The 40850-nt window shown below is 36.5% G+C and carries 46 protein-coding genes; 42 read left to right on the forward strand and 4 right to left on the reverse strand.

Annotated elements, in window-relative coordinates:
* A partial coding sequence (locus CJ305_RS17230; protein WP_143469402.1) for a hypothetical protein occupies positions 1 to 220 on the reverse strand: 220 nt, incomplete at its 3' end.
* A gap of 103 nt (positions 221 to 323) precedes the next feature.
* Positions 324 to 740: an HYC_CC_PP family protein gene (locus CJ305_RS17235; RefSeq protein WP_099647548.1), complete on the reverse strand. Its 417-nt coding sequence runs from the start codon at positions 738 to 740 to the stop codon at positions 324 to 326.
* Between the two features lie 289 nt (positions 741 to 1029).
* On the opposite strand from CJ305_RS17235, the gene CJ305_RS17240 reads away from it, so the two are divergent.
* From CJ305_RS17240 to CJ305_RS17430, 40 genes are all read left to right on the forward strand, one after another.
* A complete protein-coding gene (locus tag CJ305_RS17240) occupies positions 1030 to 1452 on the forward strand; it encodes an HYC_CC_PP family protein (RefSeq protein WP_099647587.1) in 423 nt (140 codons plus the stop codon).
* A 176-nt stretch (positions 1453 to 1628) separates the two neighbouring features.
* Complete coding sequence (locus CJ305_RS17245) at positions 1629 to 2210, forward strand: helix-turn-helix domain-containing protein (protein ID WP_099647549.1); 582 nt, start codon at positions 1629 to 1631, stop codon at positions 2208 to 2210.
* A 69-nt stretch (positions 2211 to 2279) separates the two neighbouring features.
* On the forward strand, positions 2280 to 2885 hold the full coding sequence (locus CJ305_RS17250) for a WG repeat-containing protein (RefSeq protein WP_099647550.1): 606 nt from the start codon (positions 2280 to 2282) through the stop codon (positions 2883 to 2885).
* A 216-nt stretch (positions 2886 to 3101) separates the two neighbouring features.
* Positions 3102 to 3485, forward strand: a complete 384-nt coding sequence (locus CJ305_RS17255; RefSeq protein ID WP_317044012.1) for a hypothetical protein — start codon at positions 3102 to 3104, stop codon at positions 3483 to 3485.
* Between the two features lie 26 nt (positions 3486 to 3511).
* Positions 3512 to 3781 (forward strand): hypothetical protein, encoded by a 270-nt coding sequence (locus CJ305_RS17260; RefSeq protein WP_099647552.1) that lies wholly within the window; start codon positions 3512 to 3514, stop codon positions 3779 to 3781.
* A gap of 12 nt (positions 3782 to 3793) precedes the next feature.
* On the forward strand, positions 3794 to 4009 hold the full coding sequence (locus CJ305_RS17265) for a heavy-metal-associated domain-containing protein (RefSeq protein WP_099647553.1): 216 nt from the start codon (positions 3794 to 3796) through the stop codon (positions 4007 to 4009).
* 85 nt (positions 4010 to 4094) lie between these two features.
* On the forward strand, positions 4095 to 4247 hold the full coding sequence (locus CJ305_RS17270; protein ID WP_449543898.1) for an SHOCT domain-containing protein: 153 nt from the start codon (positions 4095 to 4097) through the stop codon (positions 4245 to 4247).
* A gap of 17 nt (positions 4248 to 4264) precedes the next feature.
* Positions 4265 to 4540 (forward strand): DUF5676 family membrane protein, encoded by a 276-nt coding sequence (locus tag CJ305_RS17275; RefSeq protein ID WP_099647554.1) that lies wholly within the window; start codon positions 4265 to 4267, stop codon positions 4538 to 4540.
* Positions 4541 to 4546: 6 nt separating this feature from the next.
* Entirely contained in the window at positions 4547 to 5254 is a 708-nt protein-coding gene (locus CJ305_RS17280; RefSeq protein ID WP_099647555.1) for a lycopene cyclase domain-containing protein, read from the forward strand.
* 16 nt (positions 5255 to 5270) lie between these two features.
* Complete coding sequence (locus CJ305_RS17285; protein WP_099647556.1) at positions 5271 to 5729, forward strand: universal stress protein; 459 nt, start codon at positions 5271 to 5273, stop codon at positions 5727 to 5729.
* Positions 5730 to 5780: 51 nt separating this feature from the next.
* Entirely contained in the window at positions 5781 to 7136 is a 1356-nt protein-coding gene (locus CJ305_RS17290; protein ID WP_099647557.1) for an NAD(P)/FAD-dependent oxidoreductase, read from the forward strand.
* On the forward strand, positions 7120 to 8166 hold the full coding sequence (locus CJ305_RS17295) for a type II glyceraldehyde-3-phosphate dehydrogenase (RefSeq protein WP_223248913.1): 1047 nt from the start codon (positions 7120 to 7122) through the stop codon (positions 8164 to 8166). The genes CJ305_RS17290 and CJ305_RS17295 overlap by 17 nt, the downstream gene beginning before the upstream one ends.
* A gap of 11 nt (positions 8167 to 8177) precedes the next feature.
* The gene (locus CJ305_RS17300; RefSeq protein WP_099647558.1) at positions 8178 to 9239 is read left to right on the forward strand and encodes a class I fructose-bisphosphate aldolase; all 1062 of its coding nucleotides are present in this window, start codon (positions 8178 to 8180) and stop codon (positions 9237 to 9239) included.
* An 11-nt stretch (positions 9240 to 9250) separates the two neighbouring features.
* Positions 9251 to 10609, forward strand: coding sequence for a dicarboxylate/amino acid:cation symporter (locus CJ305_RS17305; RefSeq protein WP_099647559.1), 1359 nt, complete (start codon positions 9251 to 9253; stop codon positions 10607 to 10609).
* Positions 10606 to 11526, forward strand: coding sequence for an alpha/beta fold hydrolase (locus CJ305_RS17310; protein WP_099647560.1), 921 nt, complete (start codon positions 10606 to 10608; stop codon positions 11524 to 11526). The genes CJ305_RS17305 and CJ305_RS17310 overlap by 4 nt, the downstream gene beginning before the upstream one ends.
* A complete protein-coding gene (locus tag CJ305_RS17315) occupies positions 11513 to 12487 on the forward strand; it encodes an ATP-dependent 6-phosphofructokinase (protein ID WP_099647561.1) in 975 nt (324 codons plus the stop codon). Before CJ305_RS17310 ends, CJ305_RS17315 begins: the two co-directional genes overlap by 14 nt.
* Positions 12488 to 12498: 11 nt before the next feature.
* Positions 12499 to 13488 carry a 2-hydroxyacid dehydrogenase gene (locus CJ305_RS17320; RefSeq protein ID WP_099647562.1) on the forward strand — a complete coding sequence of 330 codons (990 nt, stop codon included), beginning with the start codon at positions 12499 to 12501 and terminating at the stop codon, positions 13486 to 13488.
* A gap of 42 nt (positions 13489 to 13530) precedes the next feature.
* Positions 13531 to 14304 (forward strand): SDR family oxidoreductase, encoded by a 774-nt coding sequence (locus CJ305_RS17325; protein ID WP_099647563.1) that lies wholly within the window; start codon positions 13531 to 13533, stop codon positions 14302 to 14304.
* A 25-nt stretch (positions 14305 to 14329) separates the two neighbouring features.
* Complete coding sequence (locus tag CJ305_RS17330) at positions 14330 to 15166, forward strand: universal stress protein (RefSeq protein WP_099647564.1); 837 nt, start codon at positions 14330 to 14332, stop codon at positions 15164 to 15166.
* Positions 15163 to 16005 carry an ATP cone domain-containing protein gene (locus CJ305_RS17335; protein ID WP_099647565.1) on the forward strand — a complete coding sequence of 281 codons (843 nt, stop codon included), beginning with the start codon at positions 15163 to 15165 and terminating at the stop codon, positions 16003 to 16005. The genes CJ305_RS17330 and CJ305_RS17335 overlap by 4 nt, the downstream gene beginning before the upstream one ends.
* Positions 16006 to 16016: 11 nt before the next feature.
* Entirely contained in the window at positions 16017 to 16271 is a 255-nt protein-coding gene (locus CJ305_RS17340) for a hypothetical protein (RefSeq protein WP_099647566.1), read from the forward strand.
* Positions 16272 to 16286: 15 nt separating this feature from the next.
* On the forward strand, positions 16287 to 17663 hold the full coding sequence (locus CJ305_RS17345) for an MBL fold metallo-hydrolase RNA specificity domain-containing protein (protein ID WP_099647567.1): 1377 nt from the start codon (positions 16287 to 16289) through the stop codon (positions 17661 to 17663).
* Between the two features lie 3 nt (positions 17664 to 17666).
* A complete protein-coding gene (locus CJ305_RS17350; protein WP_099647568.1) occupies positions 17667 to 19169 on the forward strand; it encodes a thymidine phosphorylase family protein in 1503 nt (500 codons plus the stop codon).
* Between the two features lie 8 nt (positions 19170 to 19177).
* Entirely contained in the window at positions 19178 to 20071 is an 894-nt protein-coding gene (locus tag CJ305_RS17355; protein ID WP_099647569.1) for a ribose-phosphate pyrophosphokinase, read from the forward strand.
* A 44-nt stretch (positions 20072 to 20115) separates the two neighbouring features.
* A complete protein-coding gene (locus CJ305_RS17360) occupies positions 20116 to 20712 on the forward strand; it encodes a hypothetical protein (protein ID WP_223248914.1) in 597 nt (198 codons plus the stop codon).
* Positions 20713 to 20718: 6 nt separating this feature from the next.
* A complete protein-coding gene (locus CJ305_RS17365) occupies positions 20719 to 21012 on the forward strand; it encodes a phosphoribosylpyrophosphate synthetase (RefSeq protein ID WP_099647571.1) in 294 nt (97 codons plus the stop codon).
* A 19-nt stretch (positions 21013 to 21031) separates the two neighbouring features.
* Positions 21032 to 23134: a copper-translocating P-type ATPase gene (locus CJ305_RS17370; RefSeq protein ID WP_099647572.1), complete on the forward strand. Its 2103-nt coding sequence runs from the start codon at positions 21032 to 21034 to the stop codon at positions 23132 to 23134.
* A complete protein-coding gene (locus CJ305_RS17375; RefSeq protein WP_223248915.1) occupies positions 23135 to 24028 on the forward strand; it encodes an MFS transporter in 894 nt (297 codons plus the stop codon). It abuts the gene before it with no gap.
* Positions 24029 to 24054: 26 nt separating this feature from the next.
* Positions 24055 to 24360, forward strand: a complete 306-nt coding sequence (locus CJ305_RS19660) for an MFS transporter (protein WP_262490592.1) — start codon at positions 24055 to 24057, stop codon at positions 24358 to 24360.
* A 54-nt stretch (positions 24361 to 24414) separates the two neighbouring features.
* Positions 24415 to 25266: an RteC domain-containing protein gene (locus tag CJ305_RS17380; protein ID WP_099647573.1), complete on the forward strand. Its 852-nt coding sequence runs from the start codon at positions 24415 to 24417 to the stop codon at positions 25264 to 25266.
* 292 nt (positions 25267 to 25558) lie between these two features.
* Positions 25559 to 25843 carry a helix-turn-helix domain-containing protein gene (locus CJ305_RS17385; protein WP_099647574.1) on the forward strand — a complete coding sequence of 95 codons (285 nt, stop codon included), beginning with the start codon at positions 25559 to 25561 and terminating at the stop codon, positions 25841 to 25843.
* Positions 25844 to 25846: 3 nt separating this feature from the next.
* Positions 25847 to 26599, forward strand: a complete 753-nt coding sequence (locus CJ305_RS17390) for a hypothetical protein (RefSeq protein WP_099647575.1) — start codon at positions 25847 to 25849, stop codon at positions 26597 to 26599.
* Positions 26583 to 27245: a P-loop NTPase family protein gene (locus CJ305_RS17395; RefSeq protein WP_099647576.1), complete on the forward strand. Its 663-nt coding sequence runs from the start codon at positions 26583 to 26585 to the stop codon at positions 27243 to 27245. Before CJ305_RS17390 ends, CJ305_RS17395 begins: the two co-directional genes overlap by 17 nt.
* Positions 27246 to 27365: 120 nt before the next feature.
* Positions 27366 to 29864 (forward strand): hypothetical protein, encoded by a 2499-nt coding sequence (locus CJ305_RS17400; protein WP_223248916.1) that lies wholly within the window; start codon positions 27366 to 27368, stop codon positions 29862 to 29864.
* A gap of 135 nt (positions 29865 to 29999) precedes the next feature.
* The gene (locus tag CJ305_RS17405; protein WP_099647577.1) at positions 30000 to 30320 is read left to right on the forward strand and encodes a helix-turn-helix domain-containing protein; all 321 of its coding nucleotides are present in this window, start codon (positions 30000 to 30002) and stop codon (positions 30318 to 30320) included.
* A complete protein-coding gene (locus CJ305_RS17410; RefSeq protein WP_099647578.1) occupies positions 30313 to 31176 on the forward strand; it encodes a DUF4007 family protein in 864 nt (287 codons plus the stop codon). The genes CJ305_RS17405 and CJ305_RS17410 overlap by 8 nt, the downstream gene beginning before the upstream one ends.
* Positions 31169 to 34393 carry an ATP-binding protein gene (locus tag CJ305_RS17415; protein WP_099647579.1) on the forward strand — a complete coding sequence of 1075 codons (3225 nt, stop codon included), beginning with the start codon at positions 31169 to 31171 and terminating at the stop codon, positions 34391 to 34393. Before CJ305_RS17410 ends, CJ305_RS17415 begins: the two co-directional genes overlap by 8 nt.
* Positions 34383 to 35513 (forward strand): phosphoadenosine phosphosulfate reductase family protein, encoded by a 1131-nt coding sequence (locus tag CJ305_RS17420; protein ID WP_099647580.1) that lies wholly within the window; start codon positions 34383 to 34385, stop codon positions 35511 to 35513. The genes CJ305_RS17415 and CJ305_RS17420 overlap by 11 nt, the downstream gene beginning before the upstream one ends.
* Before the next feature lie 11 nt (positions 35514 to 35524).
* On the forward strand, positions 35525 to 37291 hold the full coding sequence (locus CJ305_RS17425; RefSeq protein ID WP_099647581.1) for an ATP-binding protein: 1767 nt from the start codon (positions 35525 to 35527) through the stop codon (positions 37289 to 37291).
* Positions 37284 to 37736 (forward strand): hypothetical protein, encoded by a 453-nt coding sequence (locus CJ305_RS17430; protein WP_099647582.1) that lies wholly within the window; start codon positions 37284 to 37286, stop codon positions 37734 to 37736. Before CJ305_RS17425 ends, CJ305_RS17430 begins: the two co-directional genes overlap by 8 nt.
* On the opposite strand, the gene CJ305_RS17435 is transcribed toward CJ305_RS17430, so the two are convergent.
* Both CJ305_RS17435 and CJ305_RS17440 read right to left on the reverse strand, forming a co-directional pair.
* Positions 37717 to 38847, reverse strand: a complete 1131-nt coding sequence (locus CJ305_RS17435; protein WP_099647583.1) for a cysteine desulfurase family protein — start codon at positions 38845 to 38847, stop codon at positions 37717 to 37719. The genes CJ305_RS17430 and CJ305_RS17435 overlap by 20 nt on opposite strands.
* A 183-nt stretch (positions 38848 to 39030) precedes the next feature.
* Positions 39031 to 39675, reverse strand: a complete 645-nt coding sequence (locus tag CJ305_RS17440; protein WP_099647584.1) for an N-acetylmuramoyl-L-alanine amidase family protein — start codon at positions 39673 to 39675, stop codon at positions 39031 to 39033.
* 189 nt (positions 39676 to 39864) lie between these two features.
* Between CJ305_RS17440 and CJ305_RS17445 the strand changes: the two genes are divergently transcribed.
* Both CJ305_RS17445 and CJ305_RS17455 read left to right on the forward strand, forming a co-directional pair.
* On the forward strand, positions 39865 to 40152 hold the full coding sequence (locus CJ305_RS17445; RefSeq protein ID WP_099647585.1) for a hypothetical protein: 288 nt from the start codon (positions 39865 to 39867) through the stop codon (positions 40150 to 40152).
* A 271-nt stretch (positions 40153 to 40423) separates the two neighbouring features.
* On the forward strand, positions 40424 to 40850 hold a 427-nt coding region (locus tag CJ305_RS17455), incomplete at its 3' end, for a DUF3875 domain-containing protein (RefSeq protein ID WP_143469412.1).

The raw sequence follows: 40850 nt of genomic DNA on the forward strand, positions 1-40850 counted from the left end.
CTTCGATATCCTGCGGTGAACGCCCTTGCCATTTTGTGAAAACGATTTGTTGGTTTTCGCCGATGTCCGGAATGGCATCAACAGCTACAGGATCAGTTGGTAAAATACCTGTTTCCCAATTGAAGGGTGCGTTAACGATTCCCCAACCCACGAATAAGGCGAGCAATATAACGGCGACAAGTTTGTTTTCTATAAGAAATTTGATGCTTTTATTCAGCATAAAAATAATTATTAAGTAATTAGACTACTTGTTGAAAAAACAAGATACAGGCAGTTTAGCCCAAACAAATTAATGTTGGACTTAAGAAGCAATTACTTAAAAATCAAATAAGGAAAGTTTGGTCTAAAACTTGAACGTCCCTGACCAAGGGGGGCGGTGTATATTCTTTATGGGAATTGAAATCTGCTTGAGGTTCAACAAACAGAAGCATATTGGCGTGGACAAAAGCAGCAACAAATAACTGTTGGTCTCTTTCTAACTTGTCAAAAATTGTTTTTAGGGCGTCCTGGCCTTGTATGGTCACTTGCTCATCAATACAGCAATCTTTTTTTGAGATATTGCACTCTGATGATAACGTATTTTGTTGAACTTCCATCCCACAGGTTTCAACGAGTCCAAACAAGGAAGAATCCACTAAAATATCCCCACAATAATGACTATCAACGGTAAAAGAAACTGTTGACAATAACACGATAAGTGCCAAGCAAACGGATGCTATTTTATGAAAGACTTTTTTCATTAATGTCGCAAAGTTATAAAAAACTTATATCATTTTGTTTATTTAACAATTCTTTTAGATTTCATCAAGATACAATTTGCCCGTTAAGCTATCTAAACATCAAGCGCAAATAAATTTTTTTTCAATTTTACAATGTATGATAAAAGTCATATTTCTGTTGAATCTTTAAAATTATATTCGCATAAATTTATTTGCGATTACTTCATAAGAATTTGATAATAAGATTATTAATCCGTATTCAATCTATGAAAAACTACCAATCGTAGACAGAATTTATTAATTGTTTACTATGAAATCTTTTTTTACCAAAATAGTATCTTTCTTTTTAGCCGCTACTATATTCTTTAGTACGGCATCGTTTGCAGTAGATATGCACTTTTGCTGTAATAAATTAGTGGATATGACTTATTTTGGCAAGGCAGAATCTTGCTCTGATATTGCTCAAAAAGAAGATAATAATTCTAGGCAATGTACTTCCATACAAGAAAAAGACTGTTGTAGTAATAAAACGATTGTTAAAACAGCGGATGAATCTATAAAAAAAGCTCAAACTCATAATGAGTTTGAAAACATTGTTTTTTTAAATACTTTCTTTTATACATACCTCAATCTATTTGAAGGATTAGAAACAAACGTTATTCCTTTCGAGCAATACAGGCCGCCCTTGTTGTACAGGGATATTCTAGTACTTCACGAGACCTTCCTAATTTGATTTTTCCACATCGCAGATAACACTAAGTAATCTGCATTACCTCTATAGCCATAGTTTCACTTTTGGCTAGCATTTGTTGTACCCAATTCTCAACAGCATCATACACCATTAACAATGTTAGGTCTTGACCTTTCAAACCCTTGAGTTAAAGACTCGATGACAACACACTAAATACAATGAGCAAATCAAAAGAATTTTGGATCAAAAATATGGTCTGTAACCGCTGCTTAAAAGTTATTAAGCAAGAACTACAGGAATTGGGAGTAACTGTGCTTTCATTAGAGTTGGGTAGACTATTGGTGGAAGCACCAAAAAAAACCAAGAATGAAATTATCGATGCGGTAACAACCGTACTTCACGCCAATGATTTTGAAATCGTACACAGTGAAGAAGAAATGCTCGTAGAGAGAATGAAGATTATTCTAATCGAGCAATTGCAAGAGCTCCCATTACATATTAAAGTAAAAACATCTGAACTATTGGCGTCAAGTCTTCATAAGGACTACAAGACATTGAGCAAATTATTTTCAGCCAATGAACAGACCACCCTTGAAAAGTACTTTATCAAATTAAAGATAGAAAAGGCCAAAGAACTTATACAACTTAAACAACATACCTTTTCTGACATTGGCTATCTGCTGGATTATAGCAGCGTTAACCACTTGTCCAGGCAGTTTAAAGAAGTTGTGGGAATGAGTATGACCGACTATAAGAACACAGGAAATTGGAAACGGAATTTCTATGATGAAATTATATAGAAAACAGCGAAAGTTATGCAGATGAACCCATATGGCAGTCTTTAATTTTATCCAAACAAATCAAACAAAATGAGTAAACTATTCATCACATTCGTATTAATTCCTTTTTTGGGAATGGCACAAACAATTGAGAACATAGACTATATCTCACCTTTCCATAACGAGGTTGCGGCTATCAAAAAAGGTAGCCAATGGGCATTTATCAATAATGAAGGTAAAATCGTCGTAGATTTTAGAAGCGACCTGGTGCCGACCAAGACAAACAATGATAGCTATCCCATATTCAGCAATGATAAATGTCTAATTGCCCATCAAAAAAATGACATATTGTATTATGGATATATTGATAAATCCGGAAAAACAGTCATTACACCACAGTTCCTAAATGCCACCAATTTTAAAGAAGGAAAAGCATTAGCGCTAAAGGTGCACAGAGAAACTATAGGTTATAACGACATTTTCAAGAAAGACGTAGTAAGCTACCATTATTTTGAAGTGGCAATAGATAGTAATGGAACTACATTAGAACATCTAACCCAACTAGCCTTGCACGTTTCGCCCCAAAACAGAAATGACAACAGCCCACCGCAAATAACATCAAAACTAATCTCTAAAAATTTGATTGCGGTAAAAGGTGATGACGCTAAATGGCGTATTAAAAAAATTGAACAATAAAGTCAAAACTATGATATCAAAAAAGATTAAAGCTCAGCCCTGTTAATAGCTGATAACCCATTCCCTCTCTATAACCCAATTAGCTATTGGGAATGGGTTTACAAACAATGTCTAACTAAAATAATTTTAAAAATGAAAACACTATTTATCGGTTTAATGGCAATTGGCTTTTTAAGCCTATACAGTTGCCAACAAGAAAAAGACCCTAAGGCTCTAATGGAAAACCCTGAGAAGCGTACAGCGATTTATAATGCCATTGTTGAAAACGATGATTATACCAACGAATTTATGGAAAGTATGCACGGCAATAAGCATACAATGGAAATGATGCGAGGCAATGAAAAAATGATGGGTGCTATGATGAATGGGCAAGGAATGCAAATGATGATGAAGGACAGTATGATGATGCATTCTATGATGGACGGGATGATGAAAGACGGGAAAATGATGGGAAAAATGATGAAAATGATGCACGAAAAAGGGATGATGAGCAAGGATTGTATGGAATCCTGTAAAAATACGATGGGCGAAAAAGGAATGGATATGCAAGGAATGAATATGGATAGCTCAATTAAAGAAGACCATACCGACCATCATTAATGTTTAACCTTTAAAAACATAAAACAATGAAAAAAAATCACTGGATATGGATGGTCATAGGCTGTGGATTACCGCTTCTGTTCATTTTTTTAGCCCCTTCTTTTGGCATAGGTGGAGGCTCGTCCCTTTTCATCTTTATACTATTTATGTTCGCCATTCACCTATTTATGCCCCACGGATCTCACGGCCACAGAGGGCACAATCATACTAATAGAAGTAATAATGGTCAAGACCATAATAAAAAAAACCTTGATGGTGATTCAGCAGAAAAACGAAATGAACATCAACATCATTAAAAATCAAACACAATGAAACAAAAATTTCAAATCAACGGAATCAGTTGTGGCGGATGTGTAGCAAGAGTAAAGAAGACTCTGGAGGAACACCCCAACATCGAAAAAGCAGAGATTTTTCTGGCACCAAAAGGGGCTGCAATTATCACTATGAACGAGATGCTTGCTGTTTCAGAAATACAAGAACAACTGAGCAAACTCAACGGATATACAATTACAGAGATAAACTAACAATTAAAAATTTACAACTATGCATTTATACGACGGACACTTTGGAGGAATGCACCTAATATGGTGGATAATATAGATTATTTTCTTGGCTTGGATATTTTTCATTCCAACAGATATCCCATATCAAAAAAACAAGCAAGAAAACCCTCTGGATATTCTAAAACAACGCTTTGCAAAAGGTGAAATATCCAAGGAAGAATTTGAAGAATCTAAAAAGATTTTAAAGTCAGATAACTAACCTTAAATCATAAAATTATGTATCGATTAAACGTAAAAAAACTTGGTTTCGCTTTCGGTCTTACCGGTGCGTTAATCTATTTGGGCTGTATGATTGTGATGTCAACCGCAGGTAGGGAAGCCACAATCGACTTTTTTAACAGCCTGCTGCACGGTTTGGACACCACAAGCATTATAAGGATGGATGTTCCCCTATGGGAAGCAGGTTTGGGTATAGTACAAACCTTTATACTTGGGTGGCTTATTGGCGCCTGTATTGCTGCTTTTTATAACGCACAAATTAAAAAACAGTAAGCATCTATGCAATACGTCTGGTTTATATGGTCACTAATTATTTTGGCACTTTGGGCAGTATTCTATCTCTTCAAAAAAGATTCGAGAAAAGAAATGCTCAAAATGAGCCTGATTACAATGCCTTTTGGTCTTACAGAACCCTTGTTTGTACCTGACTATTGGCTGCCGCCATCATTATTCAATTTAGCTGAAAAAACTGGTTTTGATATTGAAAGTTTGATTTTCTCATTTGCTATAGGTGGAATTGGCACGGTGCTCTATAACCTTATTTTTAAAAGAGGATTTGCCGAAATATCTCATAGTGAACGAAAGCATAGCAAGCATCGGTTGCATATTTACATACTTTTTATACCAGTATTCGTCTTCATCATTCTGGCACTTTTCACCTCGATAAATCATATTTATTGTGGCATTATCGCTTTGTTCATCGGTGGATTGGCGACACTGTACTGTCGACCAGATTTAAAAGGGAAAATATGGGTCGGGGGAATCTTGTTTACGATATTGTACTTCATTTATTTCGGAAGCATCCTTCCGTTCTATCCCCAATACGTGGAGCTATACTGGAATCTTGACAACCTGACTCATATTCTAATCCTAGGAATCCCTATTGAAGAATTGCTTTTTGCCTTCACATTTGGGATGTACTGGTCTGGGTTATACGAACACCTGTATTGGAGAAAGCTTATACACTTAAATAAAGCCTATAATTAATAAAACCACTTAGATTATGAAAATAATATTAGCGATAGATAGCTCTGATTTTAGCAAAGTAGCTATTAAGGAACTTACAAAAATGCCTTTACCAAATGGTAGTGAAGTCTGCATCATAAACGTTTATGAGCATCCCGCAATGGCAACCCCAGAGCTAATGGCAACCGCAGGTACTCTTGACAACTATTTTCACGAGTTTGTTGCCAATGCCGAAAAATCAGGAAAAAGGATTGTTTCCGCTGCAGCTGAAGAATTAAAGAAAAGTAATAGCACTATAACAATTACAACCAGTGTTGTTAGCGGTCTGCCCAAAAAAGAAATTTTGGAAAAGGCAGAATCTTTTGAGGCTGATTTAATTGTAGTGGGTTCACAAGGACAGGGCGCATTTTCACGCTTTTTATTGGGCTCAGTTTCTCAATACTTAGCAACCCACGCCAAATGCTCGGTCCTAATCGCTAAAGAAAAAGATAGCTAATAAAGCATAAGTGAACCTTGTGCTTTCAAACAAAAAATCAATACTGTGAATATGACGGCTAACCACACAAAAAACCATAAAAATGAAACGGCTTGTAAAGTAACGGATGAAATCTGTCTTCCAGATACTAATTTACCCCGTGTGGTTATTATAGGTGGCGGGTTTGCAGGTTTGGCATTGGTTGAAAAACTCAAACACAAAGAGGTACAGGTGGTATTGTTCGACAAAAACAACTTCCACCAGTTTCAGCCATTATTTTATCAGGTGGCAACGAGTGCTTTGGAGCCTGACAGTATTGTATTTCCATTCAGAAAACAAATCAATGGATATAAAAATGTACTGTTTCGTTTGGCTGAAGTGGAAGAAATCCAACCTTCTACAAACACCATTATAACCAATAAGGGAAGCGTTCACTACGACTATCTCGTGCTGGCAACGGGAACAACTACCAATTTTTTTGGTATGGACAATGTCGAGTCCCATAGCCTTGGGATGAAAGACATTCGCGATTCCCTAAATATTCGCCATATGATGCTGCAAAATTTGGAACAAGCTGCAATCACTTGTGATGATAAAGAACAGGATGCGCTGACCAATTTCGTCATCGTAGGTGGTGGACCCGCTGGCGTAGAAATGGCAGGGGCCTTGGCAGAATTTTGTAAATACATCCTACCGAAAGATTACCCGGAATATCCTTCTTCCATAATGAATATTTATTTGATAGAAGCCCTTGATGAGTTGCTGAACACAATGTCAGACAAGGCATCTTCAAAAACCCTGAAATATTTAGAAGATTTAAATGTAAAGATACTTTTGAATGAGGCAGTAAGTAATTACGATGGTTTACAGGTCACTACAAAAAGAGGTAGGACCATTTTAGCCAAAAACTTAATCTGGACGGCAGGTGTTAAAGGACAGTTCCCAAAAGGTATTGATAATAAACACGTGGTAAAGGGCAACCGCTTAAAAACAGACTCATATTTAATGGTAGAAGGTTACAAAAACATTTTTGCCATAGGTGATATAGCGGCTATAATAACAGAAGAAACGCCAAAAGGACATCCACAGGTTGCGCAAACAGCGATTCAGCAAGGCAAATGGTTGGGCAACTCACTATTAAAAATCATTAAGAACGAGGCACCTAAACCTTTTGAATATAAAGACAAAGGCTCTTTGGCCACCGTAGGAAAACGCAAGGCAGTAGCAGATTTGGGCAACTTCAAATTTGCAGGTTATTTCGCTTGGTTTCTATGGTCAGTTGTGCACTTATTATCCATAAGCGGATTTAAAAATAGATTGATGGTTGGTTTTAATTGGGCGATAAGCTATTTCACTTACGAAAAGAGCAACCGCCTGATTATTAGAAATTTTAAACCGAAATCATTAGTAAATGAAACAGAAGAATAATTTAAAAACAATTCAAATGAAAAAAATAGCAGTAATAGGATACGGAGTCATTGGAAAAAGAGTGGCCGATGCCATTAATCTACAAAATGATATGCTTCTTTCTGGAGTCTGTGATATCATAAGCGATTGGCGCATTCAAAATGCAGTAAGAAAGGAGTACGGTATCTATGCGGCAACTCAAGAAGCAGAGGACAAAATGAAATCCGAAGGCATTTCAGTAAAAGGAAATATGCAGGAACTTTTAAAGAAATCAGACCTCGTTGTGGACTGTACACCTAAAAAAGTTGCTGCTCAAAATGTAGCGATTTATAGAGAACAAAATATAAAATTCATTTTGCACGGAGGTGAAAAACACGAAACCACAGGGCATTCCTTTAGTGCGGAAAATAATTATGAATCGGCGTTAAATAAGGATGCGACCAGAGTAGTCTCTTGCAATACAACCTCTATACTAAGAACGTTAACCGCATTAAAAAGAGCTGACTTATTGGATTACGCCAGGGGGACACTTTTAAGAAGAGCTACTGACCCTTGGGAAAGCCATTTAGGTGGTATTATGAATACTATGGTGCCGGAAAAAGACATCCCAAGTCACCAAGGTCCGGATGCCAAAAGCGTTGACCCAGATTTGGATGTCATCACTGCCGCAGTAAAGGTACCCCAAACCTTAAGCCATATGCACTACTGGAACGTGAAGTTAAAAAAACAAGCCTCTAAAAAAGAAGTGCTAAATGCATTTAAAACGTCAAGCCGTATTAAATTGATTCGATATGACCAAGGGTTGGTGTCCAACAACACTATTAAGGAAATGTTTTTGGATATGGGAAGACCTTGGGGCGATATGTATGAGGTTGCTCTTTGGGAAGATATGTTAAAGGTACAAGGTGATGAACTCTTTTATGCCTACGTGGTCGATAACCAAGCTATTGTTATCCCTGAAACAATTGATGCCATTAGAGCATTAACTGGAATTGAAACAGACGGAGCAAAATCCATCGCCAAAACAAATGAAAGTTTAGGAATTTATTAATCATTAATAAAATGAAAACAGACATAAATATTACCGAACTATTGGGGGAAAAAGCAGACTTCTACTTAGAACACGTCTGTGAAAAAATAACCAAGGATGAACTGCAAACCCCAAGTAGAACAAGCCTAGATAAGGTTTTTGCTCAAAGTAACAGAAATCCGCAGGTTCTGCGAAGTCTTTCACAGTTATACGGTCACGGAAATCTGTCAGGAACTGGATATTTAAGCATCCTGCCTGTTGACCAAGGCATTGAGCATAGTGCCGCTTTTTCATTCTATAAAAACCCAGACTATTTTGACCCAGAGAATATCATAAAATTGGCGTTGGAAGCAGGTTGCAATGGAGTAGCTTCCACCTTTGGTGTTTTGGGATTGAATGCTCGTAAATATGCCCATAAAATTCCCTTTATCGTTAAGATTAACCACAATGAACTGCTTACCTATCCCAATAAATATGACCAAACTCTCTTTGGCAAGGTTAAAGCGGCTTGGGATATGGGAGCTGTTGCCGTTGGCGCTACCATCTATTTTGGTTCAGCGGAAAGTAACAGACAGCTTAAAGAAATAGCAGAGGCTTTTGAAGAAGCACGTAATTTGGGGATGGCAACCATCTTGTGGTGCTATACTCGAAACGAATCTTTTAAAACCGAAAAAGACGATTATCACGCCGCTGCCGATGTAACCGGGCAGGCAAATCATTTGGGTGTTACCATTCAGGCAGATATTATTAAGCAAAAACTTCCAACCAACAATTTTGGTTTTAAGAATATCAATTTCGGTAAATATGATGATGAAATGTATGAAACGCTCGCTACAGAACACCCTATTGATTTATGCAGATTACAAGTAGCAAATTGCTATATGGGAAAAATAGGGTTGATTAATTCCGGTGGTGGTTCTAAAGGGGAATCAGATTTAGTGGAAGCAATAACTACAGCTGTAATCAATAAAAGAGCTGGTGGTTCTGGGTTGATTCTGGGAAGAAAGGCATTTCAAAAGCCCTTCGGCGAAGGAGTGAAGGTTCTACAATCCGTTCAGAAAATTTATTTGAATTCTAAAATTAGCATAGCATAACAATAAAAAGAATGTTCGACACAGAGATAAAATCACTTAAATCATTTAATCACTACCTCTCAAAATTGGTAGAAAGTCGTCTATGGCTAAAGGTTATCATCGCCTTGTTTCTAGGGGTTGGGTTCGGTTTGCTTTTAAGTCCTCAAAATGGGTGGATTACTAAAGAAACAGCTGATATCGCAGGAAATTGGCTGGCATTGCCTGGTGTTTTATTTCTAAAGTTGGTGCAGATGATTATGATTCCTTTGATTGTGGCTTCCATTATTACCGGAATCGCAAGTAATGATAAGGACAGCCTAAAAAAATTAGGTGGTGGCGTTCTCTTATATTTTCTAGGTACGACCATAGTTTCGGTAAGTTTGGGTGTTATACTTTCTCAACTTTTTAGACCTGGGCGTTTTTTACATCAGCAGGCTCTAGATGAACATAACGAAATTACAGCTGTCCCAACGGAGAGTCCAGAGCTTTCCTTTGGTCTTGAAACCATCCCAGATGCCATATCAAACTTGCTTCCAGAAAACCCTTTGGCATCTATGGTTAGTGGTGAAATGTTAAGTATCGTGATTTTCACAATCATTATTGGTGTAGCTGTGCTATCGCTTGAGGATTCTTTACTGCGCCCAGTAAAGCTTCTTTTAAGTGCCATTCAGGAAGTCTGTATGACGGTGGTAAAATGGTCAATGCTTCTAGTGCCTATCGCCGTTTTTGGTCTTATGGCGCAGCTTACCTCTAGTGTTGGATTAAGTTCCTTATCTGGTCTAACATACTATGTTGGAGTGGTGCTTCTGGGCCTTCTGTTATTGGTAATTTTCTACTTGGGACTCATCGTACTTCTCGGAAAGACAAACCCATTGCACTTTCTTAAAAAAATAAGGGATGTTCAATTATTGGCTTTTTCCACCACAAGTTCTGCGGCAGTAATGCCCTTATCATTAAAAACCGCCGAAGAGGAATTGAAAGTGGACAAAACTATTAGCAATTTTATAATTCCTATTGGTGCAACCGTCAATATGGACGGAACGGCACTTTATCAGACTATTACAACACTTTTTATAGCTCAAGCTTACGGTCTGGAAATGAGCTTGCTCAATATTGTAGTGGTCATTGTAACCATTGTCGCTGCTTCCATTGGCACGCCTGCCATACCAGGAGGTGGCGTTGTTATACTCGCTTCTGTTTTGGGAAGTGTTGGCATACCGGCCGAAGGCATCATCATTATAATTGGGGTAGAAAGACTTTTGGGAATGTTCAGGACTGCTGTAAACGTAACTGGTGATTTGACTGCCTGTATGGTATTCAATAGGCTCTATGGTAAAATACCAATTTTGGTTACTGAGAAAACGATTAATACACCAACTTTAAAACAATGACCTTATTACTCATATTCATAGTGTTCATTTTACCTGTAGTAGCTATTGCAGGCTATCAGCATTACAAGATTGGTACGCAACCAGCTTATGATGCCAACGAAACGCTCTTGAATTATGAAATAATAGGTTCTGGAAAAAACAAACTCGTTTTGCTGCACGGTTTAACAGGCTCGTTGAATTATTGGAAACGTGAATTAGAAAGCATAACAAAAACACATTCATTGCTTTTGATAGACCTTCTCGGCTTTGGTGATTCGCCAAAACCAAAAAGTGATTATTCCTTATCGGTGCAACTGCAAGCGTTAGAATTGATTTTAAAAAAAGAAGGGTTCAACGATGGAAAAACAACTATCGCGGGACATTCAATGGGAGCTATAATTTCATTAGCCCTTTTAGAGAAATATGCTCATTGGTTCAAGGCAGGAATTTTTATCGGTATACCTGTTTATAAGGATGCAGATGAATTTAAGAAAGTAATGTCCACACATTCCTTTGTAGATAGGATTTCAACAAGCAAATTCTCAAAATACATCTGTATGATTCATCCCATATTTATGTCACGTGCATTCAAACCCGATAACCTAACGGATGAAGTTTATGAAGATGCAAAAAAACATCATTGGATGAGTTATTATTATTCGCTCACTAAAGTCATCTTGAAAACAGATTTATATGCGATGGCAAGGAAAATTAAAGATAAAGACGTGCTTTTTATCCACGGAGAAAAAGACACCACGGCACCTTTAGAAAATGCCTTAAAATTATCAAGGGAATTTAAAAATGCACACCTGATTACTTCATCGGAAGGAGACCATCAATTCTTTCTGAAAGAAGCAGAATTTGTTTGGAACACAATCCAAGGTTTTACTATTTCAGAAAAAAAGTTACAAAAAACCATATCTAATGAACACTATTAAAATTAAACATATAGGCGTATTTACCTCTGGAGGCGATAGCCCTGGAATGAACGCAGCATTGTACGCCATTTCAAAAACAGCGGAAGTAAATGGTATAAAAGTAAGTGGATTTCGAAAAGGATATGAAGGACTAATAGATGGTGATTTAGTTCCATTAAAATCTCACGAGTTACAAAAGTTAGTACACAAAGGAGGCACCATCCTAAAAACCGCACGAAGCAAACGCTTTATGGAATTGGAAGGTCGTCAAAAAGCCTTACAAACCTTAAAAGAAAATAAAATTGATGCCCTAATTGCAATCGGTGGTGATGGCACATTTAAAGGATTATTGGCCTTTTCAGAAATATGTGACATCCCTTTTATTGGTATTCCCGGAACAATCGATAACGATATTTCCGGTACAGATTACACCCTCGGTTTTGATTCCGCAGTGAACACGGCTATTGAAAATATTGATAAAATACGAGATACCGCTGAATCCCACAACCGTGTGTTCATTGTAGAAGTAATGGGAAGGGATTCAGGCTATATCGCTATTCATTCGGGTTTGATGGTCGGTGCAGATGCCATCCTAATTCCAGAAAGCGGGAAAGACTTTATATACCTATTGGACAAGGTTAAAAACTACGATAGCGAAGATGCCTTCCTTGTCGTGGTTTCTGAAGGTGATGAAATAGGCGCTGAACTGGTTTCCTCAAAAATAAAGGAGGTTAATCCCAATGTCGATTTACGAATCACCAAACTTGGCCACGTACAGCGAGGCGGAAATCCTTCTGCTTTAGATAGAATGTTGGGAATTAGACTTGGAGTGGCAAGTATAAACGTTCTTTCAGAAGGTAAAAAGAACGCGATGATTGGAATTTTGAATAATAAATTGCACCTAACCCCTTTTAAAGAGGTAGTCAAACAACATCAGGTAAATACTGAATTATATGAACTTTTAGAACTATTTGGAAAGTAAAATCAATAGAAATGGAAACAACCATATATAGCACACATAAATTCGATAAACCTTCCATTGTAAACGCCAATAAAGGAAAGCATCAACTGAATTTTTTAGAATTTCGACTAACAAAGGAAACCGCCTTATTGGCAGAAGGTTCAAAGGCCATAGCACTTTTTTCCAGTGATGACGCCTCTTCGGAAGTGTTGAAGATTTTACACAAGCAGGGCATAAAATTCATCGCTTTACGCTCGGCAGGTTTCAATCACGTCGATTTAAAAAAAGCATCAGAACTGGGTATAAAAGTGGCTCGTGTTCCTGCCTATTCGCCCTATGCCATTGCCGAACATACAATGGCGCTGATACTTGCATTAAACCGAAAATTAATTAAAGCGCACAATAGGGTTCGCGAACAAAACTTTTCATTGAACGGCCTGACTGGTTTCGACCTCAATGGAAAAACCGTAGGTGTTATTGGGACAGGAAAAATAGGAGCAGTACTCGTAAAAATACTGCACGGTTTGGGATGTAAGATACTAGCCCATGATGTTTCTGAAGATAAGAACCTGATAGATTTATATGATGTCATATACACCAACTGTACCACCATTTGCAAACAGGCAGATATAATTAGTCTGCACGTTCCATTGACACCATCAACCAGGCACTTAATAGACACAGAACACATAACACTAATGAAAGAAGGTGTTATGCTCATTAACACAAGTCGCGGAGGTCTAGTTGACACCAAAGCCGTTATTGAAGGATTAAAATCTGGCAAGATTGGGTATTTCGGAATAGATGTATACGAAGAGGAAGAAGGCCTGTTTTTTGAAGACCACTCTGATACCATTTTGCAAGACGATGTCATTGCCAGATTAATGACTTTTAATAATGTTCTCATTACTAGTCATCAAGCTTTTTTAACCGAAACAGCTTTGACCAATATTGCTGAAACCACAATTTATAATATAGACTGTTTTGAAAATGGCAAAGTCTCAGGAAACGAAGTTTCTTGATTAAGAAACAAAAATTAGTGATAACACTTAAATCTTAAAATTATGGATAGAGTAAAAAATAAAGTAGCCATTGTCACGGGAGGTGCTTCTGGCCTAGGAAAATCAAGTGCAATCTTATTGGCTCGTGAAGGTGCTAAAATTGTGATAACTGATGTAGATGATGAAAACGGAACTAAAGTAGTTCAAGACATTAACAATGATGGCGGTGAGGCAATTTTCATTAAACAAGATGTCTCTAAAGAAGAAGAATGGAAAATGGTTATTGAGACTACGATCAAAACATATGGAAAGCTTCATATAGTAGCTAATTCTGCCGGAATAGGAATAGGCGGAACGGTTGAAGATGTAACTTTAGATGACTGGAAAAATCTTATAGACGTAAACCTTCACGGTACTTTTTTAGGCACCCAATATGGCATAAAGGGAATGAAGGAAACTGGAGAAGGTGGTTCCATTATTAACTTTTCTTCAATTGAAGGACTTATTGGAGACCCTAATCTACCCGCCTATAATGCAAGTAAGGGAGGTGTAACCATATTTACCAAATCGGCAGCACTACATTGTGCGAAGCAGGGTTACAAAATACGGGTTAATTCCATTCATCCAGCATATATATGGACCCCAATGGTAGAAAATTTCCTAAAAGCCCAAGGCGATGTGGAAGAGGGCAAAAAGCAGTTAGAAAGTCTACATCCAGTTGGACACTTGGGAGAGCCTGATGACATAGGTTACGGTGTCGTTTACTTAGCTTCGGACGAATCAAAATTTATGACCGGTTCTGAGTTGGTCATTGATGGTGGTTATACTGCACAATAATGGATAACCTAAAAATTAAAAATTTATGAAAAACATACTCGTACCCACCGATTTCTCTGAAAACTGCACTAAAGCTGCACATCTCGGGATTAAAATGGCCAAACTGTATAAGGCCGAAATACACTTTTTACACCTATTGAAAACCCCTGTAGATTGGGTGAAATTGGATAAACTCAAAGAAAAACGCTATCCCGAAACCGTGAAGCAAATTGGTATTGCTAAAGCCAAATTACGTGAACTGGAAAGAATAGCAGAACACGAAGGCTTGATATGCCGTACATTTCTTCAATATGATGCTGGACAGGGAGATATTCTGGAACATTCAGGCCATTTTCACCACGACTTTATCATTACCGGAAGCAGTGGCACTAAAGGTGTCATTAGGGAAATTACAGGCAGTAATGTTGAGAAGATTGTACGAAAAGCCAATGCACCAATTATCGTGGTCAAAGAGCAGGAAGTAACGTTTCCATTTAAAGATATTCTATTCGTCTCTTCTTTTGAAGAAGATGTTAGTCATCCATTTCAAGCTGTGCTTTCCATAGCTGAAAAATGTGATGCTAAAATTCATTTGTTACGTATCAACACAGAAACAGACTTTAATAATATTAATGCTGGATTAAACCCTGTCAAGCAATTCCTTGAAAAGTTTCCCGCCTTAAAAAACTTTTCTATGAACGTTCACAACGAATCGTCAGTAGAAGAAGGTATCAATACATTTTTAAAATATCAGCCCGCAGATTTGATTGCAATGAGTACACACGGTAAGACAGGATTTTTGAGCTTATTTTCAAAAAGCATTGCCGAGGGTGTAACTAATCATTCAGAACTTCCTGTGATGACCATACATATCAAAAAATGAAACAATCAATCAACATAATAAAGTATTCTGGCGACGTCGTAGCTTTTGATGTGGATAAACTCATCAATTCCTTAAGACGTGTACAAGCGAGTGAAGCATTGATTCAGCAAATTGTAGAGCAAGTTGAAAGTCAATTATACGATGGAATTACAACCAAACAAATCTATAAAATGGCATTTAAAATGCTTAAAGGTAAATCACGTGTAAGTGCTTCAAAATACAAACTCAAAAAAGCATTGATGGAATTGGGCCCTTCTGGCTTTCCGTTTGAAAAGTTAGTGGGAAAACTATTGGCACACGAAGGATTTGAAACGAAGGTTGGCGTGATTGTACAAGGCAACTGCGTACAGCACGAAGTAGATGTAATAGCCCAAAAGGATAATTACCATTATATGATTGAGTGCAAATACCATAGTGACCAAGGTAGGTTTTGTAATGTCAAGATTCCCTTGTACATCCATTCACGATTTTTGGATGTTGAAAAACAATGGGAACATCAAAAAGGTCACGAAGCTAAACTACATAAAGGAGGTGTATATACCAATACACGATTTACTATGGATGCAATACAGTACGGCAAATGTGTTGGATTGTTATTGACAAGCTGGGATTATCCAATGGGAAACGGTTTAAAAGACAGAATAGACAAGTCTGGATTTCATCCCTTAACAGCATTAACAACAATGACCAAATCTGAAAAGACAAAATTATTGGATAAAGGTATTGTACTATGTAAAGAGCTTCACGAAAAACCTACTTTATTAAATCAAATCGGAATTGATAAAACAAGACATAAAAATATTTTGGAAGATTCTGAAGCGTTGTGTAAAAACAATTAAAAAATAATTATATGAAAACTGAAGAGTTAAAAAAACAGAACAACATAGATTTTGAGCCTTTTTACGAAGCATTGGAAGACGACCCAAAACTGCTTGAAGAGGCCTTGGAAATACTATTGGATATGGTAGACTTTGAACCTAAATCCATAAAAAAGGTAGCACTCTATATCAAAGAGGATTCACGAAACCTATATAAAGAAATAGTAGAATTGAGTAAATCTAACCAAGATAAAGGGAATACACCTTCTTGCTGTGGTGAACTTTAAATAAATAGTACAAAGATGAATAACACTAAAATAAACATTCACTTTCTGGGCGCAGCTGGTACAGTAACCGGCTCAAAATATTTAGTGGATACGGGAGAAAGAAAGATATTGATAGACTGCGGACTATTTCAAGGGTTGAAGGAATTGCGCCTTAAAAACTGGGAATATCCACCCGTTGAAGTTTCAGAAATTGATATGGTCTTGCTTACCCACGGCCATATGGACCACACAGGGTATTTACCTAGATTGGTAAAACAAGGGTTTAGAGGCCCGATTTACGGCACTAATCCCACTTTGGACATTGCAAAAATCATTTTGAACGATAGTGCAAAAATCCAAGAGCAGGAAGCCGAACGCGCCAACAAAGAAGGCTATTCCAAACATAGCCCGGCAGAACCGCTTTACGATTTAAACGATGTTGAAAAAACCCTTCCACATTTCAAGGGAGTACCACCTGCGCAATGGATGCCATTGATGAAAAATATAAAGGCCAGATTTCAATACAATGGTCATATTCTCGGTGCCACTTACATCGAGTTGGATATACACGGAAAACGTTTTGTCTTTTCGGGAGATATTGGAAGAACCAATGATTTATTGCTCTACCCACCACTAAAACCAAAAAAAGCAGATATGCTTTTCATTGAATCCACTTATGGCGGAAGATTTCATCCAGATGAAGTAGAAGCACTGCCACAGATTGAAAAATTGGTCAACGATACCATCAATAGAGGTGGCAGCCTGTTTATACCAAGTTTTTCGGTAGAACGTGCCCAATTGATGATGCTCATTTTTTGGAGATTGCTAAAAAAGAACAAAATACCGAAAGTACAAATGATAATGGACAGTCCAATGGGAGCGAATGTACTCGAACTCTTCCACCGTACAAGGGATTGGCACAGATTAGAGGACAATGAATGTGATGAAATGTGCTCACATTTCACGGTCGTTAGTAGTTATCGGGAAACTATGGAATTAAGAATAGATAACAAGCCAAAAATCGTGATTGCGGGAAGTGGAATGCTTACGGGTGGCAGAATGCTCAACTATCTTGAAACACAGGCACAAAACCCAAAAAACACTTTGCTTTTTGTGGGTTATCAAGCTGAAGGCACTCGTGGAAGAAAGCTATTGGAAGGTGATAAGGAATTAAAAGTGTACGGAAAATGGGTGCCATTTCATATGGAAGTTGCAGAAATCGAAGGACTTTCGGCACACGCTGACCACACAGAACTTATGGATTGGATGAGTAAAATAAAAAATAAGCCCGAGCGGATTTTCATAGTGCACGGTGAAAAAGAAAGTGCAGAAGCATTACAAAAAGGTATCAAGGAAACCTATGATTGGAATGCTGAAATCCCACAATTATATAGCATTGAAGAAATAAAATAAACTATGGAACAACATTCAAATATATTAAAATACAAACATCTTGGAATCTACACCCAAAACGAAAATGTGGTGTATATGCGTGAAGACTGCCACGTGTGTATTTCAGAAGGTTTTGAAGCATTAACACGAATAAGGATATCCAATGCAAGCACCTCAATCGTTGCAAGTCTAAATGTTTTAAATTCTGATATCCTGCTGCCCAACGAAATAGGACTATCGGATGCTGCTGCAAAAAAGTTGAATGTATCCGACAATGACACCCTGTATGTTTCCCATTTAGAACCTATAGAGTCGTTAAGCCACGTCAGGGCAAAAATCTATAACCAAAAACTGGATTACAACGCCTACAACCAAATCATAACCGACATCGTTGAAGGCGACTATTCCAATATACACCTTTCAGCATTCATTACTGCCTGTGCAGGAGACCGAATGGATATTGATGAAATATCCGACCTAACAAAAGCTATGATTGCCTCTGGAAAACAATTGAATTGGAATAAAGAAATCGTTGTCGATAAACATTGCATAGGCGGATTACCAGGCAATAGAACAACACCCTTGGTAGTTGCCATTGTCGCTGCATATGGACTTACAATGCCAAAAACGTCCTCGCGAGCCATTACTTCGCCCGCAGGTACAGCAGATACTATGGAAGTTCTGACCAATGTTACGCTCTCTTCCGAAGAAATAACTGCTGTGGTAGAAAAAGAAGGAGGTTGTTTTGTTTGGGGTGGTACAGCGCAATTAAGCCCTGCCGATGATGTTCTGATTAAGATTGAGAAAGCCTTGGATATTGATAGTGAAGGGCAGCTAATAGCCTCGGTCCTTTCAAAAAAATCTGCGGCAGGTTCCACTCACGTTGTTATAGATATTCCCGTGGGAGAAACTGCAAAAGTTAGAAGTTCAGAAATGGCTGAAAAACTCAAGAACCATATGGAAACGGTAGGCAATTCTGTCGGATTGAATGTGAAAGTGGTCATTACTGATGGTACGCAACCTGTAGGAAGAGGGATTGGTCCAACTTTGGAAGCCATCGATATATTGAAGGTTTTACAAAATGAGGCAGATGCCCCAATCGACCTAATGGAAAGAGCGTTGCTTTTGGCTGGAGAACTTATAGAGCTTTCGGGCAAAGTCGAAAAAGGAAAAGGAACGGAAACCGCCAAAGAAGTGCTTACATCTGGTCAGGCTTATGAAAAATTCCTTGCCATTTGTAAGGCCCAAGGCCGCTTTTCAAAACCTGTTTTAGCACCTTATAAAATTGAAATCAGAGCAGAAAAATCGGGCAGTCTAAAGCGGATAGATAATCGAAAGATTGCAAAACTCGCCAAGCTTTCTGGCGCACCGCAGTCTAAATCGGCTGGGATTCTTTTGAATGTCCATTTAGATGAAAAAATTGAAAAAGATGACTTACTATTCACGCTTTTTGCAGAATCGCAGGGTGAATTAAATTACGCCTTAGAGTACAAGAACAGTCATAACGACATTATAACTATTAAATAAAAAATAAAATGAAAACTATACTATTTAGCCTTCCGGGAAACGAGGAATTAACAGAGCTAATGGCAACAAAAATGAATGCTGAAGTGGGAAAGACCACCTTACGAAAGTTCCCTGACGGCGAATCCTACACGCGCATATTATCTGACGTAAAAGATAAATGTGTGGTCTTGGTCTGCACCCTACACGACCCTGATGAGAAATTATTACCATTATATTTTTTAAGCCATACAGCAAAATCATTAGGTGCTATGTGTACTTGTTTGGTAGCACCTTATTTGGCATATATGCGACAAGACAAAATATTTAATGAGGGTGAAGGCGTTACCTCTACCTATTTCGGGAAGTTAATTTCCGGTTTTGCTGATAGCATTACAACTGTCGACCCTCACCTACACAGGATACACTCATTGGGTGAAGTCTATCAAATTCCAAACAAAGTCATTCACGCTGCAGATGACATTTCAAAATGGATAAAAGAAAATATAAAAAACCCAGTATTAATAGGTCCGGATTCCGAAAGCGAACAATGGGTTTCTGAAGTAGCAAAAAATGCAGGAGCACCATTTACAGTATTGCAAAAAGTGCGTCACGGTGACCGCGATGTAGAAGTCTCGGTTCCTGATGTGGAAAAATATAAAAACGCCACACCAATTTTGGTAGATGATATTATTTCTACAGCTAGAACAATGATTGAAACCGTACAACATTTGAAAAAAGCAGGAATGAAACCACCAATATGTGTTGGTATTCACGCCGTTTTTTCAGGTAATGCTTATCGGGATTTGTTGGATTCCGGAGTAGAAAAAATAGTGACCTGTAATACTATTCCACATCCTTCAAATGGGATTGATTTAAGTGATATACTGGCAAAAGAAGTAAAGAAATTAATGCACCATATATGAAAAAACGAGTCTTCATAGTATTACTTACTTTATTCAGCATTACAATGACTGGACAAACTGAAATGCTTATTGGGCAGATTTCGGGCAGGGTTGTAGTTCGAGAAAATTTTGATGAAGATGGCGATTTTTTAAACCAACAAACTTTTGAGGCTAGTGAAACAATAAAGAAAAATGAATATTATGAAATTAAGGTGGTTACAGAATTGTTTGACCAGGACAAAAAATCTACCGACAAATACACAACCACATATCGCTGTAAACCTGATGAAGCCAGTATAATGGTAATGGCATTTCCGTTTTCAAAACCAAAATCAAAGGAAACCGAAATCAATACCACATCTGCAAATTTTAAAGAGCTATATGATTTGGAAAACTTGGCAAATATAGAATTGGAAATGAGCTTTGATTCAGGATTGTTGAATTTCTTCGGTTCAAAAAGTACCATAAAGATTTACAACCGAAAATTAGACAGTAACAAAAACAATATTAAATCAAAAATCAATATTAAGGCCTATGCGTTGGGTATTCGTATCAAGCAATTAAATTATAATGTAATAGAAAAATTAAATGAGAACGGCCTATTGACCTTTCAAAAATTTACCGAAGAAGACAACAGTTATTTCACAATGACCTATAAATAAAAGAAAATGAACAACTACGACACCCTTTCAGAAGCAATCAATGACCTTCAACAAAGAGGATATGCCTATGATTTCAACTTGAAACCAGAATGTTTGCAATGTGCCTCACTGAAAATAGAAATTCAGCCCGAAGATTTTGATGTGGATGAAACCCATCGTTTTGAAGGTATGAGCAGTACGGACGATAACAGTGTTCTTTATGCCATTTCATCAAAAGATGGTATAAAGGGACTTTTGGTAGATGCCTATGGTGTCTATGCCGAAAATATTTCAGAAGCGATGAGAAAAAAATTACGATAACACTTAAACAAAACCAATAATGGAAAATCACGAACATCACAATCACGAGGAAATGGACCATTCGAAAATGGACCATTCGAAACTGAACCACAAAAAAGAAGACCATTCTAAAATGAACCACGGAAAAGGCGACCATTCTGGCCATAATCCGGGACACGGTCAAATGGGTCACGACCATCATAAAATGATGATTGCCGATTTTCGAAAACGGTTTTGGGTAACCCTAGTACTTACCATTCCAATTCTATTCTTATCCCCAATGATTCAAGAATTTTTTGGATATGAATTTCTCTTACCTGGAAACCCATATATCTTATTTGCACTTTCAACCGTGGTGTATTTCTACGGTGGCTGGCCTTTTCTAAAAGGATTTTGGTCTGAAGTAAAAAAGGGTTCACCAGGAATGATGACCCTAATTTCTATGGCTATTAGCGTCGCCTATTTTTACAGTACTGCTACAGTTTTCGGTTTACGTGGTGAAGATTTTTTCTGGGAACTTTCAACACTAATTGCAATTATGCTTTTAGGCCATTGGATAGAAATGAAAAGTGTACTAGGTGCATCAAAAGCCCTACAGCTATTAGTAAGTATGATGCCCGCCGAAGCCCACAGGGTAAAGGGTGATACTATAGAAGATATTCCCTTGGAAGATTTGTTAAAAGACGATGTGATTTTAGTAAAGCCTGGTGAAAAAGTCCCAGCTGATGGGATTATAGTAGATGGTTCGAGTTACTTAAATGAATCAATGCTTACAGGGGAATCCAAACCTGTAAAAAAAGATGAAAATGATAAAGTAATTGGTGGCTCGGTAAACGGCAATAGCACCTTAAAGGTTAAGGTAGAACATACAGGTAAGGATAGCTATCTCAATAAGGTCATCAAAATGGTTGAGGAAGCACAAAAGACCAAATCTAAAATGCAGAACCTTTCTGATAGGGCTGCAAAATGGTTGACCTACATTGCTTTGGCTATTGGTTTTGGAACATTGGCCGTTTGGCTCATTTTAGGTTTTCCTTTTGTATATGCCTTAGAGAGAATGGTGACGGTTATGGTTATTGCTTGCCCACACGCATTAGGACTTGCCATTCCGTTAGTTGTCGCTATATCTACCGCAGTATCTGCCCAAAATGGCTTATTGATAAGGAATCGAACAGCTTTTGAAGAATCCCGAAAAATATCAGCTTTATTGTTTGATAAAACTGGAACGTTGACAAAAGGTGATTTTGGTGTCACAAGAGTTGAATCCACAAACCAAGATTATTCAACAGAAGAAATCTTAAGGCTTTCAAGTGCTTTGGAACAGAGCTCGGAACATCCTATTGCAGTTGGAATTATAAAAAAGGTCAAAGAAGATAATATAACAATTCCTAAGCCTGAAAACTTTAATGCTATTACTGGTAAAGGTGTAGAGGCCAATGTGGAAGGGAAGCAAGTAAAAGTAGTAAGTCCGGGTTATTTAAGGGACGAAAAAATCAATATACCTGAAGATGCTTATAGTGACGCTGCTGAAACTGTTGTGTTTGTATTAATCGATGGACAGTTAGCAGGATACATCGCTCTTGCCGATGAAATAAGACCAGAATCTGCGGATGCGATTAAAGTGTTCAAAAAGAACAACATCAAGGTATTGATGGCTACTGGCGATAACGAAAAGACAGCTAAAGCCGTAAGTGAAAAATTAGGATTGGACGGTTACTATGCAGAGGTGTTACCACATCAAAAAGTCGAAATTGTAGAAAAGCTTCAAGCAGAAGGTGAGTTTGTAGCAATGACAGGTGATGGTGTAAACGATGCGCCTGCCCTTGCAAAAGCTGATGTTGGAATCGCTGTTGGCTCTGGTACTGATGTAGCTGCTGAAACTGCCGATATTATATTGGTCAATAGCAATCCACAAGATATCGCAAACCTTATTCTGTTCGGAAAAGCTACCTATAATAAAATGATTCAGAACTTAATATGGGCAACTGGTTATAATGTTGTTGCCATTCCGCTGGCAGCGGGTGTGCTATATTCTTCAGGCTTTGTTTTAGGGCCGGCAGTAGGGGCTGTATTTATGAGTTTGAGCACAATTATAGTGGCTATTAATGCGCAATTATTAAAGCGAAAAATCGGTAAAAAATAAATGGAAAGAAAAGAAAAACTCAACAGGATATTTTTAATCCTATTGAGTTTATTTGTAGTGATGTTGGGCTATGGCATATTATTGCCAACCCTTCCTTACTATACCGAAAGATTAGCTTTAAAAGACAATCTTGACACAGACCTTGTCAACTTCCATATCGGATTGCTCACGAGCATTTATCCATTTTTCCAATTACTATTCGTGGTAGTTTGGGGAAAGCTTTCGGATAGATATGGACGTAAACCAATTATATTAATTGGTCTGATTGGGTTTGTAATTATGCAATTGCTTACTGGTCTAGCCACATCCTTGGCAATGCTTTATATCGCTCGAATCTTTGGTGGTATTTTCACGTCGTCAGTTATTCCAGTTAGCAACGCATATCTCAGCGATATTACTTCTGAAAAGCGAAGAACAAAAATAATGGCCTGGTCTGGTGTTGCAATAAGTTCTGGGGTTATTTTTGGTCCTGTTATTGGTGGGTTTCTTTCACAAACTGACCTTCATTTACAATATTCTTTTGGTCTGCTACATTTAGACCGATTTTCAACGCCATTTCTTTTCGCAGCACTACTAGGATTGATTGTCCTATTTATTGTTATGAAATGGTTAAAAAACACTACACGTGTACATAAGTTCACAACCCAAAAAGTGAGGTTGCGGCTCACATTTTCCAAATATTTTGCCATATTACTAGTGCTGTCGTTTGTCATCCAATTTGTAGTGACGCTGTTTGAAACGGTATTTTCAATTTATGGAAAAGATGAATTGGGGTTTAATAGCAACCAAGTGGGCATCGGCTTTATGCTCTGTGGCTCGGTAATGGCTATTTTACAACCTGTGTTCGCTACTTACGGGGGAAAGTTTTATCCTCAAAAAACCAAATTGCTTTAGGATTACTAATATCTGGTGCATCCTTAATTGCCTTCCCATTTTTCAAAAGTGAATTTCTGGTATATAGCTTAATAGTTGTATTTGCTGCTGGAGGCGCTATGGTTACCCCTAATTTGCTATCTGCAGTATCCTTGTTATCCAGAACAAATACAGGTCGAAATATTTCAATACAGAGTTCAACAAACAGTGTTGGTCAAATTCTAGGACCTGTGTTGGGAACTTGGTTGGTTACAGGTGGATTTTATTATCCCTTTATAGTAGCGGGAATCATCGTTTTGATTGCAATAAGCTTTCTGTTTTTTCTCAAAAATCCATATCGACACAAAAAATAGCACTCATAAAAATTACATATTGATAACTAAATTAATTTTAAAGCCTCAAATATTTTGCATAAACTAATTCAAAAAATACTAGACAATTACAAAGAAGAAATAAAGATAGTTGAGGAGTCCAGTCTTAACGATTTCAATAATGTTGAAAAGGGAATTTCCATTTCAAGACAATATTTACAGAAATTGCGAGTCTGTGTGAGAGAAAATGAATTTGTTGATAAACAAAATGAAATAATATTCTTTAAAAAGCATAAACCCTATATCTACAGCAGATTAAAATTTTATGCTAAACTCTATAAGTTTTTAATAAATAGACCTGCCGGAACGATAAAATCTCAAGAGGAGTTTATTGATTCAGAAATAAATAGACTACAAGAAAGCAATAGGCAAAATATAGATTTTATCAAATATTATAGGGAGGATTCTGAGCTTCTAGATGAATTTTATTTTCTACGTGGAAATGATAAAATTAGCCTATTATCAAACACTTCTCATTTTTACACTGATGCTGAGTTTTCCACAAGTCACGATAATACAATTGCTAAAATTATGGCTTATGACTTGTTAATAAACCATTACGTTGAGGAGTTAAGTTATTTGAGGGATTTGTCTTTTGGTTTACCAAACAAGCTTAATACTTTAACAAACGGTGAGCGTTTAGGATGGACAGCCTCAAAAACAGATTTGATAGAATTAATTTATGCATTACAGGCATCTGGAGCAATAAAAAGTGGGACGGCAGGAATTAAAGAAATGGCCTCGGCTTGTGAAGACATCTTTGAGCTTAAACTCGGAAATGTCTATAGAACATTCCTAGAAATTAGAGAACGGAAGATTGACCAAACCAAGTTTATCGATAGACTAAAAACAACACTATTAAGGAGAATGGAAGAAACTGATGGGTAAAACACATTCAGTTTAAATGTTAAATTTTCTCCCAAGTTGGGTAGAACTTGTGAGAAAATAAAATTAATTTTAGTTATCATCATTTGGTATATATGATTTAAAGAACAGCCCTTAAATCAAACTAAATTAAGTCATTGAATATCAGCAGATAAAAACACCCAAGTTGGGTAGACCTTGGGATTAAAATCCAATAAATCATTCCAAATTTGTAGAACGAAAGTCAAATCAAGTTAGGGGCTATCAATTAAAAGTATGAACCCAGATAGTCCCTTTCTATTAAAACCGTTCTATTATGCCAGCAAACATTATTACCACCGACGACCTTCGGGAATTTAAAATAGAATTACTCGATGACATTAAGAATCTTTTATCTAAACAAGCAACTGGAAAACTTAAGAAATATCTAAAATCTTCCGAAGTAATGGATTTGCTTCAAGTCAGTCCAGGAACATTACAGAATCTTCGCATCAATGGTACATTGCCATACACAAAGGTTGGTGGCATAATATATTATGATGCAGAAGAAATTCAAAACGTGATGACAGCAAACCGTGTTCAACACGGTCTAAATTCTTAAACGATGAACTATATAAAGCTACTTAATGCGGCTTTTGAAAAGTTCTATTTTGATGACCGCCTGAATCCTACCCATATTAGTTTATATATGGCACTGTTCCAAGAGTGGAACAGTTGTCGTTTTATGGACGAATTCTACGTAAACCGAAGAGAATTGATGCGCGTAGCTAAAATTGGTTCAAAATCCACATATCACAGGTGCATAACCGATTTAGATTCGTGGTTCTATCTTTCCTATTTCCCTTCCAACAATCCATATAAAGGTAGCAAAATTAAGATGTCCATTATCGGGACAAGTGATGAACCTGTTACGGGACAGTACAATCCCATATTAGAACAACTAGCGGAACAGTACCATCCCAGAAGTGTACCGCTTGAGGGACACAACCATCCCAAAAATGGACAGGTCGTGTACCAACACCGTCCCATAGGTGGACAAGTATTGGTATCTAATACAAACAATAACAAACAAGAAAACAATATAAAACAGCCAAAGGGTAGGCAGGCCGTTATTTTATTTTTTGAAGATAAAGGTTTTGATGCTGATGAAGGAAAAAAATTCTTTGAGCATTACTACGAAAGGGAATGGCAAACGAGTGACGGAAAAGAAATTAGAGATTGGCGTGCAGTTGCTATCAATTGGATGGATAGAACCGAAGTATTCGACGACAAAAATATTTCAAACAAAAAAGAAGCGTCCCAAAAACAGGACAACTTGCGAACCACTAAAAACAAAGATTATGGACAACCCCTCTAAAATTATTGAAGGTGGCGTAGAATATTCACTGGGCAAGTTTGATGGAAAAAGCGTGATGTATGACTTTCCAAAAATCCTGATTTATTTGAACGCCAAAGGCAAACTTCTGTTTGGTAAAAAATTTAAAATCTATGATGAGGACAAGGAAATACTGTTGAAGCTCTGCTCCTACTTCATTATGGATAAAGAAAACTGCGAAACTTATGGAATTGATATCGACAAAGGCATTTTGCTTTCTGGACCAGTGGGCTGTGGAAAAACCTCTTTGATGAAATTGCTACGCCATATAGTGCCTATGCAGCGGCCCTATGAAATGATTCCTTGCCGGAATGTAACCTTCAGTTTTAACCATCTTGGTTTTAAAACAGTCGAGGAATATGGTAATAACAAATTCTACTGCTTCGACGATTTAGGCATAGAACCTGCTGGTCGATTTTACGGTAAGGATTTAAATGTAATGGGCGAAGTGCTGCTTTCTCGCTACGAACTTTACTTGGATAGTAAACACAAAATTAAAACACACGCGACTACAAACCTAAATGCGGAAGAATTGGAAGAACGCTATGGTAATCGTGTTCGAAGTAGAATGCGTGAGCTGTTTAATTTGATTGCTTTTGATACCAAAGCTTGCGATAAAAGAAATTGAATTTTATATCAAAAAAAATTAAACTGAATGTATTGCTAACCTAATTAGAAATAATTGAAAACTGTTTTTGCTAGCATCCCGTTTTACTATATTAGGGGTTTTAATATTTCGTTCAAATTTATGGCAGACCTATTTACTCAACCTTCAGCAAAAATTGATAATCAAGTACTCTTTTTCAAGTTATATAATTCCAAAGATGAAGAAGATTTATTGGATATAATTAATACGTATTCTATAATATTTGACGACTCAAACTGGAAACCATTGGGTGGAAATTTTAGCAATTATGGTGTGGTAAAAAATCAACAATCAAGTCCTATTGCCGCGTTAATAGAAAAAGTTACCAATGCCATTGATGCTTTACTAACAAAAGAATGCATTCTTTCGGGAATTGACCCAAAATCTGACACTGCACCGAATTCAATGGATGAAGCCATTCAAAAGTTTTATCCAGAAAATAATTGGGATCTATCTTCATTTCGCAAAGAGCAAGCCGAGAATATTCAAATTATTGCTGACGGTAAAGGACCAAGAAATCAGCGAAACCAATATCCAACTTCAGTCGTAGTTTATGATAACGGCGAAGGGCAGCATCCCGAAAAGTTTGAGGACACCTTTCTCTCGCTACTTCGTGGTAATAAGAACGACATTCATTTTGTACAGGGTAAATACAATATGGGTGGAAGTGGTGCCATTGTATTCTGCGGAAAAAAACGATACCAACTTATTGCTTCTAAAAGGTACTCGAATGACGGTAATTTTGGCTTCACCCTGGTTCGTGAGCACCCTAAAAAAGAATCTGACCAAGCAAAAGAAACGTGGTATGAGTACTTACTTATTGATGGAAAAATACCTTCGTTCGCAGCTTCAAAACTAGACCTTGGACTTAACAATCGCCAATTTGAAACAGGCACCATATTAAAACTGTATTCTTATCAATTTCCCAAGGGCTATTCCGGGTTTGCCCAAGACTTGAACCAGAGTATCAATGAGTTTTTATTTCAACCCGCATTACCAATTTTAACAGTCGATACCGCTGAGCGCTATCCAAATAATAAAGTTCTGGAAAATGATTTATTCGGTTTAAAGAGGCGTTTAGCAGCTGAGGAATCCGAATATTTAGACGAAAGCTTTTCAGAGAATTTCACGGATGATGTCTTCGGAAAAATGAAAGTATCCTGCTACGTGTTCAAAACCAAGGTAAAGGATTATGACCTCAAGAAGACCAAAAAAATCATACAGGATAGATACTTTAAAAATTCAATGGCGGTGATGTTCTCACTTAATGGACAAACCCACGGGCATTATACTTCTGAATTTATTACACGTTCATTAAAGCTTAATCTGTTAAAAAGCCATTTGTTGATTCACGTCGATTGTACCGAAATGAAATATAACTTCCGGAAGGAACTTTTTATGGCTTCCAGGGACAGGCTCAAGGACGGTGATGAAACTCAATTCCTTAGAAGTTATCTGGCAAAAAAATTGAGCTCAAAAGATGGAAGGTTGGCAGAAATAGAAAAACGACGAAAACAGGCTGTTGATATTGATACTTCTTCAAACACAAGTGATTTACTCAAAAGTTTTACCAAAAATCTGCCACTTGATTCTGAGTTGGCAAAATTGCTGAACCAAACATTCAAGCTTGACATAAAAAAGGAAAAGAAAACTGAGGGAAGGAAGAATCGAACTTCAAATGAAAAAGAACCCACACCTTTTGAGCCTAAAAGATTTCCATCATTTTTTAGAATCGACGCTAACAGTAGTAATAAAAAAGAAGTTGCCACAATACCGCTAAATGGTGAAAAATCGATTCGTTTTTCTACAGATGTAGCCAATGATTATTTTGATAGAATTGAAGAACCTGGGGATTTAAAGGTTAGTGTACTCAACATACAACCCAATGATTCCGATGGTGGAAATAAACCTGGTGAACCCAAAGAAATTGATGAAGTTTTTAACGTGGTAAAAAGTAGCCCAAACAAAGGGAAAATAAAAATTTCCCTTAACCCCAAAAATGAATTGAAAATTGGCGACAGCATTCAAATGAAAGCGAGCCTCTCATCACCAAATGGCAATATAGAGGAATTATTTTGGGTAAAAATTACCGACAACAATAAACCAAAAAGTGAGGCACCGAAAAAAGAAAGCGATAATGATTTGTTGGGATTGCCAAAGCTAGTCTTTATGTACAAGAGCACGGATGAGAATTCTGATACGGACGTAACCTGGGAAGCGGTTGAAGAAGCCACAAGCCTTGATGTAGATTATTCTACTGTTATGATTCCAGATGCTGAAGGTGACTTACTCAACCGCATTTTCATCAATATGGACAGTACTGTACTGAAAAACTTCAAATCGAAAGAAAAGAATATCAACCAAGAGCAATTAGAACTTGCTAACCGGAAATATTACACCTCGGTATATTTTCACACTTTGTTTCTATATACAATCAGTAAAAATAGAGGCTATGAGATTAGGCAAAAAGTAGAAGGAAAAGATGAGCTAGAACACGTGGATTTGGGTCAATATCTTAAAGACTTGTTTGACCACTACTATTCAACCTTTATTTTAAATTTTGGTGGTATGGAAGCTATGATGCAGGGAATTGGCGATTAAAACTAAGTGTTTTTCAGCTGAATTATTGTGGTGTGAAAATAATGTCATTATATCCTATCCCAATAGTTGGTATTGATTTAAATAATCCTATTTTTGTAAGGACAAATTTTGTCTCTAAAATAAAATTCAACAACGATGGAAACATTGGGTGAATATCTCAGAACACTAAGAGAATTGCAAAATCTGCCTATAAGAAAAGTTGCAGCGGCACTAGATATAGACCAGTCAACACTTGGTAAATATGAGAGAAATGAGAGGCTTCCTAAAAGAGAGCTTCTGTCAGACTTTGCCTCATTCTATAATGTTGCTATTTCTGAATTGGAAAAAAAATACTTAACCGACAAGGTTGTATTTACCCTTTTAGAGGAAGAAAATCCAGAGCGTATTTTAGTTGAATGTAAAGACAAATTGAACTATTTAAAAAATAAAAACGGCGAATCGAAAATAAATGAATAAACTAACGTTTACAGGACACGAAACATTTCACTGTCGCCATTTTTGGTTGAAGAAAGGCTACGATTACCTTTCTAAGGGGCAGTCTTTCAAAAACCCTGATGCGGTAACAGCTCTAGGTGTTGGGAAAAATATGGTGATGTCCATTAACTTCTGGCTTAAGGCTTTCGGCATAAATGACCAAGAAGACCAAGCCACTGTATTCGCCGATAAAATCTTTGATAGCAATACAGGTTACGACCCTTTTTTAGAGTATGAAGGTACTTTGTGGTTATTGCACTATAAACTGTTAGACACAAACCTAGCCTCTATTTACCCTTTAGTTTTTAAGGAATTCAGAAAAAGTAGGGTTAATTCACAATTTACAACCCAACAGCTGCTTAGGTATTTGTTAAGGACAGCCACTAACAATGAAACTTCGATAGCTGAAAACTCATTGAAAAACGACATCAAGGTATTTATAAAAACATACTATATAGCCGATAAGAACATTAAGGATATGGAAGACGATTTATCATCCATCTTCATCGACCTCAATCTTATTACTAAAGTTACCGATACCGAGGAAGGGTCAGTTTTTCAATTGAAGGTAAGTGAGAGACCAGAGATACCCAAAGAAATATTTTACTTTCTAATCTTAGACAATTTCCCAGAGTTTACTTCTATAAGTTTTGATGATATACAAAACAATATAGGTGATGTATTTGCTTGCTCTACTGAAGGTACAGAACTCAAAATTCAGGAAATATCGGAAACTTTTAAAGAAGTTGTTTATAAGAAGGATGCCGGAAGAAAAGAAATACAAATTAAAAATATCCCTAGCAAGTGGGACATATTAGAACGTTACTATAATGCATAAGTTTACAACATCCACAAATATTGAGCGCGATGCCGTAAACGACATCCATTACGTAGTTACACCTAATACAAAAAATGTTTTTGAAAGAATAGTTTCTGGTTTTCAACAGGGACATCATTCATTTAATATAATTGGATCTTATGGTACTGGGAAGTCCAGTTTCCTTTGGGCTTTCGAAAAAAACCTTAATGACAGAAAACCTTATTTTGCTAATCTTAATGGCCAGTTTAAAGGGTTTGAGAAGTTTTCATTCTTAAAAATTATTGGGGAAGCCGCACCCTTGACAACAGTACTAAAGAAATCTTTCAAGGTTAAGGAAGATACTACCAATTCAGACCTTATTGAGACGATAAGCAGGCGTGCTACATCACTTAATAACAAGGATGAAATATTAGTGATTTTAATCGATGAGTTTGGTAAATTTCTTGAATACGCAGCCAAACACAATCCAGATAGCGAATTATACTTCATACAGCAGTTGGCTGAGTTGGTAAACGATTCCAATAGGAATATTATTTTGATTACAACGTTGCATCAAAATTTTGGTTCTTACGCCATTGACCTATCTCGAAATCAAAAGAACGAATGGGATAAAGTAAAAGGGCGATTAATTGACATTTCGTTTGATGAGCCCATTGAGCAGCTACTTTATCTAGCATCCGAAAGAATAGAAGGTTTGAATATTAAAAAACCAAAGCAAATTGGTTTTCAAAATTTATTCAATACAATAAACGAAAGCAAATTGGTGAGCAATTCAGAAACTCTGAATTATGATTTAGCCAATAAACTTTATCCATTCGATATTTTATCAGCAAATGTCTTGGCTCAGTCTTTACAAAAGTATGGTCAAAACGAAAGGTCTTTGTTCTCTTTTTTGGCTAACAGTCAAGTTTTCTTTGATAAAATAGATGGAGACAATCATACATTTTTTAGTGTAGCTGACGTATTTGATTATCTAACACTTCATTTAACTAGTGAATTAGAAGATAGATATTCAAACCCACACAAGCCTCAATGGAATACCATCATAAAGGCGTTGGACAAGGCAGAGGCTATAAACGATATTGGATATGAGCATTTAGCCAAAATCATAAAGACCATTGGCTTGGTAAACTTATTTGCAAAATCTTTCGGTAGGCTGGATAAAACTTTCCTAGAAAATTATGGTAAGTATGCCTTAAACATTCCTGATTCCGAAAAATATATTGAAAAGCTCATAAGTCAAAAAATAATTAAGTTCTATAATTATCGTAATAAGTTTTTCTTTATTGACGGAACGGATGTTGATGTAGAACAGGAATTGATTGACGCAAGTTCACATATTGATACCGCCATCAACATTGCTTCAAAAGCCAGATATTATTTTAAAGAAAAATATCATTTTGCCAAGGAAGCTTATTTTGAAATTGGCACCCCAAGGTTCTTCAAGGTAAATGTATCGGATTACATAGAAAACATTAAACCTGAAGGGGGAATTGACGGCTACATACATATAATTCTCAATAAAGACATAAAACAAAAGGATTTAAAGAATACCGATGTCCAACAACCGGCACAACTATACGTACTTCTCAAAGACTTTGAATTTGTAAAGTCTTGTATCTATGAAATCGAAAAGATGGATTTTGTATTACAAAAGTATGCAGAGGATAATGTTGTAAAAAAAATACTAACGGAAGAGAAAGCCCACGAAATAGAAAAACTGCAAAAACTTTTAGAATATGGTATTTATGAAAAATCTAATGCTGATTGGTTCTATGATGGTAAAAAACTCAAAATTGATTCAAAGGTAACCTTAAACAGAAATTTTTCCTTAATAGTAAAAAAAGAATATCCTGACACACCTTGTTATTTAAACGAGATGGTCAATAAAGAGTATTTAAGCACCCCTATTCTAACCGCACGTAAAAACCTCTTGAAGGATTTACTGCAGTATAGCGAAGAGGAAAACTTAAATTATGATGACCACAAGTTTCCACCTCAAAAATCCATTTATCTGGGACTTATAAAAGAGACAGGAATACACCAGGCTCAAAACAACGGATATATTCTCACTGAGCCTACGAATTCTAGTTTTAAACCGCTATGGAAACATTGCAATAATTTCTTAGAGGATTCAAAACATATTAAAAAGAACTTGTCTGAATTATACGAATCGCTATCTAAACCACCATTTAAACTTAAGAAGGGGTTCATAGATTTTTGGATTCCTATATTCCTTATTGTAAAAAATCAAGACTATGCACTATTTCACAAAGCTTCTGGTTATGTCCCTTACCTAACCAGTGAAGTTCTTGACCTTGTGCATAAGAAACCTTCCGATTATGAACTGAAATCATATAAGATTGAAGGCGTAAGACTAAACCTTTTCAATAAATATAAAGAGATTACAGGTGTTAATACATCTAGTAACAAACCCGAAAGTTCGCTGATTTCTATTTTCAGTAGTTTCATAGCTTTTTATAGTGCCCTACCAGATTACGTTAAAAAAACCAATCGATTAAGTCCATCGTCTAAGGGCTTGAGGGATGCCATTGCATCTGCGAAGGACCCAGAAAATGCGCTACTATCAGAAATACCTAAAGGATTAGGATATAAAAACATTAACCTCGAAGAAAATGACAGTGAAATCCTAAATGACTTCATTGAACGCTTAAATGGGGCTATCAGTGAAATTAGAGTTGCCTACGAAGGCTTGTTAAACAGGTATGAAGAAAATATATGCGACGCTCTAAATCTGAAAAGTAATGATTTTACTGTTTACAAGAGTAAAATTCAAGCGCGTTACAAGTCTTTGAAACCACACTTGTTGATTCAAAAAGAAAAAGTTTTTCTTAACCGCATAATGTCCAAACTAGACGAACGTGATTCTTGGCTAAAATCCATTGCTGATGTGATTCTTGGAAAGTCTATCGAGAAAATGACTGATGAAGACGAAGCCCTTTTGATGGACAATACAAGAAAGGTACTCTCAAATTTAGATAATCTATTGGAGTTACATTCTTTGGCAAATGAAACTGTAAATAATGAAATAGTACAATTTCAACTAACAGATATCTCAGGTAGAACCATAAAACAAAATATCGTTCTGAGTGCTTCTGAAGAAAAGAAAGTTTCAAAATTACAGAAAGATTTAGCCAAGGTACTATCCAAAAATGACAAATTGAGTGCAGCTGCTATAATTAGATATTTAAAAACTTTGCACGATGAAGGTTAAACACGTACTTGGAATTTCTGGAGGAAAAGATAGCGCCGCACTAGCACTTTATCTTAAAAATCTATATCCCACTTTGGATGTAGACTATTATTCTTGCGACACAGGAAAAGAATTAAAAGAAACCTATGAACTTATAGAAGCCTTAAACAGCAGGTTAGGTAAAGACATTAAAACAATTTTTGCTGTCGAACCGGAAAAAGAAACCCCGTACAAAACCACATTTGACCATTTTCTAGCTGAATATGGTGGTTATCTTCCCTCTTCAACTGCAAGATGGTGCACCAAAAAACTAAAGTTAGAACCCTTTGAGAAATACATTGGTGATGAGCCTACAATATCATACGTGGGAATACGAGGAGATGAAAACAGAGAGGGCTATATATCCAAAAAAACCAACGTGCAATCTATTTTTCCGTTTAGAAAAAATATTTGGAGCGAAGACGTTATAAAAGAAGTGTTGGCTAATAATAATATTCCAAAGATTGCAAAACTATATAACAGTCTAAGTCCAAACCATTTAAAAGAAGATATTCTCAATAGGGTCAATCAGCCAATTTCGCCAAGCTTTAGACAAGGACAAAAATTAGAATTCCTTCTAAACAGCGATGTAAAATTATTTAATCGGGTAGTGTTTGAATATTTAAAAGAAAATACCAATTATCCTGTAGGCCTTTTGGAAGAATTCCCTTTAATAGATAATGATGAAGTTTTGGTATTGGATGACATCTTTAAAATACTAGATGAGAGTGGTGTTGGCATACCAGCGTACTATATAAAAAAATCATACCAAGTAGAAATTGATGGTAAAATAGAAACTGGTACCTATTCTCGAAGCAGGTCCGGTTGTTTCTTTTGTTTTTACCAGCAAAAAATAGAATGGGTTTGGCTCTTGGAAAATCATCCAGCCTTATTTAAAAAAGCTATGGTATATGAAAAAGACGGTTACAATTGGATGGATAGCGAGACCTTAGAAGAGCTGTCTAAACCAGAACGAGTTAAAGCCATTAAAAAAGAACATTTTACGAGAATGAAAAGGCAGCTTAGCAAAAGAACCACCAACAGTTGGAAAGATGAAATTATTGAAGCGGAAGGTCTTGGTTGTGCTAGCTGCTTCATTTAAAATATAAATATATGAGTGATAAAATCGATTTATCCATAGATGCCGGAAGGCTTTTATTTGGATTGAGCAGAATTGGCTACACAACTTCCGCCGCCATTTGCGATATTATAGATAATTCAGTAAGGGCAAATGCACAGAATATAAATCTGTTAATCAAAAAAGAGCGCGAGGACTTCTCAGATAACAAGAGAAACAATGTCAAGGAATACATTATAATAGATGACGGTGATGGTATGGACGAAAATGCCATAAAAGAAGCGCTTAAACTTGGCTCAACAGATGACCATTATGATGATAAATCCCTATCCAAATTTGGCTTAGGTTTAAAATCAGCTTCATTTTCTCAGGGTGATGTTCTTAAGGTAATTTCTTCGGATGGAACAGGATTTAACAAGTACGAAGTCTCTCTTCCAAAAGTGATGGAAGCCAAGGAATATTTTGCTGAAAAAACTGAAATTGACGAGAATGAATCTGAATTAATTGACACCTATCTAAAGGAAGGCAAGGGTACCATCATTATTATTTCTGCTATTCGATTAAACAACCATCCAAGTGTTAGAAATACAATTAAGGAACTTAAAACAAAAGTTGGTGTCATCTATTTCTATTTCCTATCTGAAAGCGGAATCAATATTACAATTGGCGACAAAAAAATAGATGCCATTGACCCGTTGTTTGTTTCTGAAGCCAACGAAAATGGAAATCTAAACGAAAATGAGTGGGACGGAACCGAAGTAAGATGGATAGAAAAACCAAAAGAGCTTACCCTTGATGATGAACTACAAATAAATGTTACTATTGAGATAACGCAGCTGCCTTATCCACCTATTTATAGAATCAAAAATATTGGGGAATCGAGAGACAAGGAAGTCCGTGAAAGGTATTTAATTGAAGCAGGTAACTATGGATTTTATGTGTATAGAAACAAAAGACTGATATCCTGGGCTTCAAACTTACAAGGTATTATTCCATACGACCAAGATTTTTATGCCTTTAGAGGAAGAATACTTATCAATGATGAGGCAGATGATTTCTTCAACATTGATGTGAAAAAATCTTCGCTCACCCTTTCTGAAGAAGCGTTTAGAAATATCAGCGATTTTACCAAAGAAGCAAAAAGTAAAAGTAAGGCTGCTTGGAAAAATGCAGGTAAGATTAGTAGAGACATAATTAATAAAGCACCAAACGAAATCGCGAACAAACTCTTAGAAGAATTTGAGCAGATAGAAATATTGCCTGGTGATGACCTACCCGATGAGGAAATAGCTTTAGAGAGATTAAAAGCTATTACGGACGATATGACCTCGAAAATCAAGTGGATAATTAAAATGATGAAAGAGGATAAGGGTGAAGAAGTGGATGATGTGGATGATGACTACACCGAAGATGAAAAAGAAGAGGCCGTGAAAGGTGAAAAAAACCCTAACCTCACTAAAATATTCAGGGTATCATCTGTTGAGGACAACCTTTTATGGGAACCTTACTATGATACCGATTTAGGGAATTGTGTAAGGATTAATAAAATTCACCGATTTGCAAGACTAATCTATGAAGATAATGCCGAAAATAGAGATTTACAGATTCTCTTCGATTTAATGATGCTTCAATTTGCCGATTCCGAATTATACGCCTACAAGAATATTGGAAAATATGAATACGACGATTTAAAAGTTATTTTAAGAGAGTCCAGAAGGATAGTATCGGAATTTCTAGCTAATATGTGTAGAAAACTAGAAAACGATTTGCCACCAAATTACAGTGACGAAAAGTATGCTTGAAACTAGTATATTGGGGACTTTCAATGGTTCGGATCAAGCATATATCTATATTTGGCTTTCCAAAAAACACAAAATCGTTTATGTAGGAATGACCAACAGTTATACTGGTACAATTGGTAGAGCCGGTGCACACTTTAATAGAAAGGGAACTTTACGAAAACGGTTTGTCGAAACCAGAGGTTATGAAGTCAACGACGTAGATGATATATTGTTACTGTCCTTCCCTTTGCCTAAAACAAGAGAATTTACATCAGTAGAAAAATCATATAGGGAAGCTGTTGAATATTTAGTACAAAAAGAACTGATTTTATTGCGTGGTAAACTCAATCCTACTTTTGATGTTATTTCGTGGGTAAGACTTAGCCCAAGAACAGGAAATTCGAGAATCAAAAAATTAGCGGCGTCCATTGTAAATTCCTTTGAAACTAACTATTCGCGCTTCTAATGGCTTTAATCAGCTTATTCAACTGAGTTTGAGTTGTCATAGCACCAAAACTTACGCGAATGCTTCTATCAGCTTTTTCCTTACTCAACCCCATACTCTTCAGAACGTGAGATTGTTCTAATAAGCGAGAATTGCAAGCAGAACCGGTAGAGACAGAAAGCACATTTTTATTTCCTAATATAAATGACTCGGCATCTTGATTTGCAAGTTGTATATTAAGAATAAAGGGGCTTCTATTAGCTGAAACTGCATTAACTATACCCAATTTTGATTGCCGCAATTTTTGTTGTAAATGAGTATTCAACTTTTGAATTTTCTGGTAATTTGTTTCCATCTTAAACATTGCCACTTCGCTAGCTTTTCCCAAGCCTACAATTCCTGGAACATTCTGTGTCCCTAAATTTACAGAATCAATAAGGTGTTTAACCGATACACCAGATTTAGTTTTAGCATTTGATTTGACTAATAAACCACCAATGCCTTTAGGTCCGTAAATTTTATGCGCATTAAAACAAAGTAAGTCTATATTTTCATCTTGAAAGTTGAGTGGAAGTTTTCCATAAGATTGTGTCGCATCTGTAAAAAAAAGAACATTATGTTTCTTGCATATAGTACCAATATCCCCAATATCGGCAATAACACCGGTTTCATTGTTAACGTGCATTAATGCTACAAGTATTGTATCACTTCCAATACTATCTTCCAGTAAACTTGTATCTAATTTTCCATTGTCATCAACATCAAGATAGGTTATCCGAGCACCGACTCTTTCTAAATCCTCACACGTATCCAAAACTGCTTTGTGCTCTGCTTTGGAAGTGATTATATGGTTTCCTGCATCTAAACTATTGTAGAAAACTCGACTTATGGCCAACTTGATAGATTCAGTTGAGCCACTCGTAAAAAACACCTCATTCTCATCACAGTTAATAAGCTTGGAAACTTGATTTTTGGCTTTTTCAACGGCTATAGAAGCCATTTCCCCTTGCTTATGAGTACTACTCGAAGCATTTCCATAATAACTGAGAAAATATGGCGACATTGCATCGTAAACTTCCTCGTTTACTGGTGTAGTAGATGCAAAATCAAAATATATTGGTTCTTCGTTCACGCTCTTTAAATAACAACAGCAAAGTTAAAAATATAAATATCTATTTCTTGAAAAATGAATATCCTTTTTGGCAAACCAATGAAAATTAGAGTTTTCGTAATGTTGCAATCATTAGTTTAATCTCTAAAAAAGTTTCTATCAAAACCTTTTTTATACTCTTTACCACTTCTGTAAACATATCTTTCATAATTTCATTTTTCTGTTTTGTAAGCTATTTAAAATGGACAAGGCTAGGGCAAAAACATTTTCTTGCTGTTTAAGATATTCGGCTTCATCCCTATTAGATAAAAAGCCAAGTTCCAAAAGGACCGAAGCACAATAACTTATGGTTTCCCGCAACACCTGAAAATTCGCAAACTTAACACCCCTACTTTCAAATCTCAATTGCTTTTTGAAAGCAGTTTGCAAATCAAAAGCCAACCAAGTGGCATCTTTTGAATATTGTGATATTCCATTAGAAACATAAACTTCAACACCTCTCGCATTTGGATTATCCGAATGATTACAATGCAACGAAATAAACACATCTGCTTCCAAAGCTTTGGACAATTTACTTCTATCGGTTAACGAAATAAGCGTATCGCTATATCTTGTCAAATAAATATCAAGAGGCTTTTCCATTTTGTTATTCAATTTTAAAATGGCATTTGCAATATCGAATACAACATCCTTTTCTTGGATGCCATTTACACCTATTGCACCGGAATCTTTTCCACCGTGTCCAACGTCAATTACAATTCGTTTTTGAGCACTCGTTTCTTGTCCAAAAATGGTGCACATTTTTAGAAGCAAAATGACAAAACTGACGTTTTTGAGCACTTTTTTCATTTTCAATTTTCGGGTTATCAACAACTTCACTTCAAAATTTCATAAAATATGATGCCAATTAATAGCAACCGAATTCAAATGAAATCAAATAATATTTTATTCACAATTATTTGATTATCAGTTATTTATAAACAAATATATGTAAATTTCCATAACAAAAATGAACCAAAAAAATTAAACCGTTCCGTTATGAAAAAATCATTCTATTTAGCATCCATTCTTTCACTCTTATCCACTTCACTTTTTGCTCAAATTGGTGGCATTGAAGATTCGGTCGATGATGTTTCTAACACCATCCGAACTATTTTTCCAATCATATTAGGGGTCATTTTCCTCATCGGGTTCCTGTTTAACGCAGGACATTTCTTTGGCGAAAATGCAGACCTAAAAAAAGGGATTACCAGAGTACTTGTATTTGTTTTGATTGCAGGTGCGGTAGTCGGCATCTTCACGTACCTCATAGGAATTGTTGTGTAAATGAAGCGGTTCGAGGTCTATAAAAACATTAGGAAACGGGCGGTTATTTTTGGGCTGCCCATTTCCCTGTTTGCCTTAATGATGGTTTCCATTTTGGCCTCGTTGCTCATTATCATATTCTCTTTCAGCTTCGGGATAATTATAAGTGTACTGGTTTTTAATGCTGGGCTTTACGTGGCATTGACGAGAATAACCCATAACCCTCAGCTATTTCAAACAGCTAACGCATTCCCTAAAATTATCAGTAACAAGCGTAATTCAGGTTTCGACTATGAACAAGATTAACCTTTCGGCATATCATCCCATTGCAGATATTCAGGACAATATCATCTTTGCTAACAATGGCAACGTAGTACTGTGCTATGAAGGGAATTTACCTGAAATCTATTCCCTTTCAGAAAAGGATTTTGAGGATATGCACGGTGCTTGGTTTCAGGCTCTAAAATCATTGCCTATTGGGACTGTGGTTCATAAACAGGATATCTATTTGAAGAAATCCTATTCTTCGGAACAACTTCCGAATACAACCTTTCTGGAAAAAGCCACATACGAGCATTTCAAAGGTCGAGGACACATAGAACATAAATGCTATCTGTTCTTCATACTGACCAAGAACAAGGCACTTAATAATTCAAAATATGTCAACCCTTTCCGGAAGGTTTCTAAGGGAATTGTGCAAGAACTGGATGACAACGTTA

Source organism: Leeuwenhoekiella nanhaiensis (genome assembly GCF_002744755.1).
Classification (GTDB): domain Bacteria; phylum Bacteroidota; class Bacteroidia; order Flavobacteriales; family Flavobacteriaceae; genus Leeuwenhoekiella; species Leeuwenhoekiella nanhaiensis.

Bases quoted from the DNA above. Each gene is read 5' to 3' on its own strand.
- CJ305_RS17235 (WP_099647548.1), bottom strand. From the start codon at position 740: ATGAAAAAAGTCTTTCATAAAATAGCATCCGTTTGCTTGGCACTTATC.
- CJ305_RS17240 (WP_099647587.1), top strand. From the start codon at position 1,030: ATGAAATCTTTTTTTACCAAAATAGTATCTTTCTTTTTAGCCGCTACT.
- CJ305_RS17245 (WP_099647549.1), top strand. From the start codon at position 1,629: ATGAGCAAATCAAAAGAATTTTGGATCAAAAATATGGTCTGTAACCGC.
- CJ305_RS17250 (WP_099647550.1), top strand. From the start codon at position 2,280: ATGAGTAAACTATTCATCACATTCGTATTAATTCCTTTTTTGGGAATG.
- CJ305_RS17255 (WP_317044012.1), top strand. From the start codon at position 3,102: ATGGAAAACCCTGAGAAGCGTACAGCGATTTATAATGCCATTGTTGAA.
- CJ305_RS17260 (WP_099647552.1), top strand. From the start codon at position 3,512: ATGAAAAAAAATCACTGGATATGGATGGTCATAGGCTGTGGATTACCG.
- CJ305_RS17265 (WP_099647553.1), top strand. From the start codon at position 3,794: ATGAAACAAAAATTTCAAATCAACGGAATCAGTTGTGGCGGATGTGTA.
- CJ305_RS17275 (WP_099647554.1), top strand. From the start codon at position 4,265: ATGTATCGATTAAACGTAAAAAAACTTGGTTTCGCTTTCGGTCTTACC.
- CJ305_RS17280 (WP_099647555.1), top strand. From the start codon at position 4,547: ATGCAATACGTCTGGTTTATATGGTCACTAATTATTTTGGCACTTTGG.
- CJ305_RS17285 (WP_099647556.1), top strand. From the start codon at position 5,271: ATGAAAATAATATTAGCGATAGATAGCTCTGATTTTAGCAAAGTAGCT.
- CJ305_RS17290 (WP_099647557.1), top strand. From the start codon at position 5,781: ATGACGGCTAACCACACAAAAAACCATAAAAATGAAACGGCTTGTAAA.
- CJ305_RS17295 (WP_223248913.1), top strand. From the start codon at position 7,120: ATGAAACAGAAGAATAATTTAAAAACAATTCAAATGAAAAAAATAGCA.
- CJ305_RS17300 (WP_099647558.1), top strand. From the start codon at position 8,178: ATGAAAACAGACATAAATATTACCGAACTATTGGGGGAAAAAGCAGAC.
- CJ305_RS17305 (WP_099647559.1), top strand. From the start codon at position 9,251: ATGTTCGACACAGAGATAAAATCACTTAAATCATTTAATCACTACCTC.
- CJ305_RS17310 (WP_099647560.1), top strand. From the start codon at position 10,606: ATGACCTTATTACTCATATTCATAGTGTTCATTTTACCTGTAGTAGCT.
- CJ305_RS17315 (WP_099647561.1), top strand. From the start codon at position 11,513: ATGAACACTATTAAAATTAAACATATAGGCGTATTTACCTCTGGAGGC.
- CJ305_RS17320 (WP_099647562.1), top strand. From the start codon at position 12,499: ATGGAAACAACCATATATAGCACACATAAATTCGATAAACCTTCCATT.
- CJ305_RS17325 (WP_099647563.1), top strand. From the start codon at position 13,531: ATGGATAGAGTAAAAAATAAAGTAGCCATTGTCACGGGAGGTGCTTCT.
- CJ305_RS17330 (WP_099647564.1), top strand. From the start codon at position 14,330: ATGAAAAACATACTCGTACCCACCGATTTCTCTGAAAACTGCACTAAA.
- CJ305_RS17335 (WP_099647565.1), top strand. From the start codon at position 15,163: ATGAAACAATCAATCAACATAATAAAGTATTCTGGCGACGTCGTAGCT.
- CJ305_RS17340 (WP_099647566.1), top strand. From the start codon at position 16,017: ATGAAAACTGAAGAGTTAAAAAAACAGAACAACATAGATTTTGAGCCT.
- CJ305_RS17345 (WP_099647567.1), top strand. From the start codon at position 16,287: ATGAATAACACTAAAATAAACATTCACTTTCTGGGCGCAGCTGGTACA.
- CJ305_RS17350 (WP_099647568.1), top strand. From the start codon at position 17,667: ATGGAACAACATTCAAATATATTAAAATACAAACATCTTGGAATCTAC.
- CJ305_RS17355 (WP_099647569.1), top strand. From the start codon at position 19,178: ATGAAAACTATACTATTTAGCCTTCCGGGAAACGAGGAATTAACAGAG.
- CJ305_RS17360 (WP_223248914.1), top strand. From the start codon at position 20,116: ATGACTGGACAAACTGAAATGCTTATTGGGCAGATTTCGGGCAGGGTT.
- CJ305_RS17365 (WP_099647571.1), top strand. From the start codon at position 20,719: ATGAACAACTACGACACCCTTTCAGAAGCAATCAATGACCTTCAACAA.
- CJ305_RS17370 (WP_099647572.1), top strand. From the start codon at position 21,032: ATGGAAAATCACGAACATCACAATCACGAGGAAATGGACCATTCGAAA.
- CJ305_RS17375 (WP_223248915.1), top strand. From the start codon at position 23,135: ATGGAAAGAAAAGAAAAACTCAACAGGATATTTTTAATCCTATTGAGT.
- CJ305_RS17385 (WP_099647574.1), top strand. From the start codon at position 25,559: ATGCCAGCAAACATTATTACCACCGACGACCTTCGGGAATTTAAAATA.
- CJ305_RS17390 (WP_099647575.1), top strand. From the start codon at position 25,847: ATGAACTATATAAAGCTACTTAATGCGGCTTTTGAAAAGTTCTATTTT.
- CJ305_RS17395 (WP_099647576.1), top strand. From the start codon at position 26,583: ATGGACAACCCCTCTAAAATTATTGAAGGTGGCGTAGAATATTCACTG.
- CJ305_RS17400 (WP_223248916.1), top strand. From the start codon at position 27,366: ATGGCAGACCTATTTACTCAACCTTCAGCAAAAATTGATAATCAAGTA.
- CJ305_RS17405 (WP_099647577.1), top strand. From the start codon at position 30,000: ATGGAAACATTGGGTGAATATCTCAGAACACTAAGAGAATTGCAAAAT.
- CJ305_RS17410 (WP_099647578.1), top strand. From the start codon at position 30,313: ATGAATAAACTAACGTTTACAGGACACGAAACATTTCACTGTCGCCAT.
- CJ305_RS17415 (WP_099647579.1), top strand. From the start codon at position 31,169: ATGCATAAGTTTACAACATCCACAAATATTGAGCGCGATGCCGTAAAC.
- CJ305_RS17420 (WP_099647580.1), top strand. From the start codon at position 34,383: ATGAAGGTTAAACACGTACTTGGAATTTCTGGAGGAAAAGATAGCGCC.
- CJ305_RS17425 (WP_099647581.1), top strand. From the start codon at position 35,525: ATGAGTGATAAAATCGATTTATCCATAGATGCCGGAAGGCTTTTATTT.
- CJ305_RS17430 (WP_099647582.1), top strand. From the start codon at position 37,284: ATGCTTGAAACTAGTATATTGGGGACTTTCAATGGTTCGGATCAAGCA.
- CJ305_RS17440 (WP_099647584.1), bottom strand. From the start codon at position 39,675: ATGAAAAAAGTGCTCAAAAACGTCAGTTTTGTCATTTTGCTTCTAAAA.
- CJ305_RS17445 (WP_099647585.1), top strand. From the start codon at position 39,865: ATGAAAAAATCATTCTATTTAGCATCCATTCTTTCACTCTTATCCACT.